At 73.7% G+C, this 57,671-nt stretch carries 45 protein-coding genes and 1 pseudogene (1 of these 46 running past the window's edge); 30 read left to right on the forward strand and 16 right to left on the reverse strand.

What is annotated here, in order from left to right:
* From AB0J67_RS06795 to AB0J67_RS06805, 3 genes are all read left to right on the forward strand, one after another.
* A partial coding sequence (locus tag AB0J67_RS06795; RefSeq protein ID WP_363477118.1) for a transglycosylase domain-containing protein occupies positions 1-2,484 on the forward strand: 2,484 nt, incomplete at its 5' end.
* A gap of 121 nt (positions 2,485-2,605) precedes the next feature.
* Positions 2,606-3,646: a glycosyltransferase family 2 protein gene (locus AB0J67_RS06800; RefSeq protein WP_363477121.1), complete on the forward strand. Its 1,041-nt coding sequence runs from the start codon at positions 2,606-2,608 to the stop codon at positions 3,644-3,646.
* A complete protein-coding gene (locus AB0J67_RS06805) occupies positions 3,643-4,827 on the forward strand; it encodes a glycosyltransferase (RefSeq protein ID WP_363477124.1) in 1,185 nt (394 codons plus the stop codon). The genes AB0J67_RS06800 and AB0J67_RS06805 overlap by 4 nt, the downstream gene beginning before the upstream one ends.
* A gap of 94 nt (positions 4,828-4,921) precedes the next feature.
* Here the strand turns inward: AB0J67_RS06805 and AB0J67_RS06810 are convergent, their stop codons facing one another.
* The gene (locus AB0J67_RS06810; protein ID WP_363477127.1) at positions 4,922-6,592 is read right to left on the reverse strand and encodes a hypothetical protein; all 1,671 of its coding nucleotides are present in this window, start codon (positions 6,590-6,592) and stop codon (positions 4,922-4,924) included.
* An 82-nt stretch (positions 6,593-6,674) separates the two neighbouring features.
* Between AB0J67_RS06810 and AB0J67_RS06815 the strand changes: the two are divergent.
* Positions 6,675-7,202: pseudogene (locus tag AB0J67_RS06815) on the forward strand (RNA-guided endonuclease TnpB family protein); the annotation flags it as partial.
* 13 nt (positions 7,203-7,215) lie between these two features.
* Here AB0J67_RS06815 and AB0J67_RS06820 read toward each other — a convergent pair.
* Positions 7,216-8,085 (reverse strand): hypothetical protein, encoded by an 870-nt coding sequence (locus AB0J67_RS06820; RefSeq protein WP_363477130.1) that lies wholly within the window; start codon positions 8,083-8,085, stop codon positions 7,216-7,218.
* Between the two features lie 254 nt (positions 8,086-8,339).
* Here AB0J67_RS06820 and AB0J67_RS06825 point away from each other — a divergent pair, with 254 nt between their 5' ends.
* On the forward strand, positions 8,340-11,471 hold the full coding sequence (locus AB0J67_RS06825) for a discoidin domain-containing protein (protein ID WP_363477133.1): 3,132 nt from the start codon (positions 8,340-8,342) through the stop codon (positions 11,469-11,471).
* A 54-nt stretch (positions 11,472-11,525) separates the two neighbouring features.
* Here the strand turns inward: AB0J67_RS06825 and AB0J67_RS06830 are convergent, their stop codons facing one another.
* Positions 11,526-11,891, reverse strand: coding sequence for a nuclear transport factor 2 family protein (locus tag AB0J67_RS06830; RefSeq protein ID WP_363477136.1), 366 nt, complete (start codon positions 11,889-11,891; stop codon positions 11,526-11,528).
* Positions 11,892-12,290: 399 nt separating this feature from the next.
* Between AB0J67_RS06830 and AB0J67_RS06835 the strand changes: the two genes are divergently transcribed.
* Positions 12,291-13,913, forward strand: coding sequence for an MFS transporter (locus tag AB0J67_RS06835; RefSeq protein ID WP_363477139.1), 1,623 nt, complete (start codon positions 12,291-12,293; stop codon positions 13,911-13,913).
* Positions 13,914-14,318: 405 nt separating this feature from the next.
* Here AB0J67_RS06835 and AB0J67_RS06840 read toward each other — a convergent pair whose 3' ends face one another.
* A complete protein-coding gene (locus AB0J67_RS06840) occupies positions 14,319-15,017 on the reverse strand; it encodes a M23 family metallopeptidase (protein WP_363477142.1) in 699 nt (232 codons plus the stop codon).
* Between the two features lie 270 nt (positions 15,018-15,287).
* Here AB0J67_RS06840 and AB0J67_RS06845 point away from each other — a divergent pair, with 270 nt between their 5' ends.
* From AB0J67_RS06845 to AB0J67_RS06855, 3 genes are read left to right on the forward strand one after another with little or no spacing between them, the layout of a single operon-like run.
* A complete protein-coding gene (locus tag AB0J67_RS06845; protein WP_363477145.1) occupies positions 15,288-16,529 on the forward strand; it encodes an extracellular solute-binding protein in 1,242 nt (413 codons plus the stop codon).
* Positions 16,526-17,632: a sugar ABC transporter permease gene (locus AB0J67_RS06850; protein WP_363477148.1), complete on the forward strand. Its 1,107-nt coding sequence runs from the start codon at positions 16,526-16,528 to the stop codon at positions 17,630-17,632. Before AB0J67_RS06845 ends, AB0J67_RS06850 begins: the two co-directional genes overlap by 4 nt.
* Entirely contained in the window at positions 17,629-18,483 is an 855-nt protein-coding gene (locus AB0J67_RS06855; protein WP_363477151.1) for a carbohydrate ABC transporter permease, read from the forward strand. Before AB0J67_RS06850 ends, AB0J67_RS06855 begins: the two co-directional genes overlap by 4 nt.
* Before the next feature lie 84 nt (positions 18,484-18,567).
* Here AB0J67_RS06855 and AB0J67_RS06860 read toward each other — a convergent pair whose 3' ends face one another.
* Entirely contained in the window at positions 18,568-19,545 is a 978-nt protein-coding gene (locus AB0J67_RS06860) for a sigma-70 family RNA polymerase sigma factor (RefSeq protein ID WP_363477154.1), read from the reverse strand.
* Positions 19,546-19,714: 169 nt separating this feature from the next.
* On the opposite strand from AB0J67_RS06860, the gene AB0J67_RS06865 reads away from it, so the two are divergent.
* Positions 19,715-20,398, forward strand: a complete 684-nt coding sequence (locus tag AB0J67_RS06865; RefSeq protein ID WP_363477157.1) for a hypothetical protein — start codon at positions 19,715-19,717, stop codon at positions 20,396-20,398.
* 6 nt (positions 20,399-20,404) lie between these two features.
* Here AB0J67_RS06865 and AB0J67_RS06870 read toward each other — a convergent pair whose 3' ends face one another.
* Complete coding sequence (locus tag AB0J67_RS06870) at positions 20,405-20,836, reverse strand: MarR family transcriptional regulator (protein WP_363477160.1); 432 nt, start codon at positions 20,834-20,836, stop codon at positions 20,405-20,407.
* 83 nt (positions 20,837-20,919) lie between these two features.
* On the opposite strand from AB0J67_RS06870, the gene AB0J67_RS06875 reads away from it, so the two are divergent.
* From AB0J67_RS06875 to AB0J67_RS06905, 7 genes are all read left to right on the forward strand, one after another.
* Entirely contained in the window at positions 20,920-21,438 is a 519-nt protein-coding gene (locus AB0J67_RS06875) for a hypothetical protein (RefSeq protein WP_363477163.1), read from the forward strand.
* A 183-nt stretch (positions 21,439-21,621) separates the two neighbouring features.
* Positions 21,622-22,206 (forward strand): class I SAM-dependent methyltransferase, encoded by a 585-nt coding sequence (locus tag AB0J67_RS06880; protein ID WP_363477166.1) that lies wholly within the window; start codon positions 21,622-21,624, stop codon positions 22,204-22,206.
* Between the two features lie 272 nt (positions 22,207-22,478).
* Positions 22,479-25,088: a Dyp-type peroxidase gene (locus AB0J67_RS06885; protein WP_363477169.1), complete on the forward strand. Its 2,610-nt coding sequence runs from the start codon at positions 22,479-22,481 to the stop codon at positions 25,086-25,088.
* Positions 25,085-25,528, forward strand: a complete 444-nt coding sequence (locus AB0J67_RS06890; protein ID WP_363477172.1) for a cupredoxin domain-containing protein — start codon at positions 25,085-25,087, stop codon at positions 25,526-25,528. Before AB0J67_RS06885 ends, AB0J67_RS06890 begins: the two co-directional genes overlap by 4 nt.
* Before the next feature lie 188 nt (positions 25,529-25,716).
* A complete protein-coding gene (gene argG, locus AB0J67_RS06895; RefSeq protein ID WP_363477175.1) occupies positions 25,717-27,168 on the forward strand; it encodes an argininosuccinate synthase in 1,452 nt (483 codons plus the stop codon).
* A 158-nt stretch (positions 27,169-27,326) separates the two neighbouring features.
* On the forward strand, positions 27,327-28,511 hold the full coding sequence (locus tag AB0J67_RS06900; protein ID WP_363477178.1) for an FIST N-terminal domain-containing protein: 1,185 nt from the start codon (positions 27,327-27,329) through the stop codon (positions 28,509-28,511).
* A 2-nt stretch (positions 28,512-28,513) separates the two neighbouring features.
* Entirely contained in the window at positions 28,514-30,007 is a 1,494-nt protein-coding gene (locus tag AB0J67_RS06905) for a sensor domain-containing diguanylate cyclase (RefSeq protein ID WP_363477181.1), read from the forward strand.
* A 68-nt stretch (positions 30,008-30,075) separates the two neighbouring features.
* On the opposite strand, the gene AB0J67_RS06910 is transcribed toward AB0J67_RS06905, so the two are convergent.
* Complete coding sequence (locus AB0J67_RS06910) at positions 30,076-30,687, reverse strand: hypothetical protein (protein ID WP_363477184.1); 612 nt, start codon at positions 30,685-30,687, stop codon at positions 30,076-30,078.
* Between the two features lie 208 nt (positions 30,688-30,895).
* Here AB0J67_RS06910 and AB0J67_RS06915 point away from each other — a divergent pair, with 208 nt between their 5' ends.
* On the forward strand, positions 30,896-31,789 hold the full coding sequence (locus AB0J67_RS06915; RefSeq protein ID WP_363477187.1) for a hypothetical protein: 894 nt from the start codon (positions 30,896-30,898) through the stop codon (positions 31,787-31,789).
* Between the two features lies 1 nt (position 31,790).
* Here AB0J67_RS06915 and AB0J67_RS06920 read toward each other — a convergent pair whose 3' ends face one another.
* On the reverse strand, positions 31,791-34,898 hold the full coding sequence (locus tag AB0J67_RS06920; protein WP_363477190.1) for a BTAD domain-containing putative transcriptional regulator: 3,108 nt from the start codon (positions 34,896-34,898) through the stop codon (positions 31,791-31,793).
* Between the two features lie 138 nt (positions 34,899-35,036).
* Between AB0J67_RS06920 and AB0J67_RS06925 the strand changes: the two genes are divergently transcribed.
* Positions 35,037-36,077, forward strand: coding sequence for a glutathione S-transferase C-terminal domain-containing protein (locus AB0J67_RS06925; protein ID WP_363477193.1), 1,041 nt, complete (start codon positions 35,037-35,039; stop codon positions 36,075-36,077).
* 60 nt (positions 36,078-36,137) lie between these two features.
* Here the strand turns inward: AB0J67_RS06925 and AB0J67_RS06930 are convergent, their stop codons facing one another.
* Positions 36,138-37,370, reverse strand: coding sequence for an MFS transporter (locus AB0J67_RS06930; protein ID WP_363477196.1), 1,233 nt, complete (start codon positions 37,368-37,370; stop codon positions 36,138-36,140).
* Positions 37,371-37,436: 66 nt separating this feature from the next.
* Between AB0J67_RS06930 and AB0J67_RS06935 the strand changes: the two genes are divergently transcribed.
* The gene (locus AB0J67_RS06935; RefSeq protein ID WP_363477199.1) at positions 37,437-38,417 is read left to right on the forward strand and encodes a DUF5937 family protein; all 981 of its coding nucleotides are present in this window, start codon (positions 37,437-37,439) and stop codon (positions 38,415-38,417) included.
* Positions 38,418-38,433: 16 nt separating this feature from the next.
* Here AB0J67_RS06935 and AB0J67_RS06940 read toward each other — a convergent pair whose 3' ends face one another.
* From AB0J67_RS06940 to AB0J67_RS06955, 4 genes are all read right to left on the reverse strand, one after another.
* On the reverse strand, positions 38,434-38,988 hold the full coding sequence (locus tag AB0J67_RS06940; RefSeq protein ID WP_363477202.1) for a hypothetical protein: 555 nt from the start codon (positions 38,986-38,988) through the stop codon (positions 38,434-38,436).
* 114 nt (positions 38,989-39,102) lie between these two features.
* Positions 39,103-40,533: a solute carrier family 23 protein gene (locus tag AB0J67_RS06945; RefSeq protein WP_363477205.1), complete on the reverse strand. Its 1,431-nt coding sequence runs from the start codon at positions 40,531-40,533 to the stop codon at positions 39,103-39,105.
* 81 nt (positions 40,534-40,614) lie between these two features.
* Positions 40,615-41,406, reverse strand: a complete 792-nt coding sequence (locus AB0J67_RS06950) for an SDR family oxidoreductase (RefSeq protein ID WP_363477208.1) — start codon at positions 41,404-41,406, stop codon at positions 40,615-40,617.
* A 202-nt stretch (positions 41,407-41,608) separates the two neighbouring features.
* On the reverse strand, positions 41,609-44,251 hold the full coding sequence (locus AB0J67_RS06955; protein ID WP_363477211.1) for a discoidin domain-containing protein: 2,643 nt from the start codon (positions 44,249-44,251) through the stop codon (positions 41,609-41,611).
* Between the two features lie 339 nt (positions 44,252-44,590).
* Here AB0J67_RS06955 and AB0J67_RS06960 point away from each other — a divergent pair, with 339 nt between their 5' ends.
* The 3 genes from AB0J67_RS06960 to AB0J67_RS06970 all read left to right on the forward strand — a co-directional run bounded on the left by AB0J67_RS06960 (position 44,591) and on the right by AB0J67_RS06970 (position 48,461).
* Positions 44,591-47,068, forward strand: coding sequence for a DUF4132 domain-containing protein (locus tag AB0J67_RS06960; RefSeq protein ID WP_363477214.1), 2,478 nt, complete (start codon positions 44,591-44,593; stop codon positions 47,066-47,068).
* A 107-nt stretch (positions 47,069-47,175) separates the two neighbouring features.
* A complete protein-coding gene (locus tag AB0J67_RS06965) occupies positions 47,176-48,036 on the forward strand; it encodes an MEDS domain-containing protein (RefSeq protein WP_363477217.1) in 861 nt (286 codons plus the stop codon).
* Positions 48,033-48,461, forward strand: a complete 429-nt coding sequence (locus AB0J67_RS06970; protein WP_363477220.1) for an ATP-binding protein — start codon at positions 48,033-48,035, stop codon at positions 48,459-48,461. The genes AB0J67_RS06965 and AB0J67_RS06970 overlap by 4 nt, the downstream gene beginning before the upstream one ends.
* Positions 48,462-48,467: 6 nt before the next feature.
* On the opposite strand, the gene AB0J67_RS06975 is transcribed toward AB0J67_RS06970, so the two are convergent.
* Both AB0J67_RS06975 and AB0J67_RS06980 read right to left on the reverse strand, forming a co-directional pair.
* The gene (locus AB0J67_RS06975) at positions 48,468-49,121 is read right to left on the reverse strand and encodes a response regulator transcription factor (RefSeq protein ID WP_363477223.1); all 654 of its coding nucleotides are present in this window, start codon (positions 49,119-49,121) and stop codon (positions 48,468-48,470) included.
* A complete protein-coding gene (locus AB0J67_RS06980; protein ID WP_363477226.1) occupies positions 49,118-50,332 on the reverse strand; it encodes a histidine kinase in 1,215 nt (404 codons plus the stop codon). The genes AB0J67_RS06975 and AB0J67_RS06980 overlap by 4 nt, the downstream gene beginning before the upstream one ends.
* Positions 50,333-50,466: 134 nt before the next feature.
* Between AB0J67_RS06980 and AB0J67_RS06985 the strand changes: the two genes are divergently transcribed.
* Positions 50,467-51,369: an ATP-binding cassette domain-containing protein gene (locus AB0J67_RS06985; protein ID WP_363477229.1), complete on the forward strand. Its 903-nt coding sequence runs from the start codon at positions 50,467-50,469 to the stop codon at positions 51,367-51,369.
* Complete coding sequence (locus AB0J67_RS06990; protein WP_363477232.1) at positions 51,366-52,151, forward strand: ABC transporter permease; 786 nt, start codon at positions 51,366-51,368, stop codon at positions 52,149-52,151. Before AB0J67_RS06985 ends, AB0J67_RS06990 begins: the two co-directional genes overlap by 4 nt.
* Before the next feature lie 148 nt (positions 52,152-52,299).
* On the opposite strand, the gene AB0J67_RS06995 is transcribed toward AB0J67_RS06990, so the two are convergent.
* On the reverse strand, positions 52,300-53,169 hold the full coding sequence (locus AB0J67_RS06995) for a PHB depolymerase family esterase (RefSeq protein ID WP_363477235.1): 870 nt from the start codon (positions 53,167-53,169) through the stop codon (positions 52,300-52,302).
* A 71-nt stretch (positions 53,170-53,240) separates the two neighbouring features.
* Between AB0J67_RS06995 and AB0J67_RS07000 the strand changes: the two genes are divergently transcribed.
* The 5 genes from AB0J67_RS07000 to AB0J67_RS07020 all read left to right on the forward strand — a co-directional run.
* Positions 53,241-53,867 (forward strand): PadR family transcriptional regulator, encoded by a 627-nt coding sequence (locus AB0J67_RS07000; protein WP_363477238.1) that lies wholly within the window; start codon positions 53,241-53,243, stop codon positions 53,865-53,867.
* A gap of 65 nt (positions 53,868-53,932) precedes the next feature.
* Positions 53,933-55,120 carry an RtcB family protein gene (locus AB0J67_RS07005; protein WP_363477241.1) on the forward strand — a complete coding sequence of 396 codons (1,188 nt, stop codon included), beginning with the start codon at positions 53,933-53,935 and terminating at the stop codon, positions 55,118-55,120.
* 98 nt (positions 55,121-55,218) lie between these two features.
* A complete protein-coding gene (locus AB0J67_RS07010; protein WP_363477244.1) occupies positions 55,219-56,097 on the forward strand; it encodes a GNAT family N-acetyltransferase in 879 nt (292 codons plus the stop codon).
* 162 nt (positions 56,098-56,259) lie between these two features.
* Positions 56,260-57,348 carry a DUF3103 family protein gene (locus tag AB0J67_RS07015; protein ID WP_363477247.1) on the forward strand — a complete coding sequence of 363 codons (1,089 nt, stop codon included), beginning with the start codon at positions 56,260-56,262 and terminating at the stop codon, positions 57,346-57,348.
* A 141-nt stretch (positions 57,349-57,489) separates the two neighbouring features.
* Positions 57,490-57,671 carry the beginning of a universal stress protein gene (locus tag AB0J67_RS07020; RefSeq protein ID WP_363477250.1) on the forward strand. 673 nt of this gene lie beyond the right edge of the window, so only the first 182 of its 855 coding nucleotides appear in the window; the start codon lies at positions 57,490-57,492; the stop codon falls past the right edge of the window.

Below are 57,671 nucleotides of genomic sequence, written 5' to 3' on the forward strand. Positions count from 1 at the left end.
CACCGCGCCGCCCCCCACGGCGCGGTGGGGGGCGGCAGGTCCGTCCCGGGCCGCGTCACGGGCCGGGCGGCCGTGCGGCCCGTCGTGCGCGACGCCGTCGACCCTGCCGACGAGCCGGCCGCGGTCGGGCCTGGGAGCAGCGGCAAGGCCGGCCGCCGCAAGTGGCGCAGCATCGTGCTGGCCTCGACGGCGATCGTGGTCATGCTGCTCGGCGGCGCCCTCATCGGCGGCACCTACTTCTACGACTCGGTGCCCGAGCCCGCCGACTTCAGCGAGAACGAGAACACCTTCGTCTACTCCGCCGACGGCGAGCAGATCGCCAAGCTGGGCGGCGAGAACCGCCAGATCGTCGCCGTGTCCACGCTGTCCGACGAGGTGAAGGCGGCGCTGATCGCGGGCGAGGACAAGAACTTCTTCGACCACAGCGGCATCGACCTGTGGGGCATCGCCCGTGCCGCCTGGAACAACCTGACCGGCGGCGAGACCCAGGGCGCCTCGACGATCACCCAGCAGTACGCGCGCAACGCGGCCAAGGACCTGGAGGTCAGCTATGCCCGCAAGCTGCGCGAGGCGGTCATGGCGCGTCGGCTGGAGCAGGAGCACACCAAGGACGAGATCCTCGGCTTCTACGTCAACACGGTGTGGTTCGGGCGGGGCTCGAGCGGTGTCGGCGCGGCGGCGAAGGCGTACTTCGGCAAGCCGGCCGACAAGCTGACGGTCGAGGAGGCCGCGCTGCTGGGTGCGGTACTCAAGCAGCCCGAGCCCAACGAGCGCGACGGCACCAAGGGCTTCGACCCGCACTTCAACCCCGAGGCGGCCAAGGTGCGGTGGAACTACGTCCTCGACAACATGGTCGAGATGGGCCGGCTCGGCGCGCAGCAGCGCGCGGCGATGGCGTTCCCCGGAAAGTCCCTGCGCAGGTATTCGGCCAGCTCCGGCGAGACCGGCGTGCAGGGCACCGGCACCGGTTTCGTGATCCAGAAGTACGTCGACCGCGAGATGGCGGCCTGGGGCATCACCGACTGGCGCAACAAGGGCTACCGGATCACCACGACGATCAACGCCAAGGCGCAGAAGGCGCTGGAGGCGCAGCTGTTCCGCAGCTTCGAGTGGAAGCAGAGCTGCACCGGCAAGGGCGACAAGAAGACCTGCGTGAACGACGTCGACAAGGCGATCGACGTCAAGGGCACGAAGATCAACGGGTACCCCAAGAACGTGATCGCGGCGGGGGTGGCGATCGACCCGAAGACCGGGCGGGTGCTGGCCTACTACGGCGGCTCCGACGGCACCGGCATCGACTACGCCGGCAAGATCAATGAGGGCACCGAGTGGGAGGACGGCGGCCACCCGCCGGCGTCGTCGTTCAAGGTGTACACGCTGGCCGCCGCGATCGACGCGGGCATCTCCCTCAAGTCCACGTGGGACCCGACCCCGATCGTCGCCACCGGCAAGAACAAGAACTGCGACAAGCTGAAGCTGTGCCCGTACGAGGTGGAGAACGCCGGGCGCGACCCGGGCAAGCTCAAGTGCAAGCGCAACTGCACGCTCAAGGACGTCACCCGGATGTCGCTGAACGTGCCGTTCTTCAAGATCGCGAAGAAGGTCGGCCCTGAGAAGGTCGTCAAGATGGCGCACGCGGCCGGCGTCAACACGATGTGGGCGCTGAGCGACGGCAAGGCGCGACACCTCGACGATCCGGCCGCCGACATCAGCCGCGCCTCGTTCGACTACCAGGTCGGTTTCGGGCAGTACCCGATCACGGTGCTGGACCACGCCTCCGGCATGGCCACCTTCGCCAACCACGGCATCTACTACAAGCCGCACTTCGTGATCAAGGTCGAGAAGAAGGACGAGGCGACCGGCAGGTACCGGCTGGTGCCGCACGCCGGTGAGGTCATCCAGGCCGAGCGGCGCATCCGGGCGGAGGTCGCCGATGAGGTCACCGGCGTGCTCAAGACGATGCCCGGCTACTACTACCACCCGCTCACCGGCCGCCAGGCCGCCGCGAAGACCGGCACCTGGGAGAGCAAGGTCAAGGAGAACGCCCACTCCAACGTCTGGACCGTCGGGTACACCCCGCAGATCGCCTCGGCCATCTGGGTCGGCAACGTGAAGAACGCCTCCGACCCGATCTACCGGCCCGCCAAGCTGGGCGGCGGCAACATCACCAGCGTCGGCCTGCCCGCCGACATCTGGCAGGGCTTCATGAACGCCGCGCACACCGGGATGAAGCTCGCGCCCGAGCCGCTGGCCAACGGCACCGGCGGCAAGCTCGGCGAGTCCGAGGGCGTCGGCGACGGGGTCAAGCCGTCGCCGAAGGACGACGACGACGATGACTGCGCGAAGAAGAAGCAGTGCCCGACCACCGGGCCCGCGGTCGTCGTCGGCCCGTCGGCGACGCCGCCCGGTGGCGGGCACGGCCCGCAGCCGCCGCCGAAGCCGCTTCCCTCGGTGCTGGACGACATCCTCGACGCCGACGACTGACGCCGCGGCCGGTCCCTCGGTGAACGCGGGGTGAGCAGGGGGTTCCACCGCAGCTCAGGTGTACCGCTGGCGGTCTTCTCACATTCACCGTGAGGTCGTGTCCGGCCCATAGCGTCCCGCCGTGTCCCCTACACCTGATGTCAGCGTGGTCATCCCGACCTTCTCCCGGCCCGACCTGGTGACCCGCGCCGTGCGCAGCGCGCTGGCGCAGAGCCACGAGAACATCGAGGTCATCGTGGTGATCGACGGCCCGGACCCGGCGACCGAGACCGCGCTCGCGGCCATCGACGACACCCGCCTGCGGGTCATCCCGCTCGCCGAGCAGGGCGGCGCACAGGCTGCCCGCAACGCCGGCATCGGCGCGGCGCGGGCCGAGTGGACGGCCCTGCTCGACGACGACGACGAGTGGCTGCCCGAGAAGATCGCCGTCCAGCTCGGGCTCGCGCGGTCCGCGCACGTCGCGTCGCCGATCGTGGCCAGCCGGCTGATCAACCGGACCCCGCGCGCCGAGCTGGTGATGCCCCGCCGGCTGCCCGCCGACGGCGAGCCGCGCAGCGAGTACCTCACCGTCCGGCGCGGCCTGTTCCACGGCGAGGGCTTCGTGCAGACGTCGACCATCCTCGCGCCGACCGAGCTGTGGCGGCGGGTGCCGTTCCAGGTCGGCCTGCGCCGCCTGCACGAGCTGGACTGGACGCTGCGGGCGCTCGGCCACGACGACGTCGACCTGATCGTCGCCGAGCAGCCGCTGGTGCTCTGGTACACCGACGAGGACCGGCCCCGGGTGAGCTTCCAGGCCCCGTGGCAGAACCAGCTGGAGTGGCTGCGCCGCAGCCGGCCGCTGCTGACGAAGCGGGCCTACGCGGCGCTGGCGATGAGCGTGGTCAGCTCGATGGCGGCGACGACGCACAGCCCGAAGGTCTTCTGCACGGTGCTCGCCGAGGCCCGCCGGCACGGCCGGCCCGGCCTCATCGACTACGTGACGTACCTGCAGATCTGGCTGATCCCGCCGCGGCTGCGGGCGATCCTGCGCGACCGGCTGCTCGGCCGCGGCCGGACCGCCCGCCCCGCTGCCGCCGCGCCCGCGACCTCCCGCGCCGCCGCGCACGTGCCCGCGCCGCGCACGGCCGCCGCGCCCGAGCGGGTCGGCGAGCACCGCCCGTGAGCACCGTCCCGGCCGGGCCGCAGGCGGACGCTCCCGCCGGGTCGACGCCGGACCCCGCAGGCGGCGTGGTGGTGATCTGGCGCAGCGGGCTGCTGTCCGGCTCGGAGACCTTCATCCGCAACCACGGCACGGCGCTGACCCGGTGGCGGCCCGTCTTCCTGGGCGCGACCCGGATCGCCTCGCCGCTGGCCGCGGCCGACGACGTGGTCGCGTACCCGGACGGGCCGCGCGGGCGCGCGGCGTTCCTGCGGCTGCGGCTGACCGGCCGCTCGCCGCGCGTCCAGGCCCTGCTGCGGCGGCTGCGCCCGGCGGTGGTGCACGCGCACTTCGGCGGCGACGGCTGGCTGATCAGCGACTCGGCGGCGCGGCTGGGCGTGCCGCTGGTCGTCACGGTGCACGGGCACGACGTCACCCGCCAGCCGGCCAGCCCCGGCGCGCGCGGCGCGCGCTACCGGCGCAACCTGCGCCAGGCGTTCGACCGGGCGGCGGTCGTCATCGCCGTGTCGGAGTTCATCCGCGGCCGGGCCATCGCGCTGGGCGCCGACCCGGCCAAGGTGCGGGTGCACCACACCGGCGTGCCGATCCCGCCCGCCCCGCGCGAGCAGGACAAGCAGTGGGACGTGCTGTTCGTCGGACGGTTCGTGGCCAAGAAGGGCGTCGACGACCTGCTGGAGGCCGTGGCCCTGCTCGGCTCGCGGCCGCGGGTGCTGCTCATCGGCTCGGGGCCGCTGGAGGCCGTGCTGCGCGAGCGCGCCGCCGCGCTGGGCGTCGACGCGACCTTTCTCGGCGCGTTGCATCCCGCCGCGGTGAGCGGGTACATGGCGCAGTCGCGGATCTTCGTCTCGCCGTCGCGGACGGCACCCGACGGCGACACCGAGGGCCTGCCGACGACGATCCTGGAGGCGGCGGCGATGCGGGTGCCGACGGTCTCCACGTACCACAGCGGCATCCCGGAGGCCGTGGTGCACGGCGAGACGGGCCTGCTGTGCGCCGAGGGCGACCGGGAGGCCCTGGCCGCCCACATCGGGCGACTGCTGGCCGACGACGAGCTGCGCGAGCGCATGGGCCGGCAGGCGCGCCGCCACGTGGTGCAGCGGTTCGACCTCGCCAGGCAGACCATGCTGCTGGAGGAGCTCTACGCGCAGCTCGCCAGCCGCGAACCCGCGCGACCGGCTTCCTGATCGAAGGCCCGTTCCCACGGCCGGGAACGGACCTTCGCTCAGCCGCCCGCGCCGCCACGACCGGGCCGGATGTCCCAGCGGGCGGGCGGGTGTCCTAGCGGGACTGGATGCCGCGGACCACCGCGCGGGCGGTGCGCTTCGCCGCCTTGGCCCCGCCGACCAGCGCCTTGCCGGCGCGGGCCGGGCCCTTGCCGGTGAGCAGGGTGATGATGCGCTGGGCGCGCTTGAGCGAGTCCTCCCGCGAGGTCAGCATCTGCTCGTACCACCACACCTTCGCGCGGGCCGCGGCCAGCTCCCCCGCCAGCCGGTCGCGCTCGGCCAGCAGCTCGCGGTGGGCGGGCTCGTCCGGCCAGTCCGCCCCGGCGGGCGGGTCGGCGGGATCGAGCTCCCGCCCGGCCATGGTGGCCAGGGTCAGCGCCAGCTCGCCGGGCGAGACCGGGGACGGCCACAGGTGGGCCGTGCCCGCGTGCAGGAACGCCGCCGCGAGCCGGTGCAGCGCCGCGTCCGGCGTGCCGGCGGGCGCGAGGGCGACGAGCTCGCCGCCCGGCACCGCGACGACCTGGTCGGCGGGCACGCCCGCGGCCCGGCCGCCCTGCCAGGCTTGCAGCAGCTCGCGCAGGCGAGGCAGGTCCCGGCGCAGGCACGCGCCCAGCATCAGGTCCAGCAGGGTCCGCCCGGCGGGCACCTGCTCGACCTGCGCGGTGCCGCTGCGACGCCGGGTCCACCCGCCCGCCGGGTCGCGGTGCAGCACGACACTGCCGCTCGCGCCCACGGCGACGATCCCGTCGGGACCGGACGATGCCACCGACTCGTCCCGACCCGGCGAGGCTGCCGCTCCGTCCGAGGCCGTCCACCTGTCACCACCCGGCGACACCGCCGACCCGTCCGAGGCCGCCCGCCCGTCATTACCCGGCGACACCGCCGACCCGGCCGGGGTCGCCCACTCGTCGCCATCGGGTGGGGCCGCGGCACGGCGGGCTGCGAAGACCCATCCCGGGGCGAGCTCGGCGGCGGTGCCGTGCCGCACGGCCTCGGCCGACAGCCGGACCGGGTCGGTGAGCGCCGCTACCGGCGCGTGAGCCTGTCCGAGCATGGCCTGCAGGAAGCCGAGGTGTTCCTCGTCGGCCAGCAGCGGGGCGTCGAGCAGCACGGCGGGCGCGACCGGGGACGGGTATGCGGCATACGCGCGCCCCACCGCCAGCCCGGCCGCCGCCAGCCGGGCCCGCACCCGGGCCAGGCCCGCGGGACGGCTGGGGTCGTGCTCGGCGCCCTCGGTCCAGGCCGCGTCCGTCGGCTCGGCCGGCAGCGCCACGATGCGGTGCAGGCCCAGGTGGTTCTCCATCCCGAGCAGCAGCAGCCCGCCGGGTGCCAGCGCGGCGGTCAGCGTCGCGAACGCCTCACCCCAGGTCGGCTGCGCGGCTTCGGCGGAGGCGAGCCGGTCCAGCCCGTCGAGCGCGACCACCGTGTCGAACGGCCGCTGCCCGGCGAGCTTGTCCAGGCCGCCGCAGCACACGCTGACGCCGGCCCGGTCGGCGTACCGGGTGGCCAGGGCCTGCGCGTCGGGAACGCCGCGCACCAGCACCGTGACCTCGGCGGACGGCAGCGCGTCGAGCAGCGCCGGGTCGTGCGGCCCGGCGACGAGCGTCCGGCCGCCGGTGGACGCGAGCAGTTGGGAGAGCGCGTTCCCACGCGCCGGTCCCGGCCCGTGCGTGCCGTCCAGGTCGGACCAGACCAGCATCTCGCCGCCGGTGAGCGGTACGTTCATCAGATTCCTTCCGTGGATACTCCGGCCTTGAGGCCGGTGAGGAAACGGAACTCCTGCGGAGCAGGGCAGGCAAAGCCGATCCGCCGTCGAGGCGGACCGGACCAAGGCCCGAACCAAGGTCGCCCGGATCCATGCCCGGATCGCCGACCGGCGGCGTGACCACCTGCACCAGCTGACCACTCGGCTCGTTCGCGAGAACCAAGCGATCGTGATCGAGGACCTGGCCGTACGCAACATGGTCACCAACCACGCCCTGGCCCGCGCGATCAGCGACGCGTCCTGGCGGCAGCTGCGCAGCATGCTGGAGTACAAGGCCGCCTGGTACGGCCGGGACCTGATCGTCGTGGACCGCTGGTTCCCCTCGACCAGACTCTGCTCCACCTGCGGCGCGCTCGCTGCGAAGATGCCGCTGGACGTGCGGGAGTGGACCTGCCGATGCGGCAGCGTCCACGACCGCGACGTCAACGCGGCCCGCAACCTCCTGGCCGCCGGACTGGCGGTGACAGCCTGCGGAGACGATGTAAGACCTCAACGAGGAACCTCTCGGACGGGGCAGTCGTCGACGAAACAGGAACACCCGAGGGCGACCAAGGGAATCCCCATCCCTTAGGGCGGGGAGGATGTCAACGCCTGATCTCCTCGAGCAGTGCCGCGTCTTCGGGGTAGGGCTGCTGGAACGGGTTGGGCCAGCCGAACAGCCGGCGCAGCTCGGCCGGGTCGAGCAGCAGGTCGGCGCCCAGCTCGGCGGCGGCGACGGCCCGTGCCGCGGGCAGGTCGACCTGCTCGCCGTGCAGCTCGGGCCAGTCGCGGCGGATGCGGGGCTGCCCGCCGAAGTGCGGCTGCTCCCGTTCGAGCTGCATCGGGTCGCCGTACACGGCCGGTTCGCACCCGGCGAGGGTGCCGTAGAAGACCGCGGTGCTCAGCCGGTTGGACGCCACCCGCCGATGCCGGCGCAGCTCGGCGAGCTGCCGGTCGAGGAAGCGCGGGTCGGCGCCCTCCCACCAGGCGCCGCGGAAGCCGTGGCAGATCACCCGGAAGCCCGCCCGCTCGTAGCGGCGGCGCATGCGCCGCGACTGGTACTCCTGCCAGTAGAGGCAGACCGTCACGGGGCCGGGCTCGGTCGCCCTGATCTGGGCGATGAGCCGCTCGTGGTCGCCGAGCACGTGCTGGCCCTCCCAGCCGTGGAACGGGTACCAGATGGTGCCCTCGCGCCGCTGCCCGGCCGGTTCGGGCTGCAAGCGCAGCAGGTACGCCCATGGCGCGCCGATCGCGTACACCTGGCGGCGGCCCACCGACCAGGCACGGCGGCGGGTGCGCTCGGACCACAGGAAGGACGGGATGCCGGGCAGGTACGGATGGTCGGGCGCGAGCCCGTCGCCGATGTTCCACCCGTGCTGCAGGTATCCGTGCAGGCGCGGGGGGTCGCGCTCGTCGAGGCCGCAGTAGCGGGCGAGCACGTGGGCGTGCCCGTAGTAGTGGTTCGAGGGGTGCACGCGGCACAGTCTAAGCACACCCAAACACGTTCTGACCTGCGGCGGAACATGGTTAACGGCAGGTGAAGCGGCGGGTTCCGGTCGATGTCGGGCAGCCGAATCCTGGGCCGGCGGGCCACGGTGGACCCACCGGGTTGACTAATCGCCTCCGCTCGATGAAGCTGCTTTGGAGAGCGCTCTCCAAACAGGAAACGGCGCGTGGCCGTCCCCCCGCGCCGCGTCCTGTCCCGTCCCGTTTCTCGACAGGAGCAGCCATGTTCCGCAGACCCCCCGTCGCCAGACGGCCCCGGCACGTCCGGGCCGCGCTGGCGGCGTCCCTCACCGCCGCCCTGGTACTGCTCGCACAGTCCCTGACGGCCACCACCCCGGCGCAGGCCGCCGGTCCGCTCATCTCGCAGGGCAAGCCGGTGCTCGCGTCCTCGATCGAGGGCGCGGGCACCCCGGCCGCCGCCGCCGTCGACGGCGACCCCGGCACCCGCTGGTCCAGCACCTTCGCCGACCCGCAGTGGATCCGCGTCGACCTCGGCGCGACCGCCGCGATCGACCAGATCAGGCTCGTCTGGGAGGCGGCGTACGCGACCGCCTTCCAGATCCAGGTCTCACCCGACGGGAACAGCTGGACCAACATCTACTCCACCACCACCGGCCCCGGCGGCACGCAGACCCTCGCCGTCACCGGCAGCGGCCGCTACGTGCGCATGTACGGCACCACGCGCGCCAACGGCTACGGCTACTCGCTGTGGGAGTTCCAGGTCTTCGGCACCATCGGCGGCCAGCCCAGCCCCAGCGCGAGCCCCAGCACCAGCCCGAGCCCCGGCCCGGACCCGGGCGGCACGCCGATCTCGGAGTTCAGGAAGGTCGAGGCGTCGTCGTACGAGGGCGGCAACGCCCCCGCCGCGGCCCTGGACGGGCGCACCACCACCCGGTGGTCCAGCCAGTTCAGCGACCCGCAGTGGATCCGGATCGACTTCGAGGGCACGGCCACCGTCAGCAGGGTCGTGCTCAACTGGGAGTCGGCGTTCGCCCGCGCCTTCCGGATCGAGACGTCCAACGACGCGGTGAACTGGACCAGCATCTACTCGACGACCACCGGCAACGGTGGCGTGCAGACGCTGAACGTCGGCGGCAGCGGCCGCTACCTGCGCCTCTACGGCACGCAGCGGGCCACCGGCTACGGCTACTCGCTGTGGGAGCTGCAGGTGTTCGGCACGGTCAACACCTCGGCGAACACCCCGCCGCTGCTGTCCGGCCCGACCCGGGCCCCGGCGGCCACCGGCCAGTTCCAGCTGACCGGTCCCGCCGACGCGGCGATGATCACCAGCACCCGGCGGCCCGCGCTGAGCTGGAACGCGGTCGGCGGCGCCGCCCGCTACCAGGTCTGGATCAACATCAGCCGCACCGACTACGACTTCACCCAGTCGGGCAACCTCATCGACCTGTACACCAAGGTCGCCGAGCCCACCGGCACCACCTACACCCCCACCTGGGACATCTCCGACCGGTGGACCTACAAGTGGTACGTCGTCGCGGTCAACGGCTCCGGCGGCACCATCTCGGTGTCGAACATCCGGCGGTTCAGCGTCTACCTGCCGGTGCTGGAGACCGTCGCCGACGGGATCAACATCGTCAACGGCAGCCGCGACCTGAACAAGAACGGCGCCATCGAGCCGTACGAGGACTGGCGCCAGCCGGTCGAGGCGCGGGTCAACGACCTCCTCGGGCGCATGACGCTGGAGGAGAAGGCGTACCAGATGTTCTACAACGCCCAGGCGTTCAACCGCTCGGGCTGGCACTTCGGCCCCGCCGAGGGCCCGGACCTGCACGCCTTCCTGCTGTCGTCGGCGGCCAGCCGCCTCGGCATCCCGTTCGTGTCCGCGGGCGACACCATCCACGGGTACAAGACCACCTACCCGACGCAGAGCGCGCTGGCCGCGGGACGCAATTACCCGCTGCAGTACAAGCTCGGTGACATGCAGCGCCGCGAGCAGCTCGAAGTGGGCACCCGCGGCGTGCTCGGCCCACTCGCCGAGGTCGGCACGAAGGTGATCTACCCGCGCATCCAGGAGGGCAACGGCGAGAACGCCGACGTCGCCGCCGCCCAGGTCCGAGCGCTGGTAGCGGGCCTGCAGGGTGGTCCGGAGCTCAACCCGCAGTCGGTGCTGGCCACGGTCAAGCACTGGCCCGGCGAGGGCGCGGGCGGCGAGGCGCTGATCGTGTACGACGCGGTCACCATCAAGTACCACATGATCCCGTTCCGGGCGGCGCTGGAGGCCGGCGCGGTCAACATCATGCCGGGGTACGCGGGCAGCTCGTTCCTGGACCCGGGCGGTCCGGGTGCGGGCGACAGCGCGCCGATCCTGGCGTACCTGCGCAACAACCTGGGCTTCACCGGCCTGATCACCACGGACTGGCTGCCGTCGGGCTCGTGGGTCGGCGCGGCCAAGGCCGGCTCGGACGTGATGGGCGGCGCCGACCCGGGCGCACCCGGCTACTCGATGGCGACCTTCACCGCCGGGGTGCCCGCGGCCCGCATCGACGACGCGGTCCGCCGCGTGCTGCGGCTGAAGTTCCAGCTCGGCATCTTCGAGGCCCCGTACGGCGACCCGGTCAACGGGCAGTACCGGATGCACCAGCCCGCGTACACGAAGCTGGCGAACCAGGCGTCCCGCGAGGCGATGACGCTGCTGAAGAACAACGGCGTGCTGCCCCTGCGGCTCAATGCGGGCGACAACATCGTCGTGGCCGGCCCGCGCGCCGCGGACGCGCTGGCCTGCTGCATCTGGACCAGCTACTTCCACCAGGAGTACGGGTCGAAGAACATCATCGACGCGATCCGCGCCAGGGCGGCCACCGCCGGGGTCAACGTGTACCAGGACTCCGGGCCCGCGCCGAAGCTGGCCGTCGTCGCGGTCGGCGAGGGTTCCTACACCCACGGCACGAACTGGGTCAAGGAGCAGCCCTACCTGCCGCCGGACCAGCTCGCGATCATCCAGAACTTCCGCAACCAGAACATCCCGGTGGTGGTCGTGCTGGTGATGCCGCGCCCGTACGTGATCACCGAATGGGACGGCCTGGCCGCCGCCACCGTGGTCACCTACCGCGGCGGCGAGGAGATGGGGCCCGCCCTGGCGAGCCTGCTGTTCGGCGACTACACGCCGAGCGGCAAGCTGCCCTGGCAGCTGCCCCGCAACCTGTCCGACGTGCTCCGGCCCGGCGGCAGCGACGTGCTCGCCGACGCGACCGAGGCCTGGGACCTGCCCTACGACCTGGGCGCCACCACCGCCCAGCGCAACGAGATCCGGGCCCGGATCGACGCCGGACAGCCGGTGCCGACGACGTACGGCAACCCGCTGTACCCGTACGGAGCCGGGCGCACCGGCTGGTGACACCGCACCGGGCGGCCGGCCCCTTCCCCGGGTCGGCCGCCCGGCCACGGCGGGTCAGCGGAAGTCGTTCTCCGTCAGCGGGATCACCCACGCGCGGCGCTCGGCGATCAGCCCGCCGCGCATCACGAACACCTCCGCCATGGACATGCGCATCACCGAGCCGTCGACGCGCGTGGCCGAGCCGGTCAGCTCGGCCATGACCACGTCGTCCTGCTCGACCATGCGGACCACGTCCAGCGTCGGCGGCTGGATGAACCCCTCACCGTCGATCGCCTCGTCGTAGGCCTGCTTGCCGGTCAGGTGGAACGCGCCGTACACGGTCCACTCGATGTCGTCGGTCAGGCACGACAGGATCTGCGCGTGGTCGTTCTTGCGGAACCCGTCCAGGTAACGCTCGACCGTCCGTTTGTTCTCCGACATCCGTTCTCCATCCCGTCGAGCCCGGCCGGGCTCAACGTATCCGGACGACCCGGCACCCGCCGGGCCGCCACACCGGTCGACTCGACGCCGGTGCACGCCGGAAGGGCCTGGACGGCCCTCCCCCACGTGGACGGAGCCAACCGGCCCGCCTCGACATCCCGCACCGTCCCACTTCGCGGTGCGCGGGCACGCGGTGGGTGATGATCGCCGTTTCTGGTCAGGAAGTGCAGTCAGACCACAGCTCCTGACCGGAAGCGGCGATCATCGCTCGGCTGGTGGCCGTTTCGCGGTGGGTGTGGTGGGCGTTGTGCCGTCGTGCGGGGCGAGATCCGGGGACCGGCACCGGCGCCCCGGACGGTGCGCGACGCTGACAACCTGACCGGGTGACAGGAGGTGGCCATGAGCAGCGGCGCGGCCGGCGGCACCGCCGTCGCCACCTCCGGGGTCGTGCTGCCCACGCTCGCCGCGGGGCAGTTCCTGATGACGCTGGACAGCTCGGTGATGAACGTGTCGATCGCGACGGTGGCGGCCGACGTCGGCACCGACGTCACCGGCATCCAGAGCGCGATCACGATGTACACGCTGGTCATGGCGGCGCTGATGATCACCGGCGGCAAGCTGGGCCAGATCATGGGCTACCAGCGCGCGTTCGCGCTGGGCTGCGTGATCTACGGCGCCGGGTCCCTGCTCACCTCGCTGGCCCCGAACCTCGCCGTGCTCCTGCTCGGCTGGTCGGTGCTGGAGGGCGTCGGCGCGGCCCTGATCCTGCCCGCGATCGTGGCGCTGGTCGCGTCGAACTTCGACCGCTCCGCACGGCCGCGCGCGTACGGGCTGGTCGCCGCGTCCGGCGCGATCGCGGTGGCGGTCGGGCCGCTCATCGGCGGGGCGCTGACCACGTACGCCTCCTGGCGCTGGGTGTTCGCCGGGGAGGTCGTGGTGGTGCTCGGCATCCTCGCGCTCACCCGGCGGATGGCCGCCCCGCCGCCCGTCCCGGGCACCCGCCTGGACCTCGGCGGCACCGGGCTGTCCGCCCTGGGCCTGGTCCTGGTCGTCTACGGCATCCTGCGCGCCGGGGCGTGGGGGTTCGTCAACCCGAAGCCGGGCGGCCCCGTCTGGTTCGGTCTGTCGCCGGTGCTGTGGCTGGTCATCGCGGGCGGCCTGGTGCTGCTGGGGTTCCTGGGCCGGGAACGCCGCCGCCGCGACCGCGGGCAGCCGGTGCTGATCGACCCCGCCATGCTGGACAACCGGCGCCTGCGCGGCGGCCTGACCGCGTTCGGCTTCCAGTACCTGCTGCAGGCGGGCCTGTTCTTCACCGTGCCGCTGTTCCTGTCAGTCGCGCTGGGCCTGTCCGCCGTCGACACCGGCGTACGCATCCTGCCGCTGTCGGTGTCGCTGCTCGTGGCGGCGGTCGGCATCCCCCGGTTCCTGCCCCGGGCTTCCCCGCGCCGCGTGGTGCGATTCGGCTTCCTGTCGCTGCTCGTCGGCCTGGTCGTGCTGGCCGCGGCGCTGGAACTGGGCGCCGGTCCGGAGATCGTCACCGTGCCGATGCTGCTGGCCGGGCTGGGCATCGGGGCGCTGGCGTCGCAACTGGGGGCCGTCACCGTCTCGGCCGTGCCCGATGAGCAGAGCGCCGAGGTCGGCGGGCTGCAGAACACGATCACCAACCTGGGCGCCTCGATCGGCACGGCACTGGCCGGTGCGGTGCTGATCTCGCAGCTGACGACGTCGTTCCTGACCGGTGTCCGGGACAACCCCGCCGTGCCCGACGCCGTGTTCGAGCAGGCACAGGTGCAGCTGGCCGCCGGGGTGCCGTTCGTGTCGGACGCGCAGCTGTCGCAGTCGCTGGCCGCCGCGGGAGTCGACCAGCAGCAGGCCGATGCGATCGTCGCGGAGAACGAGCAGGCCCGGCTCGACGGGCTGCGCGCCGCGCTGGCCCTGCTGGCCATACTCGCGCTGGTGGCCCTGTTCGTCGCCCGCCGCATCCCGGACCGTCAGCCGGACGACACCGACCTGGCGGACTGAACGGCGCTATCCGCGGATCTCGCCGTGGCCCTCGTTGTCGACCACGACGTGCACCGATTCACCGTCGTAGATAGAACTCCATGCCGTCCATCACTTGTGTGTGCATGGCCGTCGAGCGAACATCCGCATGCGAGCCGTCCCTGGTCGTTCAGCCGATCTGGCTGCGGCTCTGGCGGCTGGGCATTCCGGTGATGCGAAACATCGACCGCATGCTCTGCTCCTGGACCCCGGCGAGCCACTCTCCCAGCGCCTTCGGGTCGATCGCCGCCGCCTCGGATGAGTCAGCCCTCCGCGAGGCCGCCCAAGCGGCGTCGACCGCCAGGACGATCTCCCTCGCGAGCCATCAGCGAGGTGCGGTCGTCGAGCCGGAGCCGGCCCGCAGAGCCGGCGATCGCGGAGAAGGGATCAGGCGGGCGGGGCCGCCTCGATCTCGAGGTCGAAGTCGATGCCCTTGGCCTGGAACCAGGTCATCGGGTTCTGCACGACCCCGTCGACGTACACCTCGAGGTGCAGGTGGGTGCCGTAGGCGTAGCCGGTGTTGCCGAGCAGGCCGATGGGCTCGCCGGCGGCGACCTTCTGGCCGACCTTGACAAGCACCGCGCTGGAGTGCGCGTACACGGTCTTGACGCCCTCGCCGTGGTCGACGGTGATGGAGTTGCCGAAGGCGCCGTTCCAGCCGGCCTGGATCACGGTGCCGCCGTGCACCGACATGAACGGGGTGCCCTCGGGCAGGCCGCCCAGGTCCAGCCCCTTGGCGAGCAGGCTCGACCGCACCGCGTGCCGGTCGATGATGTCGTAGTCGTGCATCGGCAGCACCCACGCGTTGACCGCGGTCTCGCTGACCGAGGAGTCCATCGTGCGCTCGGCACGGTCGGCACGGTCGGCGGCCTGGGCGCGGGCGTCGAGCACCGTGCCCGCGGCGACCTCTACGACCGGATCGGTCTTCGCGTCGTCGACGGTCGCTCCCGCGCCGAGCGCGACCACGCCCGCGCCGGCGGCAGCGGTGGCAAGGACTGCGGCGTACCGACGGCGGGACGGTGCCGCCGCGCGACGCCTGCCGCGATATCTATCGCCTTCCTTGGAAACCTCTGGCCGGTACTGCACGCGACGCTCCGTATCTGTCAAGGGGCAAGAGACAAGGTAGCGAACCCGAAGACGTGGCCACAAACCATAAGGGGTGACAGTTTGCTGACGCAGCGTTGTCTTCGCTGCTGATCCGGTACGCAAATCGGACACAAGTTCACCGAAAGTCATTTCCGTCGCAGGCCCCCCGTAGGCGTGACACAGGCGGTATGCCCTCGTTGCGCATGTTGTGATCGAGGACCTGGACGCACCGGCGGGCCGCGTGGGCGGTGCCGGAGCGTCACCGCCGCCGTGACGCGGCGTGCCGCCGTCGTGGTCGGGCGGGCCGTTGCCGCCGCGGCGCTGGTGCTGGCGCTGGCCGCCTGCGGGGAGGGCTTCGGCGGCGGCCCGGTCCCGCAGCAGACCGGCCCGGCGACGCTGCAGGTGCTCATCAGCTCGTCCGGCGCCGCCGAGACCCGCGCGGTCACCGACGCGGCGCAGCGGTACGCGGCGGCCAGCGGCGACACCGTCACCGTCATCCCCGCGCAGGACATCGAGCAGCAGCTCGGCCAGGCGCTGGCGGGCAGCGCGCCGCCGGACGTGTTCTACGTCGACGCGGCCCGCTTCGCCGACTACGCCTCGGTCGGCGCGCTGGAGCCGTACGCGCAGGGGCTGCCCGCGGCGGGCGACTTCTACCCGGCGCTGCGGGAGGCGTTCACCTACGACGGCCGGTTCTACTGCGCGCCCAAGGACTTCGCGACGCTCGCGCTGCAGGTCAACGAGCAGCTGTGGGCGCGGGCCGGGCTGGGCGCGGCCGACGTCCCGCGTGACTGGGCGGGGCTGCGGGAGGTCGCCGCGCGGATCAGGGACGCCGGGATCGTGCCGCTGGTGCTGGACTCGACGTTCGACCGGATCGGGGCCTTCATGCTGCAGGCGGGCGGCTGGCCGGTCAGCGCCGACGGGAAGTCGGCCACCGCGGACAGCCCGCAGAACCTGCAGGCGCTGGAGTACGTGCAGGGCCTGCTGCGCGACGGGCTCGCGCGCTATCCGCAGCAGGTCGACACGGGCTGGGCCGGGGAGGCGTTCGGGCGGGGCATGACCGCGATGACGATCGAGGGCAACTGGATCCGGGGCGCGCTGGCCGCCGACTATCCCGCGATCGGGTACACCGTCCACGAGCTGCCCGCAGGCCCGGCCGGACCGGGGACGCTGTCGTTCACCACCTGCTGGGGCGTGTCGGCCCGCAGCCGGTTCAAGGAGCAGGCGGTGCGGTTCGTGCAGGCGATGACGACGGCCGACGCGCAGCTCGCCTTCGCCCGCGCGTACGGGGTCATGCCGTCGATCGTCTCGGCGCGGGAGGCCTACCTGCGGGAGTTCCCGGCGGACGCGCCGTTCCTGGCTGGCGCCGACCACGCCCGCGGCCCGGTCAACGCCCCGCGGATGGACCGGGTCATCTCGGACTTCGACTCCCAGCTGCAGCGGCTCGCCGTGGCCGACCCGGCGGCGCTGCTGCGCCGGCTGCAGCGCAACACCACCGCGGCGCTGGCGCGGTGAGCGCCACCGGGCAGGCGGCGAGCCGCCGACGCAGTCGCGGCGTAAGGGGGAACGAGACCGTCGCCGGGTGGCTGTTCGTCGCGCCGATGATCGCGATCCTCGGACTGTTCCTGCTGCTGCCGATCGGGATGGCGTTGTGGGTGAGCCTGACCGGCTGGGACGGGCAGGGCAGCCCGTTCGCGGCCGGGGTGCCGTTCGTCGGCGCGGCGAACTACACCTCGCTGTTCCTGCAGGAGGGGCTGACCCGTGAACAGTTCATGATCAGCATCCGGAACAACCTGTACTACGTCGCCGTCGCGGTGCCCGCGCAGACGCTGCTCGCGCTCGGCCTGGCCCTGGTCGTCGACCAGCGGTGGCTGCGCGGCCGGACCTTCTTCCGCACCGCGTACTACTTCCCGTCGGTCACCAGCTCGGTCGCGATCAGCGTGGTGTTCCTGTTCCTGTTCGCCAACTCGGGCGCGGTCAACGCGCTGCTGGCGTTCCTGGGCATCGACGGGCCGGCCTGGTTCGCCGACCCGCGCGGGCTGGTCCACCTGGTGCTGGGCGGCCTCGGCCTGGCCGACCCGGACCACCCGCCGGCGGCGCTGGCCGACCATGGGCTGTTCGGGCTGTCCTGGTGGGAGTGGCTGGCCGGGCCGAGCGTCGCGATGACCACGATCATCATGCTGGTGGTCTGGACGACCGCGGGCACCTTCATGCTGATCTTCCTGGCCGCCCTGCAGGACGTGCCGCCGCAGCTCGACGAGGCCGCCCTGGTCGACGGGGCGACCGCCTGGCAGCGGCTGCGCCACGTCACCCTGCCGATGCTGCGCCCGGCGCTGTTCCTGGTGGTCACCCTGGGCCTGATCGGCACCTGGCAGGTCTTCGACCAGATCTACGTGATGAGCCAGGGCGACCCGGCCGGCACCACGCTCACCCCCGCCTACCTGTCCTACCGGACCGCGTTCACCGACTTCGAGTACGGCACCGGCGCGGCGATCTCGTTCGTGCTGTTCCTGATCATCGTGACGATGACGCTGCTGCAGCGGTGGATCATGCGCGATCGTGACGTGCCCGCCCCGCGCCGCCGCTGGTGGCAGGTATGGCGGAGGTCCCGCTCATGACCGCTCGCTCCCGCCGCGGCGCCGGCGCGCGCGTGCGCACGGTGCTCAGCTACGCCGTGCTGATCCTGTTCGCGCTGGTGTTCCTCTACCCGTTCGTCATCCAGACCGCCACCGCGTTCAAGACCGAGCCGGACGCGGCGGCGCATCCGCTGTCGCCGATCCCCGACCCGTTCACCGCCGAGGCGTTCGCGCACGTGTTCGGCGGCACCGGCTTCCCGCTGTGGGTGGCCAACTCGCTGCTGGTCACCGTGCTCGTCACGGCCGGCCGGGTGTTCCTGGACTCGCTGGCCGGATACGCGCTGGCCCGGCTGCGCTTCCGCGGGCGGGGGGCGGTCACCGCGATGGTGCTGGCGGTGATGGCCGTGCCCGGGGTGGTGCTGCTGATCCCGAAGTTCCTGGTCCTCAACTCCCTCGGCATCTACGACACCTACTCCGCGCTGGTGCTGCCGCTGATCGTGGACGCGGCGGGGGTCTTCATCATGCGGCAGTTCTTCCTGTCCGTGCCGCCCAGCCTGGAGGAGGCCGCCCGGATGGACGGCGCCGGGGTGTTCCGCACGTACTGGTCGGTCATCCTGCCGATGGCCAGGCCGGCCCTGATCACGCTGACCATCCTGTCGTTCCAGTCGTCGTGGAACGAGTTCCCGCACACCGTCGTCGCGGTGCAGAACCCGAACCTCTACACCCTGCCGCGCGGCATCGCGAACCTGGTCGCGGGCTCGCTGGGGGCGGGGACGCAGTATCCACTGAAGCTCGCCGCCGCGCTGCTGGCCACCATCCCCGTCGCGATCATCTTCATCGTCTTCCAGCGCTACTTCGTCCGGGGCGCGGCCGAAGGGGCCAGCAAGGAGTAGGCCGGGCGGCCCTGCCCCGCAGCCGCCAGCCGGGTCCGGGCCGCCCGGTTCCGGCGGTGCGCCCGGCCTAGCCGGGGCAGGCTCTCACAGCACGATGGCAGGCGTCACCACGGTGCGCAGGCCCGCGCCGTAGACCAGGAGCTGGCCGAGCCCGGACGGGACCTCGGTGAGCACGAAGCGGCCCGCCTGGTCGGCGTCCGCACCGTGCACCACGTCGCGGCCGTCCGGCCCGGCTGCGCCGGTGCGCAGCTCGACCCGCAGCGCGGCGGGCGGCGCCAGCCAGCCGTCGACGCGTACGCCGTCGTCGCCGGGCAGCACCGACACCATCAGGCTCAGGATGTCGCAGTCGAAGGTGACGGTGCGTGCCTGCTCGGCCGCGCCCGCCCCGGACCCGGCCGGCCCGTCGTGGCGCGACCGGGCCGCCTCCACGTCGAGGTCGTCGAGCCGCAGCGCGAACGACACCCGCGCGTCCAGGTCGGCGGGCGGCGGGTCGGCCACGGCCCAGACGCGTGCGAAGGCGTCGAGGATCGCCGCGTCCGGTCCGCCGAGCGGCCCGTCCGGGTCGGCCGCCCGCGCCGCGTCCGCGGGCAGCAGCTCGCGCACCTCGGCCAGGCAGCGGTCCAGGGTGGGGGCGACGCTGCCCCGGGGCATGCCCATCGCCTCGGCGATCACGTCATGGTCGGACCGGTCGACCAGCGCCACGACCCGCAGCAGCCCGCGGCACCGCTCCGACAATCCCGGCAGGACGCGCCACAGCGCCCGGTCGAGCTCGTGCGCCGGCTCGGGCAGCTCGGCCACCGCGGGCAGGGCGTTCTCCCCGGCATCGGACCCCGCCTCGGCGCGGCGGCCGGGCAGCAGCCGCCACGCTTCGCGGCGCACGGTGGCGGCCAGCCCCGCCCGCAGCTCGGGTGCGCTGAGGGCCGGGTCGAGGTGACGGGAGGACACGAGCCACGTCGTCTGCACGACGTCGGCCGCGGGTCCGTGGGCCAGGCCCTGCGCGCGGGCGACGTGCCACAGCAGCGGGTCCACCTCCCGCACGACCGCGTTCAGCGCGTCGCTCATCTGTCCCCGTCCCCCTCCGGGGCCGAACCGGCCCGCTCCACAACAGAGTGTGGAGGTGATCGACGGATACCGGAAGACGTGGCGCGGTCCGGAAAAGGTCAGCGCGGCGCCGACGTCCCGGTGACCGTGGCGTCGTTAAACCGCTTGCCGCCGCACGCAGACTGGCGGGGTGACGGCATACGAGGAGCTGCTGGCCCGCGCGCAGGCCGACCCGGACGTGCTCGGCATCGTGCTGACCGGTTCGCGGGCGCGCGACGGCATGGCCACGTCCCATTCCGACGCCGACGTGATCGTGGTCGTCGCCGAGTACGGCGGCGGCTGGACGGCCACGACGCACACGCCGGAGCTGGACACCATCCCGACGTCGCTGGCGGATCTGGCCGACACGTCCGACCGCTGGCGCCGCTACGCCTACCGCGGGGCGCGGGTGCTGCTGGACCGGCTCGACGGCCGGGTCGCCGAGCTGGTGACGGCGCAGGCGACGCTGCACGCGGCCGAGCGCGACGCCTGGGTGCGCGAGGAGCTGGACGGGTACGTCAACTTCGTCTACCGCGCCGCGAAGAACCGCCGCGACGGCCGCCATGAGCTGGCCCGGCTGGAGGAGATCGAGGCGGCGCCGTGGTTCCTGTGGACGCTGTTCTCCCTGTACGGGCGCGTGCGGCCGTACAACAAGTACCTGCGCTGGGAGCTGGAGACGTTTCCGCTGCCCGCGCCGTGGACGGCGGATCACCTGATCCCGGTGCTGGCCGACCGGCCGTCGCTGCTGTTCGCCGAGCTGGAGACGGCGGTGCGCGGCGCCGGGTTCGGCGACGTGCTCGACTCGTGGGGGCCGGAGCTGGAGCTGTGCCGCTGAGCGCGCTCAGCCGCCGCCGGCGGTGAGCCGGTCGGTCTGCCGGCGCAGCACCTCGATGGTGCGCTCCACGTAGTCCTGGATCGTCGCGAGCTGCGCGGCGTCGTAGCGGCCGAGCAGCGCGGCCATGTCCCGGCTCAGCTCGCCGAAGATCGCGCTCAGGTCCGGGGCGCCCGGCGCGGCGGCGACCAGCACCCGGCGGCGGTCGTCGGGGTCGGGGCGGCGCTCGGCGTACCCGGCGCGGACCAGCCGGTCGACGATGCCGGTGACGGCGCTGGCCCCGACGCCGAGCTGGGGCGCGAGCGCGCCGGCGGGCAGCGGGCCGCCCCGGACGATCATGCCGAGCGCCTTGTGCTCCATGGCGGTGAGCCCGAGCCGGCGGGCGATCGCCTCGTGGAAGAGCACGCTCGCCGTGCTGAGTTCCCAACCCAGATCACTCACGCGGTCACCCTAACCGCCGGGCATTTACTTCACGACACTGAATAGTTTAGTGTTGTGAAGTATTTTTCGCGAAGGGAGCCGTGATGGGTTCGTTCTGGCAGCTGTCGGTCGACGCGGGGCGGTGGGCGCTGCGGTTCTACCTGCACCATTGGCCGCTCGTGCTGGGCCTGTCCCTGGTGCCGACCGTGCAGCGCTTCCTGTCCATCCGGTACGCCGACCGCCTGCCCGCCGCCGTCGGCGTCGCCGGCGAGGTGGTGACCGCGGGCGCCCGGGTCCTGCTGGTGTACCTGGTCCTGCGGATCATGGTCAGCGAGGCGGGGCTGGCCGGCCTGAGCGTCGGGCAGCGCTGGCAGCTGTTCGGCCAGGGCGTCGACGCCCGGATGCGCGACTTCCTGCTGCAGTTCCTCGTGCTGGGCATCGCGTTCGTGCTGTTCGACGTCATCCCGGAGGGCGCAGTGGCGCTGTGGACGCCCGAGGAGCGCCGCCCGCTGGCCACGGCGATCCTGATCGGGGTCAAGAACCCCACGGTGATCGCCATGACCATGCTGTGGATGATCGGCGTCGGCCGGGCCCTGCTGACCGTGCCGCCGCCCGCGCCGTGAACAGGCCGGACGGATCTCTACCACATTCACCGACGCCACCGGCGAGGAGTGGTCGTGCCCTCCCACCAGGGGCGGTGCGATGCTGATCACGTGCCACAGCTCTCCGGCACTGCCGAGCACTGGCAGGCCGTATACGAACGAAATGATCCACAGACTGTCAGCTGGTACCAGCCCACGCCCGCAATGTCGCTGAGGCTGCTGGACTCCGGCGGAGCGCGACCCGGCAGCTCCGTGCTCGACGCGGGCGGCGGCGCCGCCACCCTCGTCGACGAGCTGCTCGTCCGCGGCATGACCGACGTGACGGTGCTCGACCTGTCGGAGGCGGCGCTGGCCGCTGCCCGCAGGCGGCTCGGCGAGCGCGCCATGGCGGCGCACTGGATGGCCCGGGACCTGCTCACCTGGGCGCCGCTGCGCCGGTACGACTTCTGGCACGACCGTGCCGTCTTCCACTTCCTCACCGACCCCGCCGACCGCGACCGCTACCGGCGGGTGCTCGACGCGGCGCTCGGCCCCCGCGGCCAGGCCGTGATCGGGACGTTCGGCGAGGACGGCCCGGAGTCCTGCTCCGGCCTGCCCACGGTCCGCTACGGCGGGCAGGCGCTCGCCGAGCAGTTCCCGGGCTTCCGGGTCGAGCAGGCCGAGCTGGAGCAGCACCGGACCCCGTCCGGCGGCTGGCAGACGTTCACCTGGGTGCGGCTCAGCCGCGCCGGAGCCGCCGCGACCGCGCTGGCCCCCGCTCCCGCACCACGCCCCGGCAGCCTGTACTGACGCACCCCCTCGCCACCGTGGCCGCCCGGCCACGGTGGCGGCGTTCCGTGCCGGGACTCGGCCGGAGTTTCGGCGGAAGTGAAGGTACGACGCGGTTCGTAGCCGCCATTTCCCCGAAACCCGAGCCCACCTCCCCACACCGCGGCCGCCGTCGGCGTGAGGAGCGTCACCGTCGCCGGTCGGATGTTCCTGGAACCCGCCGAGCGCCCGGGGCGACCAACGCTGACCGGGTCGCTGGTGTGCGGCCCGCGCGTGGGGAGGATGCGTTGCGGGTGATCACCTCAGTGGTGGCGCGGCCGGTACGGCTGCTGCTGACCTTGGCGGCGGGTGTGCTGCTGGCGCTGGGCCCGGCGGGCGCGGCGGCGGCGCACGAGGTCGGCGGGGTCGGCGCGACCAACTTCGCGACCACGCTGTCCGGCCTGTCCCCATCCGTGCCCGGGGTCAGCCTCGCGGTCGTCGAGAACGGCTCCCGCCTGCAGCTGCGTAACACCACCGGCACCGAGGTGGTGGTACGCGGCTACAGCGAGGAGCCGTACGCCCGCGTCGGCCCGGACGGCGTGTGGCTCAACGACAGCTCGCCCGCGACCTACCTCAACGCCGACCGCTACGGCAGCACCCGCGTGCCCGCCGACGCCGACCCGGCCGCCGCGCCGCGCTGGCGCAAGATCTCCGACGAGCCCGTGCACCGCTGGCACGACCACCGCACCCACTGGATGCTGACCACGCTGCCGATCGCGGTCGCCGCCGACCCGACGGCACCGCACCGGATCTCGTCGTGGCGCGTCGACCTCGACCACGACAGCCGGGTGCTCACCGCCACCGGCTCCCTGGACTGGGTCCCCGGCCCCTCCCCCACCCCCTGGTACCTGCTCACCGCGCTGTCCGCGCTGCTGGTGGTCGGGTCGGTGTTCACCCGCTGGGCGCACCGGCTGGTGGCGGCGGCGCTCGGCGCGCTGATCGCCGTCGACACCGTGCACGCCGGTGCGATCGCCCTGGTGACCGAGGGCAACGTGCCGGAGCGGCTGGGCGCGTTCCTCGGCTCGGACATGACCGCGCTGCTGATCTGGCCGTTCGGCATCGTCGCCGCCGTGCTCGTCGCGCGGGGCGCCACCTTCCTCGGCTTCGTCGGGATGGGCGTCGGCGGGCTGCTCGCCTCGATGATGGCGCTGGACGACGCCCCGGTCTGGTGGCGCTCGTCGGCGCCGTCCGCGCTGCCCGCCGACGCCAACCGCGCCACCGTCGCGCTGGTCGTCGGCCTCGGCGTGGGCCTGCTGCTGGCCGGGCCGCTGCTGTGGCGCCGCTGCAAGCCCGCTTCGCGTACCCGGCCCGCCACCGCGTCCGGCGACCCGGAGGCGACGGCCGCGGGGACCGTCACCGCATCCGGCGCGGCTGCTCCGCATGACGACTCGGCTGCCGGGCACGATGGCGCGCCTGCCACGCACGGTGGCGCGGTTGCCGCGCATGACGACGCGGTTGCCACGCACGGGACTGACACGCATGACGTCGCGGCTGCGACGCAGGATCTTGCGGCGCCGGTCTCCGGCGACGAAGGGCCTGCGGCGACCGGCTCGGCCGGGGACGAGCCGCCGGTGCTGCTGGGGGCACGGGCGGCGGCCGCGGCCTCGCCTCAGCGGGAAGAGGCCGTGGTCGGGCGGCGCGGGTTCGCCGGGACGCTGGCCGCGGGCGGCGTGGGCGCGATCCTCGGCGCGGCCAGCGGCATCGCCGCGAGCGGGCCCGAGACCGACACCCCGGCCACGCCGCAGGTCTCGGGCGAGCCGCCGCTGGCCTCGGTCGGCACCAGCCGGGTCGCCTTCCACGGCGAGCACCAGGCGGGCATCGCCACCCCGGCCCGGCAGCAGGCCCGGCTGCGGATCGTCGCGTTCGACCTGGCGGCGGGCGTCGACCGGGCCGGGCTGCGGGCACTGCTGCGGCGCTGGAGCCAGGCGGCCGAGCAGCTCGGGCAGGGGCAGCCGCTGGGCCGGCCCGGCGACCATCTGGTCACCGGCGCCGGACCCGCCTCGCTGACGGTGACCATCGGGTTCGGGCCGGGCCTGTTCGGCAAGGCCGGCATCCCCGCCGCCGACCGCCCGGCGCAGCTCACACCGCTGCCCGCGTTCCCCGGGGAGCGGCTCGACCCGGCGCGCGGCGACGGCGACCTGTGCCTGCTCGTCGCCGCCGACGACGCGGTCGTGGTGTTCCACGCCGCCCGCGAGCTGATCCGCCTGGCCGCGCCGCACGCCCGGGTCAGGTGGCAGCAGGACGGCTTCACCAGCAGCGCCGGGGTCACCGCCGACGGCGCCACCACCCGCAACCTGATGGGCCAGCTCGACGGCACGAACAACCCGCGCCCCGGCGACGAGGACTTCGAGCCGAAGGTGTTCGTCACCGACCCCGCCGCGCCGCGGTGGCTGCGGGGCGGCTCGCTGCTGGTCGTACGCCGCATCCGGATGCTGCTCGACGACTGGGACGGCCTCGACCTGGCCGCCCAGGAGCGGGTGATCGGCAGGCGCAAGGACACCGGCGCGCCGCTGTCCGGCGGCGAGGAGCGCACCCCCGCCGACTTCGGCGCGACCGGCGCGGGCGGCGGCCTGGCCATCCCCGCCGACGCGCACATCCGGCTGGCCGCACCCGCGTTCAACAACGGCGCGGCGATGCTGCGCCGCGGCTGGTCGTACACCGACGGCGCCGAGGCGGGACTGCTGTTCCTGGCCTGGCAGGCCGACCCGGCGCGCGGCTTCGTCCCCGTGCAGCGGCGGCTGGCCGGCGTCGACGCGCTCAACCGCTTCATCCGCCACGAGACCAGCGCCCTGTTCGCGATGCCGCGCGGCACCGCACCCGGCGGCTACGTCGGCCAGGACCTGTTCGGAGAGGACGCCACATGACCACCCCGCCCCGCCTGGCCACCTACGCCGCCGCGCTGGCCCTCACCGCGGCCCTGTCCGGCTGCTCCCTGTGGGGCCTGGAGGGCGGCCCCGACGCGCAGGGCGCGGCCCTGCCCAGCCTGGCCGCGCAACCGGAGGGCGTGGTCGCGACCACCGGCGCCGACGGCGTCCAGCGCATCGAGATCACCGTCGACGACAAGCTGCGCATGACCCCCGACGTCGTCACGGCCCACCCCGGCCGCATCGAGCTCACCTTCCGCAACATCGGCCTGACCCCCCACGACATCGCGCTACGCCTCCCCACCGCCACCGCCACCGGCAACCTCAACGGCGCCGACACCCGCACCCTCACCATCGACGTCACCGAGCCCGGCACCTACCCCCTCCCCTGCCTGTACCACGGCACCTCAGGCATGCGCGCCACCCTCCACATCCGCTGACCCCCCACGGGCCCCACCCCGCCCCGGGCGATCTTGCGCGAAGTGTGGGGACGACACACTCCTTTCGGGCATATCCCCAACAGTTCACGCAAGATCGTCGCGATCTTGGCCATCACCTGTCACCGGGGCGGGTGACACACCACACGGGTACTTGCATAACGATGCGGCCGGTCGCATATACTTCCCACGTGTCCAAGGTTCTCACCTCACTTCCTGTCGGCGAACACGTCGGTATCGCCTTCTCCGGCGGCCTCGATACATCGGTAGCGGTCGCGTGGATGCGCGACAAGGGAGCGGTGCCCTGCACGTACACCGCGGACATCGGGCAGTACGACGAGCCCGACATCGCGTCGGTGCCCGGCCGGGCCACCGCCTACGGCGCGCAGCTCGCCCGCCTCGTCGACTGCCGCGCGGCCCTCGTCGAGGAGGGTCTGGCCGCCCTGGCCTGCGGCGCGTTCCACATCCGGTCCGGCGGCCGGGTCTACTTCAACACCACCCCGCTGGGCCGGGCCGTCACCGGCACGCTGCTGGTGCGGGCGATGCTCGACGACGGCGTGCAGATCTGGGGCGACGGCTCCACCTTCAAGGGCAACGACATCGAGCGGTTCTACCGCTACGGCCTGCTGGCCAACCCGTCCCTGCGGATCTACAAGCCGTGGCTGGACGCCGACTTCGTCAAGGAGCTCGGCGGCCGCAAGGAGATGTCCGAGTGGCTGATCGCCCACGGGCTGCCCTACCGCGACAGCGTCGAGAAGGCGTACTCCACGGACGCGAACATCTGGGGCGCGACGCACGAGGCCAAGTCGCTGGAGCACCTCGACACGGGCATCGAGATCGTGCAGCCGATCATGGGCGTGCGGCACTGGGACCCGGCGGTCGAGATCGCCCCGGAGGACGTGACCATCGGGTTCGTGCAGGGCCGCCCGGTAACCGTCAACGGCAAGGAGTTCGGCTCCGCCGTCGACCTGGTGCTGGAGGTCAACGCCATCGGCGGCCGGCACGGCCTGGGCATGTCCGACCAGATCGAGAACCGGATCATCGAGGCCAAGAGCCGGGGCATCTACGAGGCGCCCGGCATGGCGCTGCTGCACGCGGCGTACGAACGGCTCGTCAACGCCATCCACAACGAGGACACGCTGGCCGCGTACCACGCCGAGGGCCGACGGCTGGGCCGGCTGCTCTACGAGGGCCGCTGGCTGGACCCGCAGGCGCTGATGCTGCGCGAGTCGCTGCAGCGGTGGGTCGGCTCCGCGGTCACCGGCGAGGTGACGCTGCGCCTGCGGCGCGGCGAGGACTACTCGATCCTCGACACCACCGGGCCGGCGCTGAGCTACCACCCGGACAAGCTGTCCATGGAGCGCACCGAGGACGCCGCGTTCGGCCCGGTCGACCGGATCGGCCAGCTGACCATGCGCAACCTCGACATCGCCGACTCCCGCGCCAAGCTGGAGCAGTACGCCCAGCTCGGCATCGTCGGCAGCGGACGGCAGTCGGCGCTCACCGCCGACGCGCAGTCGGCGACCACCATGCTGATCGGCATGCTGCCGGAGGGCGGTGCCGAGGCGATCGCGGCCCGCAGCCAAGAGGCCAGCGACGAGGGCCTGCTGGGCATCTCCGCGATGGAGTCGGGCACGGACTGAGCCCGCCGGCAAGTGAAGCTCCGCCGCACGCTGCCAGGCGTGCGGCGGAGCTTTCCGTATATCGGGGGCGGTTCAGGCCGACCGGCGGCGATATGCCTGGTAGTACCGTATTCATGGGGCGCTGACGCCCTCGCAGATGCGTCACGTCAGGAGGTACGGTGCGGATCTCCGACAAAGAGGTACACGACCGGCGCTGGATGGGCGTCGGCCGGAGCAGTCTGTCCGATTCCGGAGCCGCGGCCGCCGACGCCGTACGCAGGGCCCTGACCGGACCGGACCCGAAACTGCTGGTCGTCTTCGCGGCGATCACCCACGACACCGAGGCGGTCCTGGCGGGCGTCGCCGGAGCCGCGCCCGGGGTGCCGGTCATCGGCTGCACCACACACGGCGAGATCGGCCCCGGCGGGCCCGCCGACGGCACGGTCACCGTGGCCGCGCTCGGCGGCGCCGGGCTGGAGGTCGCCACCTGCGTCGCCGAGCACGTCTCCGGGCGGCAGGGCGACGCGGGCTACGAGGTCGCCGGGTGCATGCGGCAGGTCACGCAGCCGCACCGGGTCCTCATGGTGCTCACCGACGGCCTGGTCCGCGACCAGGAGAGCATCGTGCGCGGCTGCTACCGGGCGCTCGGCGCGGGCATCCCGCTGTTCGGCGGAGCGGCCGCCGACGGCTGGCGGATGAGCGGGGCGTACCTGTTCAAGGACGGGCAGGTGCTCACCGACGCGGTGATCGGCGCGGCCATCGCGTCCGAGGCGCCGATCGCGGTGGGGGTCCGCCACGGCTACCGCACCGTCGGCCAGCCGATGATCGTGACCCGCGCCGCCGACGGGCGCGTGCTGACCCTGGACGACCGCCCCGCGCTCGACGTCTACCTGGAGCGGCTCAACGCGCCCCCGCAGGCGTACACGGACCCGTCGGCGTTCACCGCGTTCGCCCTGTCGCGCCCGCTGGGCGTGCAGCGGCGCAGTGGCGTCGAGGCCCGCAACCTGTCCACCGAGGTGGACCTGGAGGGCAGGTCCATCGGCGGTGGCGGCGCGATCGATCCGGGCGGCCTGACCTGGGTGATGACCGGTGACGAGGAGTCCATCCTGGACGCCACGGACGGGGCCTGCCAGGACGCGCTGGACCGGCTGGCGGGGCACGAGCCGATCGGCATGCTCACGTTCAGCTGTGCCGCGCTGCGCGCGGTGCTGGGCGACGAAGGCATCCGCCGCGAGGGCGAGCGCCTGGAGCGGTGGGCCGGCACGATGCCGTTCGCCGGCTTCTACACCTACGGCGAGATCGCCCGCAACCACGGGATCGACGGGTTCCACAACCAGACGCTCGCTGTGCTGGCATTGAGCTGAACATGGCAGGGCTCGCGGAGTCGCTGTACATCCAGCAGCTGGTGGAACTGCTGGCCGTCGTCTCCTCGTCCACGGACGAGGCGTCGGCGGTGCAGAACGCCGTCGAGCGCTCCGCGCAGGCGCTGGAGGCGGAGGTCGCCGCCGCGGTCTTCGACGACAAGGTGGTGGCCTCGATCGGATTCCCGCCCGGCGCGGTGCCACACGAGGAGATCGTCGCGGTGACCCGGCGCCGGCGCTCCGCACTGGACGTCCCCGGGCTGGGCAGCTGCCCCGCGGTGACCGCGTCCTGGGCCGGGAGCCATCCCGGGCACCTGGTGCTGGCCCGCTGGGACGCGCCGTTCCAGGTCGAGGAGCAGAACCTGGTCCGCGGCATGGCCCGCGTGCTGGAGCTGACCCTGACGATGCTGCGTACGCTGACCGTCGAGCACGCCATCCGCGAGTCGCTGGAGGAGCGCCAGCGGCTGCTGGAGCACCTGTTCACGATCCAGCGGGCCATCTCCCGCCGCGAGGACCTGCGGCAGATCCTCGACACCATCACCAACGGCGCCCGCGACCTGCTCGGTGACGAGATCGGGCTGCTGTGGGTGCGCGACGACGCCGAGTCGGGGCGGGCCCGGCTGGCCGCCGCGGCGGGCACCCGGCCGGTGGACCTCGACCACCCGCCCGTGGTCGACCTCGCCGACGCGTCGGTGGCGGGCGAGGCGATGGTCGCCGACCGGGTGGTGGTCCGGCACGGCCAGGAGACGCAGTCGCGGATGCTCAAGCTGCTCGGTCCCGGCACGGTGTACGCGTCGATGGCCGCGCCCGTGCACGACAGCGGTGCGGTGACCGGCGCCCTGGTCGTGGCCTCCTGCGACCGGGACCGCATCTACACTCCCGGCGACGAGCAGACACTGCGCGCCTTCGCCGAGAACGTCAGCCTCGCCCTCACCGACGCCAACACGGTGGTGCGCATGCGCCAGGCGCACCACGACGCGCTGACCGGCCTGGCCAGCCGGCGGCTGTTCCTGGAACAGCTCGATCAGCAGCTCGCGGCGGTCGACTCCGACGGTGGCACGCTGGCCGTGCTGTTCCTGGACCTGGACCGGTTCAAGGACATCAACGACTCGCTCGGGCACGCCGCGGGCGACCAGCTGCTCACGGTGACCGCGGACCGGATCACCGCGCAGCTGCGTGCCGGCGACGCGGCGTCGCGCTTCGGCGGCGACGAGTTCGCGGTGATGCTGTCGCGGGTCGACGGGCCGGCCGACGCCATGGCCGTGGCCGGGCGCATCGTGGCCGCGCTGGGCAAGCCGATGCGGGTGGCCCAGCACCGGCTGCGGGTCGGCGTCAGCATCGGCATCGCGCTCAGCGGCGCCGACGGCGACGAGCCGGCCGAGCTCGTCGCCCGCGCCGACCTCGCCATGTACGAGGCCAAGCGCCGCGGCACCGGCGGCTACGCCCTCTACGGCGAGACCGTCCCGGGCGACGGCACGCGTCCGGCCGTTCCCCGCTGAACAGCGGGCCCGGTCGTGACGCGAGTGCGCGGGACCGGCCCCCCGCCCGGTCCCGCGCACCGTCCTGCTCAGTTGCTGACCTGCACGTTGAGCGTCCAGTCGTCCAGGATGCCGGTGAGCATGCTCGCCGCCGCCTGGTCGATGAGCCGCCACTGCACCGTCACGACGTGCGCGGCCGGTGCCGCGGCCGGTGCCGAGACCCGCTTGCAGGCCTGGGTGGCGTCGGACTCCCCGGCCCCGGTGGTGAACGTCAGGTCGTTCGCGCCGACGGGCACGCCGTCGATCAGGATCTGGACCTGCAGGAAGTCCACCGGTGCCAGGTAGCTGACCGGCTGGCCCTGCACCCGCGCCTCGGCCGAGAAGATCACCACGAGCTGGTCGGTGTCCCCGGCCGGGGTGTTGACGGTGACCGCGGCGCCGGGCAGGGGCTGGAACACCCCGCCGGTCTCGACCAGGCCCAACGGCGTGTTGTCGGAGACCACGAGGCTCTGCTCCTGCACGCCTCCGTTGCAGACCTGCGGGCCGGTGCCGCCCGCGCTGGTCGCCTTGTCCTCGTCCAGCAGCGCCACGGCACGCGGCACCGCGGCGGACTGCCCCGCGGCGGTGACCGGGCTCGCCGCGCCGGCCACCGCCAGCGCGGTGGCCAGTGCCGCCAGCAGGGCGACGGTACGTCTGTTCATGGCTGATCCCTTCTGCCTCCCCGGTCGCCGCGGCGACCGGAGTGCCACGACGTTCGCGGCGGGACCAGGCTGCGCCGGAGCCGTCAGCGTCCCGTCACGGTCGGGTCAGCGTCAGTCGGGCTTGCGCCGACCATGACGCCACCGTGATACCCGTGCCGAGGATGGGACACGGCCGTCCGATGCGGACCGCCAGGAGAGGAGAAGAGCCGTGCCCGCAGCACGTACCACTCGCGTCATCGTCACCGCACTGACCGCCGCGCTCGTCGGCGCCCTCCCCGCGCCGACGGGGGCGTACGCCGACCAGCCGCTCACCCTGGAGGTGAACACCAGCGCCACCGACACCGCTCCGAAGTCCGTCGTGGTGACCTGCCCGGCCGACGCCTGGGTGCACGCCGTCGGCGGCTGGACCACCGGCGGCGGCGGCCGGGCCCTGCTGACCCGCATGGAACCGGCCGCCGACCTGCGCTCGGCGATCGTCGCGGCACGGCCGGCGACCACCGACACCACGGAGTTCTCGGTGACCGTCCAGGCGATGTGCATCCGCACCCAGGTCCCGCCGCAGCGCGTCGCCGCGACCGCCCTCCTCGGCGACGCGGTCAGCGTGCCCTGCGGGGACGGGGAGTCGGCGGTGGGCTTCGGGTTCGCGCTGCAGCGCCCGACCGATGACTGGCGTGTCGACCAGCTGCTGCCCAACGCCGCGCTCACCAGGGTCAGCCTGCACACGGCCGGCACCCGGCCCTTGCTCGCCCCGCTGACCGTGTTCGGCATCTGCCTGCCGTGGCCGTCGTCCGACCCGTACGTCTGCCGCAAGGAAACCACCCCGGTGACGAGCGGCGCCTGGCCGCGTACGGCGGCGCTGCCGCCCACCGGGCTCGGCGCGTTCGGCGTCGGCGGCGTGGTGACCGGGCTCAACACCCACCTCGATGGGTTCCTGGTGCTCCCGTTCGCCGGCGGGTCCGTGCGAGCCGCCCGCCTCCCGGGGGTCGCGCTGCCGCCGCTCGCCGCGCGGTCCGGGGCCGCCGCGGCGGCCGTCACCACGACGTCCGACGCCGTGACCGGCTACGACACCCGCATCGGGACGTTCTACGGGCCGCCCTGCTGAGTCAGCGCCGCGGCGCGGCGGGCCGCTGGACCGGGACGAGCAGGTCCCGGTCCGGCGGCGACACCCCGATCGAGCGCATGGCGTCGCCGTAGCGCCCGAACGCGCGCCGGGCCTCGCCGTGCTGACCTCCCGCGACGAGCGTGCGCACCAGCGACCGGTGCGCGCGCTCGTCGTACGGGTCGCGTTCCAGCAGCCGCAGCAGGTAGCCCACGGCCGCGCCCGGCTGCCCCGCGGCGCGGCTGGTGTGTGCGAGCATCCGCAGCATCGCCAGGTACGCCGCGCGCGCCTCCTCGTGCAGCGGCCCGGCCCATTCGGTGTACGGCTCGTCCTCGAACGCGTCGGCCCGGTAGAGCTGGTCGGCGGCGAGCAGGGTGAGCCGCGCCTGCTCGGTCGCCTGCTGCTCGACCAGGCGCCGGGCCCGGGCCACCTGGTCGAGGAAGTCCTCCACGTCCACGCCGGTCGTGGCGAGGTTGAGCGCGATGCTGGCCTGGTCGGCGTTGAGGTAGTGGTCGGCGGGGTGGGCCTTGCCCGGGTCGAGCACCCCGCGCACGATGTTGAGCAGCACCGACAGCCGGTGCCCGGTGCGCTGGCCGTCCGCGTCGGGCCACAGCAGCTCGCACAGCTCAGCGCGCGGCACCGGCCGCCCGCGCCGGGCCACCAGGATGCGCAGCAGGTCCCGTGCCTTGCGCGACTGCCACTGCGACGCGGGCACCACCTGCCCGGCCAGCTCCACCTCGAACCGGCCGAGCGCCCGCACCCGGACCTGCGGCCGGTCCCCGGTGCCGGTCGCCGCGCCGATCCGGTCGGCCAGCGCGTCGGCTCCGGCCAGCCGCTGCGCGCAGAGCATCGCGTCGGCGCGCTCGTCGGCGCCCGCGCCGGGCAGCCGGGCGGCGAGCACGGCGATCCGGGCGGCCTCGACCTCGGCTCCGGCCTCCGTCCAGATCGCCCTGGCCTCGCGCAGCGCGGCGCGGGCCCGCTGCGGGTCGGGCTCGGCGGCGGCGCGCAGCTCCAGCGCGTCGGCCAGTCCCGCGGGCTCGCCCCGGGTCCGGGCCGCCCGCGCGGCCTCGGTGGCCAGCTCCGCGGCCCGGCCCGGCCCGCCCTGGTGCAGCGCGATCCAGCCCTGGGCCAGCAGCGCCGGGCGGCTCAGCTCGGGCCCCGCCTGCTCGGCCGCGGCCTCGGCGTGCGCGGCGGCGGCCTTCACGTCGTCGGCGAGCACCGTCAGCGCCAGCCCGGCCAGCGCGGGCACCAGCACGTGCGCGTTGCCCGCCCCGGAGCCGACCTCGATCACCTGCTCGTACGCCGCCCGCGCCTGCTCGCGCCAGCCGCGCCGCCAGTACAGCTCGGCCAGCCCGAGCACCGCTCCGGCGAAGCGGCGGGAGCCGTGCCGCTGGTAGTGCGCGATCGCGGTGCGGTAGCGCCGGGCCGCCTCGTCGTAGCGGCCGAGCATCGCCAGCGCGTCGGCTTCGTTGCTGGTCGCGATGGCGTGCAGGCTGGGCGACCCGGCGGCCTGCGCGTACACGGCGCACAGCTCGGCCGACTCCAGCGCGGCGGCGTAGTGCGCCTGCTGCAGCCGCTGGTAGCTGCGGTTGGTGTGGATCTGGGTCAGCAGCAGCACGTCGCCGGTGCGCTGCGCGATCGGCAGCGCGAGGGCGAAGTGCTCCTCGCTGCCCGCCGTGTCCCCGGACACCGCCAGGCACAGCGCGAGGCTGAGGTACGCCGCCGCGAGCGCGGTGTCGTCCCCGGCCGCGGCGGCCAGCCGCACCGCCCGGCGCGCCGAGCCGACCGCGGCCTCGACGGCTCCGGCGAGCAGGCTCGCGTGCGCGATCGAACCGGCCAGCAGCGCCGCGTCCCGGCCGGACACCTGCTCCTCCGCCGGGCAGCGGGCGAACACGGCCAGCGCCCCGTGGGCGTCGCCGCGCTGGTAGAAGACGCGGCCCAGCCGCCAGGCGGTGGCCGCGGCCAGCGGCCGCTGCGTCTCGGCGACGGCCTCGTAGGCGCGCTGCGCCCCGCCCAGGTCGCCCGAGGTGCGCAGCGCGTCGCCCAGCAGCAGCCGCAGCCGGTCGTCGCGCTCGTCTTCGGGCAGCTCGCCGACGAGCCGGGCCACCAGCCCGGCGTGCCCGCCGGCGACCATCCGGCCGCCGTGCTCGCGCAGCACGTCGGCGGCCGCCGCATGGTCCCCGGCGCGCACCAGCTCGCGGGCCGCGGCCGACGGCGGCCCGTGCTCGCGGTACCAGCCCGCGGCCGCCCGAGCCGTGGCGCGGCCGTCCCCGGCCGAGGTCGCCGCCCTGAACCCTTCGGCGGGAGCCACGCCCGTTCCGCCGCCGGTGTCCGCGGCGGCCCCCGGTTGCGTGCCGGCTCCGACAGAGGCGATGCGGGCCAGCACCGGCACCAGCCGCTCCACCACGGGCAGCCCGGGGGCCGAGCCGGGCTCGCGCACCAGGATCCCGACCTGGCGCAGCAGGTCCGTCAGCGCGCCCGGCTCGGGCACACCGAGCGCCCCGCACAGGCCCGCCGTCAGCGGCGACAGCCCGCCTGCCCGCGCGATCAGGTGCCGGGCCTGCTCCGACAGCCCGGGCAGGACGTGGTCGCGTACGTAGGCGGCCGCCGGTCCGGAGACGGCCGGGTCGGTGGCGGATCCGTGCAGGCGTACCGCCTCGACGGCGAGCTGCACCAGGGCGGGCCAGCCGCCGGTGTCGCTGTGCAGGCGTGCGGCGAGGTCCGGGTCGGCCGTGCCGCACGCCTCGGCGAGCAGGTCGGCGACGTCGTCGACGGTGCAGGCGAGTTCGGCCGGGCCGGTCTCGGTCCACCGGTCGGCGGCGGGCGAGCGCCACGGCACGGGCCAGCGCGACGCCAGCGCGACGTCGACCCCGGGGCCGAGCGCGGCCACCGCGTTCAGCAGCCGCGCCAGCTCGTCGTCGGGCAGCCGGGGCAGGTCGTCGAGCACGATCGGGCCGTCCGCCTCGGCTCCGGCACGGGCGACGAACGCGGCCGGATCGGTCCCGGCCGGCCACCAGCGGGCCGCGGGCGCGGGATACCAGCGGCGCAGCGCGGTGGTCTTGCCGTAGCCCGCCGCGGCGACGACGACGCGCCGGTTCGGTGCAGGTGCCATGTGAGCCTGGGGTCTCCGATCGTGCTGCCGGACCTGTGCTGACAGGCTGGGGCCACCCTCCGGTGTGGACAAGCATTCTGTCGGAAACGCGTGTTGTGCGCCATGCGGCGGTGGGCGCGCCGCGTTCCGGTGGGCAGTATGGGTGCCATGGCCGACACCACGATCACCGACGCGGGGCAGGGCAGCTACGTCAACCCGGACGGCGCCTTCACCCGCGACCAGCGCTACATCGCCACCCGCATCACCGCCGACGGCCGCGACGGCTACCCCGTCGCGGCGGGGCGCTACCGGCTGGTGGTCAGCCGCGCCTGCCCCTGGGCCAACCGGATGATCATCGTACGGCGCCTGCTCGGGCTGGAGGAGGCGCTGCCGATGGCGGTGGCCGGGCCGACCCACGACAAGCGCAGCTGGACCTTCGACCTGGACCCGGGCGGCCGGGACCCGGTGCTGGGCATCGAGCGGCTGCAGGAGGCGTACTTCGCGCGGTTCCCCGGCTACGAGCGCGGCATCACCGTGCCGGCGATCGTGGACGTGCCCACCGGGCAGGTCGTCACCAACGACTACCAGCAGATGACGCTGGACCTGTCGCTGGAGTGGACCGCGCTGCACCGGCCGGGTGCGCCGGAGCTCTACCCGCAGCCGCTGCGCGACGAGATCGACACCATCAACGAGCAGGTGTTCAAGGACGTCAACAACGGCGTCTACCAGTGCGGCTTCGCCGGGTCGCAGCGGGCTTACGAGGCCGCGTACCGGCGGCTGTTCCACCGGCTGGACGCGCTGTCGGAGCGGCTGGCGACGCAGCGCTACCTGGTCGGCGACACGATCACCGAGGCCGACGTGCGGCTGTTCAGCACGCTGGTGCGCTTCGACGCCGTGTACCACGGCCACTTCAAGTGCAACCGCAGCAAGCTCACGGAGCTGCCGGTGCTGTGGGCCTACGCCCGCGACCTGTTCAGCACGCCCGGCTTCGGCGACACCATCCACTTCGGGCACATCAAGAGCCACTACTACGAGGTGCACCGCGACATCAACCCGACCGGCATCGTGCCCGCCGGGCCCGACCCGTCCGGCTGGTTGACGCCGCACGGCCGCGAGCAGCTCGGCGGCCGCCCGTTCGGCGACGGCACCCCGCCCGGCCCGGTCGCGCCCGGTGAGGAGGTCCCGCCGATCACCGGCTGACCGGCCGCGCGGTGACGCCGGCTCCAGCCGGGCCGGGCGGACCGCCCGGCTGGAGCCCGGTCAGGAGGGAACGGCTGCCGCGCCGACCCGGTCCGCCGTCGCGCCAGGTTCGCGGCTGAGCCACCACCAGCAGCCGACGGCCGCCGCCCCGACCCCGGCGACGATCATCGCGACCCCGGTGGAGCTGCGTTCGGCGAGTACGCCGAGCAGCACCGGCCCGACGCCCTGCAACGTCATCAGGCCGGTGAACTGCAGCGCGAACCCCTGCCCGCGCACCTCGGGCGCGAGCGCGTCGAGGAACGGCCGCTGCACGCCGAGCGAGTAGCAGAACGCCGCCCCGGCCAGGAACATGACGACCATGGCGACGACCGCCGACACCGGCGCCGCCAGCAGCACCAGCGGCCCGCCCAGCCCGGCGATCACGACGGCGACCAGCCGCTCCCGTAGCGCCGGACGCACCAGTCTGCTGTAGACGAGGTTGCCGACGACCATGCCGAGCGGCGCGCACGCCAGGATCACGCCCGCCGTCGCCGAACCGTGGCCGCGCTCGGCCGCGTACGGCACCACCAGCGCCTCGGCCCCGACGATGAACGCCGGTGGCAGCCACTGGACGAGCAGCAGCCGCCGCACCGGACGGTCGCGCAGCAGCGCGGCGGTGACCTGCCAACTCTGGCCGACGGCCGAGCCGGCGGTGGCGGCAGGCGCGGCGAAGTCGGGCAGCGCCAGCCGCACCCACACCGCGCAGACGAGGCCCCCGAAGGCCGCACCCAGCAGCGCCCAACCGGGTGAGAGCGCGGCGACGATCGCACCGCCGAACGCCAGTCCGAGCAGCTGCGCGCCACCGGCGGCGACGCTGGACAGCGCACGTCCCAGCACGTACGCGTCGCCGGTGAGCCGTTCGGCGACCAGCCGGTTGGAGGCCCCGTTGAACACCGGACCGAACACCGCCACCGCCGCGAGCAGGGCCAGGCTCGCGCCGACCGGCAGCGGCAGCAGCGCCAGCGTCGCCGCGGCGGCGGCGTCCAGCAGGAACCCGGCCACGAGCAGCGGCCGGGGGCGCAGCCGGTCGGCGAGCGCCGCCAGCAGCGTGCCCCCGACGACCTGCGGCACGAAGCCGATCGCGAAGGTCAGCGCGGTCAGCACGGGCGAGCCGGTGCGGTCGAAGACGAGCACGGACAGCGCCAGGATCCGCAGCGACCCGGCCGCGATGGACAGTGTCCGGGTCAGGAACAGGGTGCGGAACACCGGCTCGGACAGCACGTCCCGGTACGTCGCCTGCTTCGTCTCGATCACACGGGCGAGCCTTCCGGGCCGGCAGGCGACCGGCGAATGTTTCGTCGAGCGACGTAAGGTCGTGCCATGCTCCGGTTCGAGGTCACCGCGGACGACCTGCTGCACAGCCGGTTCGCGATCTCGCCGCTGTTCGAGCTGGACAGCCTGATCCGGATCCTGGCCGGGCTGTCGCGCGGGCAGCGCCTGCCACCGGGCTGGGCGGGGCGGCTGCGGCCGGCGTACGAGCGGCTGTCGGCGGACCCGGCCATGCGCGCGGTGGTCGCGCTGCACTCCCCCCGCCGCGGTCCGGGGTTCCTGGCTCCGCCACCGGCCGGCCTTGCCCAGACCATCGAGGACGACCTCACCGCCGTCCGCGCCACCCCGCTCGCGCTGGCCCGGCGGGACATCCGGGACTGCCTGGCCCGGCGGGCCTGCCACGATCCCGCCGCGCTCGCGGTCCTGCACGACGCGCGCGTCAGCGAGCTGCTCGCCGACGCGCTGGAGCGGGCCTGGCAGTCGCTGCTGGCCGCCGACTGGCTGCGGCTGCGCGTGATCTGCGAACGCGACGTGCTGCACCGGTCCGCCGACCTCGGCCGGTCCGGCTGGGCGGCCGCGTTCGACGGCCTGCCGCGCGTGCGGTGGCGCCGCGGCGGCATCGAGATCCCGCAGCTGCTCGACGCGGAGGTCGACGTGGCCGGCCGCGGGCTGCTGCTGGTGCCCTCGGTGTTCATCTGGCCCGGCGTCGCCGCCCACCACGAGCAGCCCTGGCATCCCGCGATCATCTACGCCGCGCGAGGCGTGGCCGCGCTGTGGGAGCCGGACCCGCCCCCGGCCGAGGCACTGGCCGCGCTGGTCGGCCGGGCGAGGGCGCGGCTGCTGGAAGCGCTCGCCGAGCCGGCCAGCACCACCCAGCTCGCCCGGTCGCTCGGCCTGGCCCCCGGCGCGGTCGGCGACCACCTGGCCGTGCTGCTGCGTGCGGGCCTGCTGGACCGCGCCCGCTCCGGCCGGTCCGTGCTCTACCGGCGTACGCCGCTCGGCGACGCGATGACCGCCACCGCCTCGCTGTAGCCGATCGCGGAGCCCGTCACCGCGGAAGGACGCGGACCCGGCTGTCCCCCCGGACGACGAGCACGATGTCGACGCGGGACGGCGGCAGGTCGCCCTCGTCCGTGCGCAGCGACCACGCCGGCCGGGTGGTGCCGGGACCGGGTGCCGCCCAGTCGACCGCGGTCAGTGCGGGCAGCCCCCAGGAGGCCTGCGCGTGGGGGTCGGCGACGCCCACGTGGAGCTGGACCCAGGCGTCGTCGTCGCCGACGTTGCGGAAGCCGGCCGGCACCGTGGCCGGATCCAGCACGAACGCGAACCGGCCGGCGTCGTCGGTGCGGGTCGTGCCGACCTCGTGCCACGGGACGACGTCGCCGTCCCCGAACTCGGCGTCGTTCGCCGGCCACAGCTCCGCGTACACCTCGGCCCCCGCCACCGGCTCGCCCGCCGCGTCCAGTACGTGTCCCTGGGCCACGGTCGCGTTGGTGATCTCGATCGGGTCCGGGGCGGCCGCGCCCCGGACGGCGAAGACCGCCACCGCCGCCAGCGCTGCCGCGGCGACAGCCGCTCCGATGGTGACAACTGCTCGTCGCATGGGCTCCCCGTACCGTGCCTGGGTGGATCGGCACACGATACGGACGCGGCGCGTCCAGCACCAGAGCCAGCTCACCGCACCGGCGCGAGCAACGCCCGCTGACGGCTGCCGGACTCAGGCGTCGGCGATGCCGCGGCGCTCGGCGATGGGCACGGTGCCCGCGCCGGGCCGCTCCAGGCGCTGCTGCTCGCGCAGGTGCTCCGGGGCCAGCCAGCGCGCCAGGTGGTAGCCGACGATGGTCACGATGGTGCCCAGCGCGATGCCGCTGAGCTGGAACGTCGGGCTGAACACCAGCGACGTGTCGCCGATGGCGATGATGATGCCCGCGGCCAGCGGCACCAGGTTGATCGGGTTGCCGAAGTCGACCCCGGCCTCCTTCCAGATCTTCGCGCCGAGCAGGCCGATCATGCCGTACAGCACCACGGTGATGCCGCCGAGCACGCCGCCCGGGGTGGCCGAGATGACCGCGCCGAACTTCGGCGAGAACCCGAACAGGATCGCCACCAGCGCCGCGATGAAGTACGCCGCCGTGGAGTAGATCCGCGTCGCCGCCATCACGCCGATGTTCTCCGCGTACGTCGTGGTCGGCGAGCCGCCGACGGCGCTGGACAGCACGGTCGCGACGCCGTCGGCACCGATGGCCCGGCCCATGACCGGGTCGAGGTCGTGGCGCGTCATCTCGGCGACGGCCTTGACGTGCCCGGCGTTCTCCGCGATCAGCGCCACCACGGCGGGCAGCACCAGCAGGATGAACGCGGCCTTGAAGTCGGGCAGGTGCCAGCCGGCGATCTCGTTGCCGTTGGCGTCGACGCTGGTGCGCGGCGGGAACCCGAGCCACGGTGCGCTGGCCACGCCGGACCAGTCGACCCGGTCGTGGGTGGTGGGTTCGCTCGCCCCGGGCAGCAGCGAGGTGATCGGGCCGATGACGCGGTCGAGCAGCCAGGACAGCACGTACCCGAAGACCAGGCCGAGGAAGATGGCGATGCGGCCGACGAAGCCGCGGGCGGCGACCGCGACGACGATGACGAACAGCATCGTCACCAGGGCGACCCACTGGTCCTGCGGCCAGTACACCGACGCCACCACCGGGGCGAGGTTGAAGCCGATGAGCATGACCACGGCGCCGGTCACCACCGGCGGCAGCACGGCGTGCAGCACCCGGAATCCGAGCAGGTGGATGAGCAGGCCGACCAGGGCGAGCACCAGGCCCGCGACCAGGATCGCGCCGGTGACGTCGGCGGAGTCGCCGCCCTGGGCGCGGATCGCCGCGACCGCGCTGACGAACGACGCCGAGGTGCCCAGGTAGCTGGGCACCAGACCGCGCACGATGAGCAGGAAGCAGATGGTGGCCACACCGCTGACCATGATCGCCAGCTGCGGGTTGAGCCCCATGACCACCGGGAACACGAACGTCGCGCCGAACATGGCGACGACGTGCTGCGCGCCCAGCCCGAACATGCGCGGCCAGGACAGCCGCTCGTCGGGGGCGACCACCTGGCCCGGCGGCGGCGTCCCCCCGCCGTAGACCTCACGCCATCGGAACACCCGCGACCTCACCTCCGGCACACCGTCCGCCTACAGGGTGCCTCGTCGGACCGCCCCATCCGGCGCGGCCACGCCGAAGGATCACGGGATGATCGCGTCGATATAGCCGCCGTCGACCCGCAGGGCACCGCCGGTGGTGGCCGAGGCCAGGTCCGAGCTGAGGTACGCGACCATGTTGGCGATCTCGTCCGGCTCGATCAGCCGCTGGAGCAGCGAGTACGGCCGGTACTCCCGCATGAACCGCCGCTGCGCCTCGTCCCACGGCAGCTCGTCGCCGACCAGCTCGGCGACGTAGGTCTCCACCCCGGCGGTGTGCGTCGGCCCGGCCAGCACGGAGTTGACGGTCACCCCGGTCCCGGCAGCCGCCTTGGCGTACCCCCGGGTGACGGCGAGCAGCGCGGTCTTGGTCATGCCGTAGTGGACCATCTCCACCGGCGTGACGATCGCCGAGTCGCTGGCGATGGCCGTGACCCGGCCCCAGCCGCGGTCCATCATGCCCGGCAGGTACATCCGGATCAGCCGGACCGCCGACAGCACGTTGACCTCGAAGTAGCGCCGCCACTCGGCGTCGTCGACCTCCAGCACCGGCTTGGCGCCGAAGATGCCGAGGTTGTTGACGAGGATGTCCAGCTCGGGCGCTGCCTCGCGCACCGTCTCGGCGCCCTCGGCCGTGCCCAGGTCGGCGGCGACGGCGGTGACGTCGGCGCCCGGCAGCTCGTCGCGCAGCCGCGCCGCGGCCGCCTCGGTGGCCTCACCCCGGCCGTTGACCACCACCCGGGCGCCGCAGCGGGCCAGCGCCACCGCGATCGCATACCCGATCCCCTGGGTCGACCCCGACACCAGCGCCCGCCGCCCCGCCAGCTCGATCTTCACCCGGCCATCATCACCACCCGCGCCGGGCGGCGGCGCAGTTTCGGGGAAACTGCGCCGATCGCAGGGTTCGATTCGTGCAGTTCCCCGGAAACTGCAGCATCTGACGGGAGCGCGTGCGGCGGGACGGGCCGGGGACGGCGGGGGCCGACCCGGCGCTGCGGCCGGGTCGGCCCTCGGTGGTTCACCTAGCGGTCGGGTGAGGTCACGGGTAGTTGGTGACGGTGCTCGGCACCGTCGCCGTGCCCTGCGCGGGGCCGCCGGTGGTGTTGATGACGTTGTCGATCACACCGTTGCCGCCCAGCGACACCGTCGAGATGCTGTGGAACCTGACGTTCGGGTTGTTCGGCGTCTCGATGCCGCGCGCGGCGTGGATCGTCGGGTCGACGTTGAAGTAGCAGTACACGCCCAGACCCCACGCCTCGTGGCTGGTGACCGAGTCGGCCACCTTGTACGCGGCGTAGCCTCTGGTCGACCCGTTCATGTACGCGGCCTGGTTCGGCGGGTCGTAGGGCAGCTCGTTCTGGAAGAAGATCGTCCGTCCGCCCTGGCCGTTCCAGACCACGTTGTACTTCTGGTAGTGCTCGACGAACAGGCCGGTCGCCAGCACGTTGTCACCGTTGACGATGACACCCTGGTCGGCCGTGTTGACCGTCCAGCCGATGCCCGCGCCGTGGTCGCCGCGCCACGCCCAGATGTGGTCGATGATGACGTTGTCGCTGTTGACCACGAGACTGGTGGTGGCCTTGCCCGGGTGGGCGCCGCCGATCCGGAAGAACACGTCCGAGATGGACGTCGGGTTGGCCGCGTGGCTCGCCGAGGAGTTCGACGGGCCGAGCTCCAGCAGCACCGGCGAGTTGACCGTGCCGGCGTCGAACAGCACGCCCGCGATCTTCACGCCGTCCACGTCGGCGACCCGCATCGCGACCACGCCGTTGTCCGGGATGATCGTCGCGTAGCCGATGCCGAGCACCACGGTGTCGGCCCGGTTGACGTTGATGGTGCCGTCGATGTGGTAGATGCCCGGCGTGAACAGCAGGTGCAGGCCCTGCGCCAGCGCCTGGTTGATGCGCGCCGCCGTGTCGCCGGGCTTGGCGACGTAGAACGACGTCAGCGGCAGCGAGGTGCCCGGGGTCGCCCCGGACGCCCAGCTGATGCCGCGGGCGTTGGTCCGCAGCGACGGCACGAACACCCGGTAGTTGCCGCCCGAGTCCAGGTAGAGGTAGGGCTTCTCCCGGCTGAGCGGGGTGTTGTTCAGCGTCGTGTAGACCGGGTTCGGGAAGCCGGTCGCCGGAGCGCCGACCACACCCGAGAACACCATGTTCCACACGCCGTTGACCCAGCTGCCGATCTGGCTGTCGCGGGTGTACCACTGCTGCTGCGAGTACGGCCCGACCGCGCCGGAGACGCGGCTGTCGGCGATGTACCCGCCGGAGGCCCAGCCGTAGCCGTTCGGGGCCAGGTTCAGGTCGCCGTGGATGTCCATCCGCCGGAACGGCGCCGCCTGCGAGACGGCCCACCGGGTGAACCCGGCCGACGGGTAGATCGACAGGTTCTCGGCCGAACGCCAGAAGTTCTGCGTGGCGTTGCCCTGGAACCAGCCCGCGTCCACGGTGACGTCACCGTTGATGCGCACATCGGTGGGGTTCTGGCCGAGGCCGACGATGGAGGTGTAGAAGCCGATCTGGGCGTTGAACCCGCTGTAGGTGCCCGGCTTGAACGCCAGCACGTAGCGGCCGGCGCCGAACTGGTCGGACTCCATCTGGTTGAAGACCGCGTCCACCTGCGACTGGATCGTCGCGCCGGACATGCTCGGGTCGAACACCTTCACGTTCGGGCCGAGCGAGCCGCCGCCCTGGATCGGGCCCCCGGGGCTGGTGCTGGGGCTCGGGCTGGCGCTGGGGCTGGGCTGCGTGCTGGGCGAGGTCGGGGTGCCGGAGCGCACGGCGACCTCCCAGAGCGAGTAGCCGTAGCCCGTGGCCCGGGCGGTCATGTAGATGCGCACGTACCGCGCGGACGCCGACGCGTTGATCGTCGTGGTGCCGCCGGTGCCGGTGGTCGTGCTCCACACCGAGGTCCACGTCGACGCGTTGGTGGACACCTGGATCTGGTAGGCCGTCGCGTAGGCGCCCTCCCAGGTCAGGATGATCTGGCAGATCGGGGTGGCCACGCCCAGGTCGATCTGGAGCCACTGCGGGTCGGCGAACGCGCTGGACCAGCGGGTGCCCGTGTTGCCGTCCACGGCCGCCGAGGCCGGGGTGCCGGCGTTCTCGACCGACGACGCGGTGGCGGGCTTGCCCTGCGCCACATTCGTGGTGCCGCAGCCGGTGCCGCCGCCGATCTCGCCGTAGACCTGGAACTCCCACAGTGAGTAGCCGTAGCCGGTGGCCCGCGCGGTGCCGTACATCCGCACGTACCGCCCCGAGCCGGTGACGTTCAGCGTCTGCACGCCGCCGGTGCTGGTGGTGGTGCTGTAGACGCTCGTCCAGCTGGTGCCGTTGGCCGAGGTCTGGATCTGGAAGGCGGTGGCGTACGCCGCCTCCCAGCGCAGGACGACCTGGCTCAGGGTGGCGGTGGCGCCCAGGTCCACCTGGATCCACTGCGGATCGGCGGCGGCGCTGGACCAGCGGGTGCCGGTGTTGCCGTCGACCGCGGCGGTCGCCGGCGTGCCCGCGTTCTCGACGGACGACGCGGTGACGGGCTTGCCCTGCGACAGCAGGGTCACCGCGGCGTTCGCCTCGGTCGAGACGACGACCGTGTATGCCATGAGCAGTACGCCGACGACTGCGAGGACGAGGGCGTACAGGGGTCTGCCGCGGGCGGCGGTCAGACGTAGGACGGATTGCATCTCTTCTCCCTGGTGAGGGGCTCCGGACGGGGGCACCGCCCCGGGCGAGCGGGGACGGGTGTGGGACGGTAGAGAGCGCTCTCTGGAAGAGAGAGTTATCGCTTGTTGAATGCCTGTCAAGAGCGTGTTTCGTCCATGTGACACAGCGGGCCCGCCGACAAGCCCGCTGGCCAGCGTATTTGTTGCCCCGGGCAGCATTCCGCGCGTCGAGTTGGCACGAAGCACATCGGACGATCATGGGAGAGCGATTGCCCACGATCATGTGATCGGCGCCGCCACCGCTGTCGCAGCCGCCCACTAGGGTCTGCTCGGCGATCACCGAGGACATGCGAGGGACCCATGGGCGAGCGGCCGGTCGACAGGCTGGTGCTGATGGTGCTGGTCAACCAGGCACGCAAGGCCGCCGCCGCGGCGGACCCCGCGGCCCTGCGCGCCACCGCGCGGGACATGCTGCACCTGATCGGCGGCCGGGGCGGCGTCGGCGCGCTCGCCGCCGCCGACGTCGCGGTGCTGGACGGGATCTACGACCAGGCGTTCCCGCTCACCGACCCCGCCGACCCGGCGGACGTGCTCGACGCACCGTGGCCGACCACCGGCCGCCTGGCGGCGGCGCAGCGGCTGGCCGACGTGCACCACCTCACCGGGGACCGGCTGGACCCGCTGGTCGACACCGCGCTCGACCGCGGCGACCACCGCCTGCTGCGGGTCGTCGCACGCACGCCGCTCGGCGTGGTGGACACCGTCTCGCGGACAATGCTGGCCGACGCGCTCCAGGCGGCCGGCCTGCTCGACGACGAGCTGGTCGAACTGCTGGCCCGGGACCCGCGCCTGGCCCGCAGGCTGGCGGATCCGCGCGACCCGGTGGTCGCCGCGGCCACCGCCGACCGGTTCCGCCCGGCCTGCGACGACCGCCTGTGGGAGCTGACCTCGGCACCGGACGTCGACTGGGACCGGCTGCCGACCACGCCCCCACCGCGCGGCCTGCGGTTCGTGCTGCGGGCGCTGGACTTCACCGGCCACTGGCGGGTGGCCCGCCATCTGGGCGCGGCCGAGCTGACCGTCGCCGAGCGCGCCGAGCTGGTGGAGCACCTGCGCGGGCAGCCGCGGCAGCGGCAGGAGTCGGCGTTCACCATGCGCCTGCCGGCCGGGGACGCGCAGGCGCTGCTGCCGCTGCTGGGCCTGTCCGGCGCCGCGCGGCTGCTGCAGCTGGTCCAGGCCGGTCAGGCACCGAGCCGGGTGGTGCGCAACGACCGCGCCGCGATCCTGGCGGCGGCCGCCGAGGCCGGTGCGGACAACGCGCGGCGGCTGCTGGAGCTGGCGCCCAACGACGTGGTCGCGGCGGCCCTCGGCCTGCGCCGCAAGCAGATCATGGCGCGCGTGGCCAAGCACTCGCCGGTCGGCATCACCGCGTACGGCATGCTGCCGCCGGAGGCGGGTGAGTCGGTGCTGGACCGCTGGGTGGCGCTGCGCGAGCTGCGACGCCGTGGCGTGACGGAGTTCACCGCGCCGGAGCGCCGCCGCCAGCACGCGGTCGCGGTGGACGTCGCGCTCGACCACCTGGCCCAGGTCGGGGGGTATGCCGACGCCGCCGCGCTGGACGCCGCCGGGGAGGCGCACGCTCCCCTGCCGCCGGCGCCCGTGCTCCAGGTGGGGGCGTACACGGCGACGGTCGGGTTCCTCGGGCCGGAGGCCGCGGTCGTCGCGGCGAAGGGCGCGCGGGCGCTGAAGAGCCTGCCCGCGGCGGTGCGCGCGGATCCGGGCCTGGCCGCCCTGCGCGAGCGGCACGAGCTGCTGCGGGGCGAGAGCGCGCGCCTGTGCCGGCGGCTGCACCGTCTCATCACCACGGCGGAGTCCCTCCCGGCCGCGGAGCTGTCCCGGCTGCGCGCCACCCCGGCCGGTGCCGGGCTGCTGCCGCTGCTGGTGTGGCAGGACGCGGGCGGGCGGTTCGGCTGGCTCGACGACGTGGACACCTCGGGTCCGGTCACCGCGGCGCATCCGGCGGCGCTGGCCGCGGCCGGGCTGCTGACCGGCCGGCAGGCCGAGGCGGCGCGGCTGCGGCTGTGCCAGCCGGTGCCGCAGCTGTTCCGGGAGTGGTTCGCGCCGACGCCGGCGGAGGCGGCGGGGCAGGCGACCAGGTTCACCGGCCGCGTCATCGACGGCGGCGCGGCGGCCCGGGAGCTGGCGGTCCGGGGCTGGGCGCTGCACGACGCACCGGCCGCCCGCGCGGTGAAGCGGTTCGCCGCGCACACGGCGGTGCTGCACGGCAGCGTGCCCGGCCACTGGGGCGCGGGTGACGTCACCTTCGACCGGCTGGAGTTCCAGGACGCCGACGGCGCCGTGCCCGCGGACCGCGTGCCGGTGGTGCTGTTCTCCGAGGCGGTACGCGATCTGGAGCAGGCCGCCTGGTCGGGGCGGCGCGGCGTCGACGACTACGCGACGGGCCTGGCCGGGTCCCGGGCCGCGCTGCTGACGGCCACGCTCAGCCAGGGCGGCTCGGACCGGATCAGCGTCGACGGCGACGCCGCCGTGATCCACGGCTCGCGGGCGCGGTATCAGGTGCACCTGGGCACCGGCGCCGTCACCGTCGACGGCGGACCCCGGGTGCGCGAGCTGCCGTACGCGTTCGGCGAGTCGCTGCACGCCGCGGTGTTCCGGCACGTCGCCGACGGGGGCCAGGCCACCACCCGGCTGCTCAGCCGCATCCTGTGGCTGGCCGGGGACGAGCACCTCGACCGGTCGACGCTGGAGGCCCTCGGGCTGGTGCGGCCGGGCGCGACCCGGTGCGCCACCTGCGGGGGCCTGCACCCGAGCCGCTAGCCGGGCCTCGCGGGCAACATGAAGCCGAATCGTGCAAGATAGCCTGGTTAGCCGAGCTTCAGGCCGGGTACAGCGGCCTTGCCAGCCGCGTCGGAGAAGGGATTCACATGGCGGATGCGGTCACCGTCGACGAGCTTCATCCAGGTGATCACGCCTGCCTGACCTTCACGGACCCCGACGAGCGACTCGACCTCGTCGCCGAGTTCGTCGCGGACGGCCTGCACCGGGGACAGCGCGTCATCTGCTTCACCGACTCGCTCACCCCCGACGAGCTGGCCGCCGAGCTGGCGATGCGGGAGGTGGCCGCGGTGGCGGCGATCGACCGCGGTCAGCTCACGCTGTACGCCAGCCACGACGCGCCCGCCGCGGAGGGCGGCGCGACCGCGGAGCGGATGGTCGCGCTGATCGCCGCGGAACGGCACCGGGCCGCGCGCCGGGGCGTGCCGGGCCTGCGCGTCAGCGCCGACATGTGCTGGGCCGGGCGGCCCGTCGCGATCGACCAGCTGGTGACGTTCGAGCGGCAGGCGGCGAGCCTGTTCACCGACGGCCGGCTGACCGCGATCTGCCAGTACGACCGGGAGACGTTCGACTCGGTGACGCTGGCCTTCGCCGCCGACGCGCACCACAAGACGATCGCCGCGCTGGCGTACCACGACACGCCGCTGCTGCGGATCTGCCGCCAGCACCGGCCGCCCGGCGTGCGCATCGCCGGGGAGATGGACTACACGCACCTGGAGCCGCTGCGGCAGGCGCTCACCGAGGCGCTGCGCCTGGACGACAACATCCACCTCAACCTGACGAAGCTGCGCTTCATCGACGTCACCGCCGCGACGGCCGTCGTGCAGGCCGCGCTGACCATGCCCGCCCAGCGGCGGATGGTGGTCAGCTGCCCGGGCCCGGTGGCGGCGGTCTTCGAAGCGGTCGGCGCCGGGCAGGCCGCGCAGATGTCCCTGCAGAGGCAGTCATGAACAGCGCCGACCCGGTGCAGGATCCGTCGCGGCCGATCGCCCGGCCCGCCGGGCTGGACGTCGAGTTCGTCGCCGACGACCTGTACACGCTGCGGGCCGCGGTCAACGCGCACGCGGCCGAGTTCGGGCTGGCCGAGGCGGGCCTGAGCCGGCTGCTGGTGGTGGCCACCGAGCTCGCCACCAACGCGATCCGGCACGGCGGCGGGGCGGGGCGGCTGCGCCTGTGGCGGGCCGACGGCGCGATCTACTGCCAGGTCAGCGACGCGGGGTCGGGCATCGCCGACCCGGTGCGGGCCGGCACCGAGCTGGTGCCGCTCAGCGAGCACGGCGGGCGGGGGCTGTGGGTCGTCCGCCAGTTCACCGACGGGTTCGACATCACCGACGGCCGGCCCGGCGCCATCGTCACCGTGAAGATCACGATCTGAGGCGCGTCAGCGCGCCAGGCCCGCGTCGTGGGCCAGCAGGGCGACCTGCACCCGGTTGTTCAGCTCCAGCTTGAGCAGCAGCCGGGAGACGTACGCCTTGACCGTGGCGACGCTCATGTGCAGCCGCGCGCCGATCTCCGCGTTCGACAGGCCCTGGCCGATCGCGACCGCGACCTCCCGTTCCCGCTCGGTCAGCCGGTCGAGCTGCTGCTGTGCCCGCCTCGCCCGGACCGCGCCCGTGCCGTCGGTGACCTGGCTGATCAGCCTGCGGGTGACCGACGGCGACAGGATCGGCTCCCCCGCCGCGACCCGGCGCAGCGCCCGGACCAGCTCCGCGGGCGGGGTGTCCTTGAGCAGGAACCCGGCCGCCCCGGCGCGCAGCGCCCGCAGCACGTGCTCGTCGGCGTCGAACGTGGTCAGCACCACCACGTCGGGTGCGTCCGAGCGGCGGCGCAGCAGCTCGGTGGCGGCCAGCCCGTCCATGCGCGGCATGCGGATGTCCATCAGCACGATGTCCGGCCGGTGCGCGTCCACCGCCGCGGCGACCTCGGTGCCGTCGGCGGCCTCGGCCACCACGCGCATGTCGTCCAGCCCGGCCAGCATCATCGTCAGCCCGGCGCGGACCAGGGGATCGTCGTCGACGATCAGCAGCCTGATCATGCGGGCCACGGCTGCCAGGTCCAGAGCCGGAAGTCGCCGCCGTCGGTGCGGCCGTGCTCGATCCGGCCGCCGGCCAGCGACACCCGCTCGGCCAGCCCGATCAGCCCGGTGCCGGTGCCCGGGATACCCGGCCCGTCGCCGAGCGGCGCCCGGCTCAGCACCTCCACGGTGATCCCCTCCTCGGGTCCGCCGCCCACCGCCACCTGCACGGTCGCGCCGGGGGCGTGCTTGCGCGCGTTGGTCAGACCCTCCTGGACCACGCGGTACGCGGTACGCCCCGCGTGCGCCGGGACGGCCGCCGGCTCGGGCAGGCGCTGGGACAGCCGCACCCGCATCCCGGCCGCCTGGGACTCGCCGACCAGCTCCGGCAGGTCGGCGAGGGTGGGCTGGGGGCGATCGGGCTCGGTGTCGGCGTCGGCGGCTCGCAGCACGCCGATCACCTGCCGCAGGTCCTGCAGCGCCTGGTGCGCGCTGTCCCGGATGACGCCCGCGGCGCGGGCCACCTCCTCGGGCGGCGCGTCGGGCCGGAACTCCAGCGCCCCGGCGTGCAGGCTGAGCAGTGAGATCCGGTGCGCGAGCACGTCGTGCATCTCGCGGGCGATGCGGGTGCGCTCGCGCTGGCGGGCCTGCGCGACGCGCTGCTCCTGCTCGGCCTCGGCGCGCTCCGCACGCTCGCGAAGCGACTGCACCAGCTGGCGGCGGGCCCCGATGAGCAGCGCCCATCCGGTGACCATGGCGAGGATGGTCCAGGTCCACAGCACCGCGAACCCGTAGCCGAACTCCTTGTCGGGATAGATCACCAGGTACGGCAGCACAGCGGTGCCCTGCAGCGCGGCGATCACGAGCACGGTCCGCGGCCGGCAGCGGGCGCCGACGGTCAGCAGCGAGATGATGCCCGCCCCCGCCGACAGCGGCGAGAACGTGCCGGCCAGGGCGGTCAGCACGGCCAGAGCCACGGGGAAGCGGCGACGCCAGTACAGGGCGACGCACAGCAGCCCCGCGACCACCAGGTCGGCGAACGCGATCAGCTCCGGTGGTCGCATCGACCGCGCGACCACCTCCACGTCGTACACGATGAGCCCGAGGAAGCCGGCGAGCACCACGCAGCCCAGGTCGGCCAGCCGGTCGCGCAGCGAGCGCCGCACGTCGCCGCGCAGCTCGCCGCAGAGCAGTCGGCGCAGGGGGTGGTCGGGGGCGTTCGCGCTCGTCATGGTGCGTCCCAGGGTACGGGCGGGCGCCTGCGGGCGGGTACCGACTTTGGTCTACGCCACGGGTGGACCGAAGTCGCCACGCGTCGCCCTGCGGCCGCTGCGCGGCGGGGCCGGTCCCGCCGACGCTGGTACGCATGATCGAGGTCGCTCATCTCACCAAGCGCTACGGCGCGCAGGTCGCCGTCGACGACGTGTCCTTCACCTGCGAGCCGGGCACCGTCACCGGCTTCCTGGGCCCGAACGGCGCGGGCAAGTCCACCACCATGCGGATGATCTGCGGGCTCACCCCGCCGACGGGCGGCCACGCCACCGTCGCCGGGCAGCCGTACCGGCGGCTGCCGAACCCCGGGCGCGAGGTGGGCCTGCTGCTGGACGCCTCGGCCCAGCACCCCGGGCGCACCGGCCGGGAGACCCTCGCCCTGGCCGCGCAGCTGCTGGGGGTGCCCGCGAGCCGGGCGGGCGAGCTGCTGGCCCTGGTCGACCTGTCGCCCGCCGCCGCGCGCAAGCGGGTCGGCAACTACTCGCTGGGCATGCGCCAGCGGCTCGGCCTGGCGCAGGCGCTGCTCGGCGGCCCGCGGGTGCTGATCCTGGACGAGCCCGCCAACGGGCTGGACCCGGAGGGCATCTACTGGATGCGCGGCCTGCTGCGCGACTTCGCCGACCGGGGCGGCACGGTGCTGCTCTCCTCGCACCTGCTGCGCGAGGTCGAGGCCGTCGCCGACCGGCTCGTCATGATCGGCAAGGGCCGGATCGTGGCGCAGGGCGCCAAAGACGACCTGCTGGCCGGATCCGGGACGCGGGTGCGGGCACTGGACCCGGACGCGCTGCGCCACGCGCTGGCCGCGGCCGGGCTCGCCCACTCCCCCGCACCCGGCGGCGCGCTGCTGGTCGACGGGGACGCCGAGGCCGTCGGCCGGGCCGCCGCGGCCGCCGGGGTCGTGCTGCTGGAGCTGGGCTCCCGTGGCGCGCACGGCCTGGAGGAGATGTTCCTGAGCCTCACCAACGGCACCACCACCCCCGAAGGGACCGCCCGATGACCGTCACCGCCCCCGCCCCGACCGGCACCCCGATCGCGGCCACGACCCCGGTGCGCCCCATCTCGCTGTGGCGGCTCACGCTCGTCGAGCTGCGCAAGACGGCCGACACGCGGGCCGGCGCCTGGCTGCTGGCGATCGTCGCGCTGCTGGCCGCCGCCGTCGTCGTGGTGATCATCACGGCCGGGGACGCCACGGACCTGACCTTCCCCGGGCTGCTCGCGCCGACCCTGCTGCCGGCCGCCGTGCTGCTGCCGGTGCTCGGGGTGCTGTCGGTGACCAGCGAGTGGTCGCAGCGCACCACGCTGACGACGTACGCGCTGGTGCCGCGGCGGATGCGGGTCGCGGCGGCGAAGCTGCTGGCCGCACTGGTGCTGGCCGCGCTCGCGTACGCCGCCTGCCTGGCCGCGACCGCCGCGGCGCTGCCGTTCGCGGACGGCGGCACGGACCCGTGGCGGGTCCCGGCGGAGTTCCTGGGCCGGGCCGGGCTGTTCCTGGTGGTGAACGTGCTGCTCGGGGTGGCGTTCGGCACGCTGCTGATGAACTCGGCGCTGGCCGTGGTGCTCTACTTCGTGCTGCCGATCGCGTGGAGCATCCTCGGCGAGATGGTGACCGCGCTGCACCGCCCGGCCGAGTGGCTGGACCTGTCGGTCACCTCCGGCCTGCTCCTGGAGCCGGTGATGACCGACCGCGACTGGGCCCGCCTGGGCACCTCGGCGGCGGTGTGGATCCTGGTGCCGCTCGCGCTCGGCCTGGTCCGCCTGCACCGCCGCGAGATCAAGTGACCGCACGACCGGCCGCTAGATCAAGCGATCGTAGGACCGGCCGCGAGACCGAGTGATCGCGTCGCCCGGACGATGACCGGATGACCGCGGTGAAGAAGGGCCGGATCCGGTCCTTCTTCGCCGCGCCCGCGGCGTCGCCGCCATCGGGTCAGGGCAGCCGGTGGCGGGAGAAGAACTCCCAGATCAGGTCGGAACCCGCGACCGGGTGCTCCACCGCGTTCGGCCACTCGTGGCCCATCGTCCGGAGCGCGTAGACCACGTGCTCGGTGCCGTTCGCGCAGGACGCCACCTCCCGGTCGGCGACGCCGCGGGCGTTGCGCACGGTGGTCAGCTTCGGCGTGCCGCAGCCCGCCGCGGCGCGCCAGCCGTCGTTGGTGGCGCTCCACGCCGACGCGATCAGGTCCCGGCCACCCTGGAAGGTCAGCACCGACACCCGGTTGTCCGGGCCGAGCGGGGACTGCCAGGCCGGGACCGGGTCCATCTTGCCGCTGACCGGTGCGATCGCCGCGAACCGGCCGGGCAGCTCGCGGGCCAGCCGGTAGCTGAACGCGGCGCCCGCCGAGAAGCCGGTGACGTATACCCGGGCGCGGTCGGCCCCCCAGACCGAGACGAGGTGGTCGATGAGCCCGGCGAGGAACCCGACGTCGCCGCTGCCCGGATCGCCGACGGTGCCCACGTCCCACCGGTTGCCGAAGCCCTGGGGGTAGACGGCGAGGAAGCCCGCCCGGTCCGCGACCGGGTTGAACCCGCTGCGCTGGGCCACCTCGGCGCTGGTCCCGGGCTGCCCGTGCAGCACCAGCACCAGCGGCAGGCCCGGCCGGTACGCCGGCGGCGCGTGCACCGTGTAGTCGCGCCGGACTCCGCCGTGCACGATCGCCTGCGCGTGCTCGCCCGGTCCCGGGTTCTCGGCGGGCAGGCTGATCTCCGGGGCCGGCGGCGGCGTGGGCGGTGTCTCGGCGGTGGAACCGCAGGCGGTGAGTACGGTGACGATGCCCGCGAGGGCGATGACGCGTTTCACGGCGGACCCCTGTCTCCCGTCGCAACTATGTCAGAGTTGACATGTCAGAAGTTACATAACAAGGAGGCCCCATGGGAGCCGGCGACGGTGACGATTCGGCAACGGCGTCCGGTTCGACGCTGGGCTACGCGCTGCTGTCCCTGCTCACCCGCGGCCCTGCCACCGGTTACCAGCTCTCCAGTCAGGTGAAGGCGCCACTGGGGCACTTCTGGACGGCCAAGCACAGCCAGATCTACCCCGAGCTGGCCCGGCTCGCCGCGGCCGGCTGGGTGAGCGCCGTCGAGCAGGCGGGCCCGGGGCCGCGCGCGAAGAAGACCTACGAGATCACGCCGGATGGGCTCGCCGCGCTGCGGGCGTGGCTGGTCGTCCCGCCCGTCGCGCAGCCCCGCAGCGAGATCACGCTGAAGGCGTACGCCGCCAACAGCGGCGACCCGGCCGCGATGGCCGCGCTCTACGGGCAGCTCGCCGAACGCGCCGAACGCATGCTGGCCGAGTACGAGCAGGACGCGGCACGCATGCGCGAGGCGGGCATGGACCATCCGGCCCATCCCCGGTTCGGCAACTACGCGGTGCTGCTCATGGGCATCGAGTCGCAGCGCACCGTACGCAGCTGGGCGGCCTGGCTCGCGGCGTCGCTGCACGGCGGCGAGCGGATCCCCTACGGCGGGCCGTCCGGCGCGCGGGACAATGGATATTGAGTGGTCGAACCGTGCCGCGCTCGGCACACTCCTGTGTCGGCACCGACGACGGGGGGAACACCACGATGCCATTCCAGACCATCACCGGCACCGCGGCGCCGCTGCGGCTGTGGGCCGATCCGGCGGCCGTGGACGAGCGGGCCATGGCGCAGCTGCGCAACGTGGCGGGCCTGCCGTGGACGCACGCGGTCGCCGTGATGCCCGACGTGCACGTCGGCATCGGCGCGACCGTGGGCTCGGTCATCGCGATGCGCGGCGCCGTCGCCCCGGCCGCGGTGGGCGTCGACATCGGCTGCGGGATGACCGCCCAGCTGACCTCGCTGCGGGCCCACGAGCTGCCCGACGACCTGTCGAAGCTGCGCTCGGAGATCGAGAAGGCGGTGCCGGTCGGCATGGCCCTGCACAAGCACTCGGTCGACGTGGACCATCTGGCCACCGGCCTGCGCGGCTGGCACCGGTTCTGGACCGACTTCGACGACCTGTCCGCGCCGCACGTGCTGCGGCGCAAGGGCCGGGTCATGCAGCAGCTGGGCACGCTCGGCGGCGGCAACCACTTCATCGAGGTGTGCCTCGACGGCGAGGACCGGGTCTGGCTGATGCTGCACTCGGGCTCGCGCGGCATCGGCAACGACCTCGCGCAGTACCACATCGCCAAGGCCAAGGACCTGCCGCACAACGCCGACCTGCCCGACCCGGACCTGGCCGTCTTCGTCACCGGCGAGCCGACGATGGAGGCCTACCGCCGGGACCTGTTCTGGGCGCAGGACTACGCCCGGCGCAACCGCGCGGTGATGATGGCGCTGCTGCGCGACGTGGTGCGCCGGCGGTTCACGAAGGTCGAGTTCGAGCCGGAGATCTCCTGCCACCACAACTACGTGGCGGAGGAGGTCCACGACGGGCAGGAGCTGCTGGTCACCCGCAAGGGCGCGATCCGCGCGGGCCGGGGCGACTTCGGCATCATCCCGGGTTCGATGGGCGCGTCGTCGTTCATCGTGCGCGGGCTGGGCGCGGCCGAGGCACTGCAGTCCGCCTCGCACGGCGCGGGCCGCAAGATGAGCCGCACCCAGGCGCGCAAGCAGTTCAGCGTGCGGGATCTGGCCGCGCAGACCGCAGGCGTGGAGTGCCGCAAGGACAGCGGCGTCGTCGACGAGATCCCGGCGGCGTACAAGGACATCGACGAGGTCATGGCGCAGCAGTCCGATCTGGTCACCGTGGTGGCCCGGCTCAAGCAGATCGTCTGCGTCAAGGGCTGAACCGGCGACCACCAGGGCACTTCGGAGATGCCCTGGTGGTCGAAACCGGACAGTAAATGCGCGGACGAGCGCCGCCGCCGACGGTAACGTGCCGATCCATGGAACTGCGGGCGTACGAACGGACCGACGACGAGGCGCTGGACCGGGTGTGGCGCGCGGCCCGCGCCGTGGACGGCGACGTGTCGCTGCCCGGCCCGGGTGACCTCGGCGCGTCCGGGCTGGTCGCCGTCGCGGACGGGGACGTCGTCGGCTACAGCCGCCTGGACCGGTGGACCGAGGCCGACGGCACCGAGATGTTCCTGGTGACCGGCTGCGTGGACCCCGCGCACCGGGGCCGCGGGCACGGCACGGCGCTGCTGCGCCGCCAGGAGGCGCAGGCGGTCGCCATCGGCGGCGCGACCCCGCAGGCGATGCTCGGCGGCAACGCCGACGAGGGCCACGCCGACGCCCAGGAACTGCTGCGCGACAACGGGTACCAGGTGGCGTTCACCCTGGTGCGGCTGCGCCGCCCGGTGACCGCCGTGCCGATCCCGCCCCTGCCCGACGGGTTGCGCCTGCGCCCGGTGCGGGCCGAACACCATCCGGCGATCCACGCCGCGATCGACGAGTGCTTCACCGGCGACCGCCTCGGCTTCGTCACGGTGGACTACGACGAGTACCTGGCGGGCGTGTCCGACACCGACCTGTGGGTGGTCGCCTGGGACGGCGACGAGGTGGCCGGCCTGGTCGTCAACGAACGCGAGGACGACGGCGTGGTCGACTCCCCCTGGGTCGCGGTGCGCCCGGCGTACCGCCGCCGGGGCCTGGCCTCGGCCCTGCTGGCCCGCAGCCTCGCCTCGATGCGCGAGCACGGCGTCACCACCGCCTGCCTGCGCACCGTCGCCGAGAACCCCCACGGCACCGTGTCGCTCTACGAGCGGGCCGGCTACCAGGTGGTGCAGCGCCTGCCCCGCTTCCGCAAACCCCTGCACCCCTGACCCGCAAGGAAGGGCACCTTCTTAACCCTATGTGTAGAAGAAGGTGCCCTTCTTGACCCGTCCGACCTTGACCCGCGCATGCCGGGCGGCCCACGATATAGCGCATCCATTTAGATGCGTGAGATCCTCCGCCACGAGCGGTGGATCGGATGGGGAGTCACCATGCGCGCCCTGCGCCAGCTTCTCCTACCCCTCTGCGCCGCGATGACCGTCGCGCTTTCCGCAGCTCCCGCCGGTGCCGCGCCCGCGGCCCCCGCACCGGCCGCCGGCATCCCCGCGGCCCTGGACACCCTCGCCCGCCAGGTCGCCGTGGCACTGTCCGACGGCGCGCTGCGCCAGCGGCTCGGCGCCGCGCTGCTGGCCGGACCGGTCGACCTGGCCACCCTGCGGGCGGGCGCGGCGCCGAGGGCCCGCATCCGGGCCGCCGAGGAGGCGGTACGCACCGCCAAGGGCCTGCCCGCGACCGTGGGTTCGCTGCTGCGGGCCCGGCTGGCCGCCGACACGATGCGCTCCGCCCTCGCCTCCGGCGCGACCCCGCTGGTCGCGACGGCGCCGAGCGACGACGAGGACGCGGCCGTCGTCGCGTACGCCCCGGACGGCCGCCGCGTGCTGCTCGACGCCCACCGGGCGCCCGCCCAGCCCGTGATCGTCATCGAGGTGGACGTGGCCAGGGCACTGCCCGCCGGGCTCGACGTGGTGCGCGGTGAACTCGCCCGCCGCGGTCTCACCGGCGCCGCCCCGGCCCGGACCGCGCTCGCCGGCGGCTACTGGGCCACCAAGGTGAACGCGGTGCGCCTGGCCGACGACGAAGAGCCCTGGATCAAGGGCGCGGCCGAGATCTACAGCATCGTCGGCGGGTTCGGCCTCGACGGCAAGGCCCGGGTCGACATCGTCCAGATGCCCTATCTCGACAACGACGGCACCACCTACCACCCGAACCAGCTGCTGGTCCACTTCTCCGCCTACAAGTACGACCTCGCCGACGTGGTCATGATGGAGGACGACGGCGACACCAACTACCAGCAGCTCGCGCAGGCGATCGCCACGGTGCTGCTGACGGTCCTCGACGCGGGCGTCTACCTCCCCCTGGTCGACCCGATCCTGTCGGCGATCCCGACGTCCTGGTGGACCGACGACCCCGACTACGTCGACTCCTGGTACACCCTGTCCACCGGTAGCAGCGGCCGCCTCCACGGCGCCTCCGGCAACGGCTGGCTGGACGTCGCTCCGTACTGGGTGCCCGAGCTGTGAGCCGGGCGGCCCGCCCGGACCACCCCGGTCGGGCGGGCCGCACCACCCCGGCGAGACATGCCGTGCACCGCGCCGGCGCATAGGCTGGAGATGGCGCTCCCGCCGCGGACCGGCACGGCCCGACGCCGCCGGAGGTGACCCATGAACACCCCGCTCCCCGCCCCGATCGTCGTCGGCCTCGACGGCTCCGCCTGCTCCGAGCTCGCCCTGGACTGGGCGGTCACCGAGGCCCGGCTGCGCCGGGCGGCCCTCAAACTGATCTACGTGGTGGACGCCGTCGCCCCACGCGGCGCGTTCGGCTACCTCACCGACGAGGTGACCGC

Source organism: Catellatospora sp. NPDC049609 (assembly GCF_040675365.1).
In the GTDB taxonomy this organism is placed as follows: Bacteria; Actinomycetota; Actinomycetes; order Mycobacteriales; family Micromonosporaceae; genus Catellatospora.

What these genes read in the sequence shown, in the direction of transcription:
- AB0J67_RS07000 (WP_363477238.1), top strand. Translation starts at nt 53,241, where the DNA reads ATGGGAGCCGGCGACGGTGACGATTCGGCAACGGCGTCCGGTTCGACG.
- AB0J67_RS07015 (WP_363477247.1), top strand. Translation starts at nt 56,260, where the DNA reads ATGCGCGCCCTGCGCCAGCTTCTCCTACCCCTCTGCGCCGCGATGACC.
- AB0J67_RS06875 (WP_363477163.1), top strand. Translation starts at nt 20,920, where the DNA reads ATGGGTTCGTTCTGGCAGCTGTCGGTCGACGCGGGGCGGTGGGCGCTG.
- AB0J67_RS06810 (WP_363477127.1), bottom strand. Translation starts at nt 6,592, where the DNA reads ATGAACGTACCGCTCACCGGCGGCGAGATGCTGGTCTGGTCCGACCTG.
- AB0J67_RS06825 (WP_363477133.1), top strand. Translation starts at nt 8,340, where the DNA reads ATGTTCCGCAGACCCCCCGTCGCCAGACGGCCCCGGCACGTCCGGGCC.
- AB0J67_RS06830 (WP_363477136.1), bottom strand. Translation starts at nt 11,891, where the DNA reads ATGTCGGAGAACAAACGGACGGTCGAGCGTTACCTGGACGGGTTCCGC.
- AB0J67_RS06935 (WP_363477199.1), top strand. Translation starts at nt 37,437, where the DNA reads ATGCTCCGGTTCGAGGTCACCGCGGACGACCTGCTGCACAGCCGGTTC.
- AB0J67_RS06970 (WP_363477220.1), top strand. Translation starts at nt 48,033, where the DNA reads ATGAACAGCGCCGACCCGGTGCAGGATCCGTCGCGGCCGATCGCCCGG.
- AB0J67_RS06965 (WP_363477217.1), top strand. Translation starts at nt 47,176, where the DNA reads ATGGCGGATGCGGTCACCGTCGACGAGCTTCATCCAGGTGATCACGCC.
- AB0J67_RS06990 (WP_363477232.1), top strand. Translation starts at nt 51,366, where the DNA reads ATGACCGTCACCGCCCCCGCCCCGACCGGCACCCCGATCGCGGCCACG.
- AB0J67_RS07005 (WP_363477241.1), top strand. Translation starts at nt 53,933, where the DNA reads ATGCCATTCCAGACCATCACCGGCACCGCGGCGCCGCTGCGGCTGTGG.
- AB0J67_RS06925 (WP_363477193.1), top strand. Translation starts at nt 35,037, where the DNA reads ATGGGTGCCATGGCCGACACCACGATCACCGACGCGGGGCAGGGCAGC.
- AB0J67_RS06855 (WP_363477151.1), top strand. Translation starts at nt 17,629, where the DNA reads ATGACCGCTCGCTCCCGCCGCGGCGCCGGCGCGCGCGTGCGCACGGTG.
- AB0J67_RS06975 (WP_363477223.1), bottom strand. Translation starts at nt 49,121, where the DNA reads ATGATCAGGCTGCTGATCGTCGACGACGATCCCCTGGTCCGCGCCGGG.
- AB0J67_RS06860 (WP_363477154.1), bottom strand. Translation starts at nt 19,545, where the DNA reads ATGAGCGACGCGCTGAACGCGGTCGTGCGGGAGGTGGACCCGCTGCTG.
- AB0J67_RS06905 (WP_363477181.1), top strand. Translation starts at nt 28,514, where the DNA reads ATGGCAGGGCTCGCGGAGTCGCTGTACATCCAGCAGCTGGTGGAACTG.
- AB0J67_RS06835 (WP_363477139.1), top strand. Translation starts at nt 12,291, where the DNA reads ATGAGCAGCGGCGCGGCCGGCGGCACCGCCGTCGCCACCTCCGGGGTC.
- AB0J67_RS06940 (WP_363477202.1), bottom strand. Translation starts at nt 38,988, where the DNA reads ATGCGACGAGCAGTTGTCACCATCGGAGCGGCTGTCGCCGCGGCAGCG.
- AB0J67_RS06880 (WP_363477166.1), top strand. Translation starts at nt 21,622, where the DNA reads ATGTCGCTGAGGCTGCTGGACTCCGGCGGAGCGCGACCCGGCAGCTCC.
- AB0J67_RS06960 (WP_363477214.1), top strand. Translation starts at nt 44,591, where the DNA reads ATGGGCGAGCGGCCGGTCGACAGGCTGGTGCTGATGGTGCTGGTCAAC.
- AB0J67_RS06890 (WP_363477172.1), top strand. Translation starts at nt 25,085, where the DNA reads ATGACCACCCCGCCCCGCCTGGCCACCTACGCCGCCGCGCTGGCCCTC.
- AB0J67_RS06980 (WP_363477226.1), bottom strand. Translation starts at nt 50,332, where the DNA reads ATGACGAGCGCGAACGCCCCCGACCACCCCCTGCGCCGACTGCTCTGC.
- AB0J67_RS06985 (WP_363477229.1), top strand. Translation starts at nt 50,467, where the DNA reads ATGATCGAGGTCGCTCATCTCACCAAGCGCTACGGCGCGCAGGTCGCC.
- AB0J67_RS06920 (WP_363477190.1), bottom strand. Translation starts at nt 34,898, where the DNA reads ATGGCACCTGCACCGAACCGGCGCGTCGTCGTCGCCGCGGCGGGCTAC.
- AB0J67_RS07010 (WP_363477244.1), top strand. Translation starts at nt 55,219, where the DNA reads ATGGAACTGCGGGCGTACGAACGGACCGACGACGAGGCGCTGGACCGG.
- AB0J67_RS06910 (WP_363477184.1), bottom strand. Translation starts at nt 30,687, where the DNA reads ATGAACAGACGTACCGTCGCCCTGCTGGCGGCACTGGCCACCGCGCTG.
- AB0J67_RS06955 (WP_363477211.1), bottom strand. Translation starts at nt 44,251, where the DNA reads ATGCAATCCGTCCTACGTCTGACCGCCGCCCGCGGCAGACCCCTGTAC.